Origin of the sequence: Zobellella iuensis (genome assembly GCF_016746085.1) — a bacterium.
Classification (GTDB): domain Bacteria; phylum Pseudomonadota; class Gammaproteobacteria; order Enterobacterales; family Aeromonadaceae; genus Oceanimonas; species Oceanimonas iuensis.
Window position 1 is genome coordinate 56,527 of the sequence record NZ_JAERTZ010000001.1, and the last position, 53,572, is coordinate 110,098.

Here is a 53,572-nt window from a genome sequence, read left to right on the forward strand (position 1 = left end):
TGGTGTCGGAAGCCAACGAGCATGCTGCCATGGCGCCGGTTCGCGCCGCGCTCAGACAAATTGTGATGATTTCTGTCCTGGTGCTGTTTGCTTCGTGCGCGATCATCTTGCTGGTTGTTCGTTCCATCACCAAATTCCTGGGCGGTGAACCGGATTATGCGGCACAAATGGTCAAAGCCGTGGCAAGCGGAGATTTGACCCATCAGATTAAGTTGGCGCCCGGAGACAACGGCAGCCTGTTGTTTGACATTGCACAGATGCGGCAGAACTTGCGCTCCATGCTGACCGAGGTGAACCGGTACGCGGAGCAAGTGGCGTCCTCATCGACCGAGTTGGCCCAGGTTAATGATGAAACCAGCCATGGCATCGAGCAGCAGCATCAGGAAATCAACAGCTCTGCCACGGCCATGAATGAGATGACCACGACCCTGGAAGAGGTGGCACGCAATACACAGGATGCCGCCGACGCGGCGAACACGGCCAATGATGCTGCGCTTCACGGTCGCGAGGTGGTGCAAGGCACCATTGCGGACTTGCGCACCTTGACCGAAAACGTGCAGCAGGCCGTTGCCATTATCCATTCACTGAAGGCGGACAGCGACAGCATTGGCAATATTTTGCTGGTTATCGAAAGCATCGCCGAACAAACCAATCTGCTGGCGCTGAATGCGGCCATCGAGGCTGCCAGAGCCGGTGAGTCGGGGCGGGGCTTTGCCGTTGTTGCCGATGAAGTGCGTAGTTTGGCCAGCCGCACCAAGGATTCCACTCTGGAAATTCAGGCCATGATTGAACGGTTGCAGCAAGGCGCCGATAAAGCGGTGCGGGCATCGGAACAAAGTGCCGACGCAACCAGAAATACATCAGGACAGGCACAGCAGGCCGGGAATGCGCTGGAACAGGTCAGCCAGGCCATTGCATTAATCAACCAGACAGCGCAGCACATCGCCAGTGCCACCGAGGAGCAAACGGCCGTTTCCCATGATATCAATAGGAATATCCATAAAATCAATGATATTTCTTACCAGACATCGGAAAACATGCAACGGTCGGTGCTTGCCAGTGAGCATCTGTCCAAAATGGCGGAAGCAATGCAGCGTATAGTCGGCCGTTTCAGTTTTTGATATGTCGAGGCGACAGGCGGACGTTGTGGTTGCGATCTGCCATTGTTGGTAGTTGCTTATCTTTAGCTATATTCTCCGCGGGAAATATCAGGCTGGCGGTCATCCGGGAGAGTAGCCGGCATTTCATGGAGGTTGTCCGTTGCCGTAGGATTTTCCTTACCTGGAAATAGGCCGTGCCTGATTGAGGGGGGGGCGGTTTTCGTAATAATGATCGTCGATTATGGGCGGAGGTGGATGCTTCCATTTTTTGCCAGCCCTTTTTAATGGCTGAAATATCCTCGATGGTTCGGGAGTTATCATTTTTTGGATATTCGTCCCCGTTTTTGCTGTTTTCGAGTGAAGTCGTAATTTTTTATAGAGATATCAATAATTGCTATAGGTAAACCCGATGGCCGAATTCCTGAAAACATTGTTTAACATCCGTAGCCTGCACACCGCTACCCGTGAACTGACCCTGGAGCAACTGGAAGAAGGGCTGGCCAGGCTGATGACGGTGGTAGAGGAACGGCGCGGGGCCGAGGCCTTGGCGCAGCTGGCCGCGGAAGAGCGCGAGCGCAAACTGAGAGCACTGCTCAGCCAACTGGAAGCCGACGGCATCGACGTCAGGGATATCGTCAAGGTCGCCGAACCCGGCAGGCAATCCGCCGGCGTGCGTGAAAAACGGCCCGCCAAGTACGAATACCGTGACGAAAACGGGGAATACAAAACCTGGACCGGACAGGGTCGGACGCCCAGCGTTATCCGAAGGGCCCTGGAGGGCGGGGAGAAGAGGATGGACGACTTCCTGATCGGGTAGCCTCTTGTAAACCGGAGTATTTCTTGCAATTTGGAAGCATATGCCAACCATTAAAAACCTGAGTATTACCCTGAAGCTCTGCATCGGTTTCGGGCTGCTGTTGTTCTTCGTCCTCTTGCTGTCTATGTTCGGGCTTTACGGGTTACATAATAACGATGTAACGCTGAAACGTATTGCCCAAATCGGCAATCTGTTCGACGAGATAGTGTTTACCCGTGAGGCCAATTACCAGTATGCGCTGGATGCTGACTCTCAGCGGGCGGAGGAGAGCAATCAGCGACATAAAAACTTCCAGGGTGCCGTCGAGCAGTTGCTTGTCGACGCCGACGCCGGTCTGTGGCCGTCTCAGGATATTGCCGCCCTGAAAGGCTTGAAAAATGACCTGGATCGTTATTTGAAGGTGAGGGCGGCCGCCCATACAAGAGCCGAGCTGCTCGCCGCCAATGCGTTGCTCTCGGCACTCCAGGACAAGAGCAACGAATTGTATTATGCCGAGGAAGAGCGAGCCGCCGAGCAGGCCAGCAAGGTGTTCTACCTGCTTATCGTCATTACCCTGGTGGCCTTGGTCATGGGGGGAATAGTGACTGTGGTCATCAGCCGGCAGATTGTCCTGCCCTTGAAACAGGCGGTTCACATGGCCCAGCGAATAGCCGATGGTGATTTGGTATTGGAACAACGAGGAGAGGAGCGCAGGGACGAACTGGGCGCATTACTCTCTTCCCTCGACACCATGAACGCCAGCCTGCGCAACGTGGTTGCTCAGATGGGGTCGGCGTCCCATGAACTCACTGCCTCCGCGTCCCAGTTAACCACCATTACCGACGTGACCCAGGGGCAAGTCAACGACCAGAAGAGTGAGACATATTTGATTGCCTCGGCGATGGGCGAGATTGCCGCTACGGTGCAGGACGTGGCCCGTAACGCCGAGGAGACCGCAACGGCCGCTAAAAACGCCGCCGGAGAGGTCGTCAATGCACAGGCGTTGTCACGGCGGGCCATCGCACAGATTGAATCGCTCTCCTCGGAGATTGCGAGTTCTGCGGATTTCATGGGGCGCCTGCAGCAAGAATGCGGGCGCATCGGCAGTATCCTTAACGTGATCAAGGAAGTCGCGGATCAGACCAACCTGTTGGCGCTTAATGCCGCTATCGAGGCCGCCCGGGCGGGGGACGCCGGCCGGGGATTTGCCGTGGTGGCGGATGAAGTCCGAAATTTGGCCCAGCGGACCCAGCGCTCGTCGAATGAAATAGAGCAGTTGATTGCGGGGCTTCAGGGCATTGCCGACGAAAGTACGGCGACCATGCAGGCAAGCGTAGAGCACACCCAGGCATCCGTGGCCGCGGTCCGCGAGACGGGCGCGGCGTTGGAAGTCATCACCCGGCAGGTATCCAATATCCAGCAGATGAGCGAGCTTATCGCGACCACCACCGAAGAGCAGGCCGCGGTCACCGCGGAGAGCAACGAACGGGTGTCGACGGTGCGGGCCTCGGCCGAGGTGTCTGCCGGCGCGAGTGCGGACATTGCGGTGGCGAGTGGCCAACTGGAGAACCTGAGCAAAGAGCTGAACAGCTTGGTGAGGTTTTTCAGCAACGTCTGAGGCGTCGTTGGGCCGGGTTTAATCACAGTGGAGCAGGGGATGTTGAAAAGCGCCAGGGTAATTTTTGTTGTTCAAATCTTCATGACGGTATCCCTTATCTTGGGGATATCCAGCTATGTCGACTATGCGTCGACCAAGGAACGGCTGAACGACGCCTTGTTGGCATCGATTGACAGTGCCAATGCCCGTATGAGCCAAAGCCTGCCTAAGGCCATATGGGACTTCGACCTGGAGGCGGCCAAACTGGCGATTGCCGCTGAGCTTAAATTGCCGGATATCCGAGCCATTAAAGTGACGGATGTGCAAGGCAGCCCTGTTTTATTTCTTTCTCTGCCCTCCGCCGGGAGCAGTGTTGTCGAAGAGGTTGCGTCCGGGTCTATTCCTGAATATGAGGCCTTGTTTCAATCGGAGCGGCCGCTGGTGTTTGAGGAATATAACAAGTTTAACGATGTCGGCTCGGTGGTGATCTATTACGATGAATCTCATATGGCGCTGTCTCTGACGGGAATGCTATGGCGTAGTGTTATCGAGCTTATCGTGCTGGATGCGTTGCTGATTTTCTTTCTGATCCTGGCGTTAACCAGGACGATATTGCAGCCTTTACATGGGCTTTCCGGATGGGTAAGCGACCTGGCCGGCGGCGAGGGAGACCTGTCCAAGGTAATACCTTCGCCCAGGTACCAGGAGTTTTCGGTCATTATACAAAGCATCAATCAGTTCACGGCCTCTCTGCGGACCATCGTGATGGATGTGACCAAGGCGTCGATGAGGCTGGAGGAGAGCGCCCAACAAAGCGGCAGCATGGCTAGGCAGAATGCCGAGCGCATTGAGCTACAAAAGAACTCGCTGTCTACCGTCGCCACGGTGGCGACACAGATGAGCCAGTCGGTCGCGACCGTCGCCGAATCGGCAAATGACGCGGCAGCGCAATCGCTGCTCGCCGCCCAAAGTGTGGAAACGGTCTTCAGTGCCATCGAGCACTCGGCGGCGGAAATTGTCAACATGCGGGCGGAAATGGAGAAAGTGAATGCACAAATGCATAAGTTGCTCGATGAAGGCAACAAGATCTCCACCGTCGTGAATGTTATCAACGATATCTCGGAACAGACCAACCTGTTGGCCCTGAATGCCGCGATAGAAGCCGCCAGGGCCGGGGAGCATGGCCGGGGTTTTTCCGTGGTGGCGGATGAAGTGAGAAGTTTGTCCCATAAAACCAGCCAATCCACGGAGGAGATCCAGAACAATATTCGCTCACTCGGTGCCGCCACCCGGAATGTCGAAGAAGAAATCCTGCGAATTGCGAAGCTGCTGGAGGCGACCGCCGGTCGGGTGTCCGAATCGCAAGTCAGCGTGGGACTTATCCAGCGGACCATCGATGATATGGCGGATAAAAGCGCTCAGATATCCCAGGCGACCGAAGAACAGCGGGAAGCGATACGGGAGGTGAGCCAAGCGATTGTGGAAGCGTCGGAAGCCAGTAATGAGTTGACAGGCAGTGCGCAAGCCAATGCGTCCACCACTCAGGAGGTGTTGCTGTTGAGTTCAAACATTAAAGGTCATATGAGTAAGTTCAAAATATAAATCACAGGAGAAAGGTATGAAAAGGACACTCATTGTTATGGCAGCCATGTGGATGGCGTCGGCCAACAGCCATGCCAATACGGTCACGGCCGCACAGGATCCATGGCCGCCATTTGTCACCGATGACCAGGCGATGCCGGGTGTGTCCGTGGAGATATTGGCCGCCGCCTTGAAAACCCAGGGCATGGAGGTCGACTTCAAAATTATGCCCTGGTCGAGAGCCTTGGAGGAAACCAGCAAAGGACGGCTGGATTTGTTGCCGGCAACCTGGTTTACCCAAGAGCGTACGGAATATCTGGTTTATAGTGAATCCTATCTGGAAAATGAACTCAGTTTTATCAAGAGGGCCGATGATGGTTTCGAGTTCACGGACATAAGCAGCCTGAATGGCAAATCGGTGGGCGTTGTGCGTGGTTATGGCTACGGTGACGAGTTTTTATCAGCCGCCAACTTCAACAAGCCTGAAGCGAATGACCTGGTGTCGAATCTTAAGAAACTTATGGCCCAGCGTATCGACCTGACGCTCGAGGATAAACTGGTGGCGCTGTCATCAATGAAAGAAGCCGGTCTGGAAAGCCAGGATTTTGCTTTCAGCTCGACCGCACTTTCAACGAATCCTCTTCATGTCACCTCGGGCAAGGCCAACCCCAATTCGACCCTTTATATCGAAGCCTATAACAGAGGTTTGGCGGAAATTAAGTCGAATGGGACATTCGATGCCATATTGGCCAAATATGGCATTAAGTAAGTTGCGCCTCATGTCGACCGGGCCGTTGTAGGGATTTCCTTAGGCCAGATTGGGCCGGCGCCCGATGGCGGCAGGAAGGGGTTTTTGCGAAAGTTGAGCATGGGTGTTTTTCCCGACTAGGGGGCTCCTGCATCGCGATGGAACGGCGGTTTCCCCCTTCCTGCTTCTACCGCGGGTGGCGGAGCTCCCGGCCGGCAACCACGGCGAGGTAAAGGAATGATGAGCAGAATCAAGGTCCTGATTGTGGATGACTCCGCCGCGGCGAGGTTAGCGCTTGCCGCCTTGTTGTCGGAGGATGGGGAGCTCGAGGTGGCCGGAACCGAGCCGACGCTTGCCCTCGCGAGCATGGCGCGGGAGTGGCCGGATGTGATCCTGCTGTACATGGCGGCACTTGGCATGGATGACATCGCTTTCCTGGAAGAGCTGATGGCGGTGCGCCCGACCCCCGTGCTCCTCTTCTCCCCGCACCTCGGCAAGGGCGCCGAAATGGTGCTCCAGGCGGTGTTCGCCGGCGCCGTCAGCGTGCTCTCCGGGCCCGACGAACGCTCCCTGCATGAGAAGGCCGGGAGACTGATCGATGGCATCAAGGCGGTGGCGCGGCCGAAGCGCCCCGTTGCTGAAACCGATCTGCACGTACAAGAAGATCCTGGGCGTGGGGAAAAATAACTGCTCTCGTTTTGCCGTCACGGTTTGGCTTGTACGCCATGGCGGAGCAGTGCCCATTCATCAACACGGAGGTTGGGGTACTCTCTGCCGTCCATCCGTAGCAGGGTGGCACTCGGGCTCGCCTTTATCAGAAGCAGGGCGCCCGGCAGGAGGAGCTCATGAGTGCCGGCGAACGAAAAACAGGGCAAGTCTGTATGCTTGCCTTGATGACGTGTTGCCGCAAACAGCATGTATCCATTGCCCTCGATGATTTCGGAAGCGGCTTTGCTTCACTGTTGCACTTGCGTGACTTCCCCTTCGACGAGTTGAAAATCGATTGCGGTTTCGCCCGCTGATCTCGGCCAGGACGCTGCAGGCTGGGAGAAGCGCCGGGAACATGAGAGAAAAATAAACAAAAGCCGGTATGGTCCAGGTGGTTGTAGGGATTTCCTTAGTCCAGATTGGGCCAATACCCTATAGCGGTGGAAAACGGTTTTTGCGACAGTAGACTGGCGGTTCCCCGGTGGTTGGTTGGCGCTGCACCGTAGCGAACCCGCTTCTCCGCAGGGTTTCGCAGGGTGGCTTCCGGGGAGTCCGCCACTCTCTCCTCTGAGGCTGTCTTGCACTCCTGGATAACTCGCCCCCCCTCGCTCAGTATGGCGCGAACGCTGGAATCAGGAGAGGACATCATGATGGACGATATTGAACGGCATGGGCTACCGGCATCCGCTTTCGGGGAGCAGTTACTCTCGGAAACGCTACTCTCCGAGGCGTTCGAACGGCTGCCCGACCCGCTCGGCCTGATCGAGGGTCCCTCGGTTCGGGAGATGCGGTTGATCGCCCTGAACGGCGCCGCCACCCGCATCGTGGGACTGACGCGGGAGCGTGCGCTCGGCCGTGGCCTGCAGCAACTGCTGCCGCCGTCCCGGCAAGACTGGTTTTTCGGCAGCCTGGCCCGTTGCCTGGCATCCGGCGAGGCGTGGAGCTACCGGACAACACTGGCGCTGCCGCAGGGACGGCGCTATTTGGAGGTTAGCCTGACACCGCTCGCCGCGTCGGCCGCCGGCCATCGGCGCGTGCTGTTGCACGGGCGCGACATTACCGATGTGCGCAGGTTGCAGGAGCAACTGGACAAGCATGAGCGGATATACCGGGCGGCGGTGGAGAGTTCGCATTACACCATTGCCCGCTACGACCGGCAGTGCCGGCGTGTTTTTGCCAATGCTGAATTCATTCGCTCAGCCGGGGTACCTTTGGCCGAGCTGTTGGACAAGACTCCGCTGGAGTATCCCGGCGGCCCGGCGATGGCGGCGTATCAGGGCGCGATACAGGCGGTGCTCGCCCAAGGGGGGCCGGACGAACACGAATTGCGCTGGCAGGACAGCAAGGGCTCGGAGCACTGTACCCTGATCAGGCTCACGCCCGAGTTCGATGAAGATGGCGAGGTGGTCAGCGTGCTCTCGGTGGGGCACGATATCACCGAGGCTGCCCGGTATCGGCACCATATCCATCGTCTGGCCTATTACGACACCCTCAGCGGATTGCCGAACCGGGAGCAGTTTTATACCCGGCTGCGGCAGATCCTCAGCCAGGCCGACACCCGCGAGGGCTGGGTCGGCCTGCTGCTGCTGGACCTCGATCGCTTCACGGTGATCAACGACAGCCTCGGCCATATCGCCGGCGACACCCTGTTGCAGGAGACGGCAGGCCGTTTGTCGGAATACCTTGGCGACCGCGGTTTCGTCGCCCGCATGGGCGGGGACGAATTTGCCATCCTGCTGCCGGATCTCGATGGCCGGGAGGTGCTGAACGGTTGGGCCCGTGCGGTGCTCGAGCTGTTCGACGAGCCCTATCAGTTGATGGGGCGCGAGTTGGTCGTGTCGGCCAGCATCGGCATCGCGCTCTATCCCGACGACAGCCTGTCGGCCGACGACCTGATCAAGTATGCCGATTCCGCTCTGCACCACGTCAAGGACAATGGCCGTAACGGCTACGGTTTCTACGAACGCGGGCTGACCACCGGCCTGACCGAACGGATGTCGCTCGAGGCGGAGCTGCGCAAGGTGGTGGAACGCGGGGAACTGGAGCTCTATTACCAGCCCAAGGTCGACCTGCTGTGCGCGCGGAGCGCCGGTTGCGAAGCACTGCTGCGCTGGCGCCACCCGTCGCTGGGCCTGCTGACGCCGGATCGCTTCATCCGCATCGCCGAGGAAACGGGCATTATCGTCGAGATCGGTGGCTGGGTGCTGCGTACCGCCTGCGAGGCCGCGGTGCGCTGGAACCGGGGCGGCTGGGCGGATTTCACCGTGGCCGTCAACCTGTCCGTGCGCCAGTTCCTGGGGCATGACCTAGCCGGGGAAATCCAGGCCATACTGGCCGAAACCGGCTGCCGGCCGGAGTGGCTCGAACTGGAGATCACCGAGAACCTGCTGCTGGAGGATCGCGACGAAACCCGCGCGACGCTCGGGCAGTTGCGCGACCTCGGCCTGAAGCTGGCCATCGACGATTTCGGCACCGGCTATTCGGCGCTCAACTACCTGGCGCGCTTTCCGATCGACATCCTCAAAATCGACCGTTCCTTCGTCCAGGGCATCGGCCGGGACGAGAGCAGCGAAAAGCTGGTTCGGGGGATCGTCAGCCTCGCCCGCAGCCTGCATATACTGCTGGTGGCCGAAGGGGTGGAGACTGCCGGGCAGGCGGCCTATCTGCAGCAGATAGGCTGTCACCTGGCCCAGGGCTATCTGTTCGCCAAGCCGCTGTCGGAGGAGCAACTGGTGTCCTGGTACAAACAATATAGGCAGCAACCGCTGCCGGGAACCTTGGTGGAGCCTTGATGCACGCGGAGCCTATCAGCGAACGGGAGTTTGCCCAGTTCAGACCCCTTGCGCCGGCAACAACCAGGAGACAAAACCCGATGTCGCGAAACAGGGTTCAGATTGTCGACGATTCCGCCGTGGTGCGGATGGTGCTGGCCGAGCGCCTGGAGCGGGATGCCGGCATTGAACTTGTGGGGAGCGCGGTGGAGCGGGCGGTCTCACTTGACGAGTTCCCGGGGGAAATCCTCGGTTTGTGCGGGATCCGGCAACGGGAGGAGAGAACTTGACCCCGGCCAGGCAAGGGAGAATGATCGGTCAGAGAAGCTGGCGGGAGTGTCTTGCCGCGTTACCTGCCGGGCGTCGGTCGCGCTGGTGTTCTCGCGTTGTGTCAGGGAGGGCGGGTCGAGCCGCCGCGGCGGGGAGGCTGTAGATGTATCAGGCGATATTCGCACAGTCACCGATGGGCATGGTGGTGTTTGGCAACGGATGCCGGGTGGGCGAGTGCAACGCTGCCTTCGCCGGGCTGCTGGGTTATGGCGCCGCCGAGCTGGCGGGGCGTGATATGACCGTGCTGCTGCACCCCGATGATAGGGCGAGCTTTGTCGATGAGTGCGCCAGGACCGGCGAGGATGGCGGTGTCATCAAGCGACTGCTGCGTTACCTGCACCGTGATGGCGAGGTGTTGTCGGTAACGGCGATCACCACCCCACTGCGCGACGGCCGTGGCCGGTTGCTCGGCTTCCTGTCGCAGATCCAGGACGGCTCGGCCCTGACGCTGGCCGATATCGCCCTCGACCATATCCAGGAAGCGGTGTACCTGATCGATGCCCGGGGGCGCATCCGGGATGTCAACGGTGCGGCCTGCCGGGTGCTGGGTTACGGCCGCGACGAACTGCTTGCCATGACGGTACCCGATATAGACCCCAACTGTTCGAAGCGGTGGCTGGAGGAGAACTGGCAGCGTCAGCAGGAGCCTGGGTATTCGATTGACACCATAAAAACTCTGCACCGTACCCGGGACGGGCGTTTGGTGCCGGTGGAGCTCAGCTGTGTGTTCCTGGAGCATGAGGGGGAGCGGTACAGCTTGGCGCTGGCGCGGGATATCACCGAACGCGCGTTGCTGGAGCAGGCCCAACTGGAGAGCGAACAGCGCTACCGCGATATATTCGACAATTCGCTGGATGCGCTCTTCCTGCTCGAGGTGACCGAAGACGGCCGTTTTCGCAACCTGGCGGTCAACCCCGCCTTCGAGCGGGCCGTGGGCATGTCGCGGGAGCAGTTGATCGGCAGGACCACCGATGAAACGGTACCGGCGGAGGCTGCGGCCAAGGCCAATGCCAAGTACCGGCGCTGCGTGGACGCCGGCGCCGTCGTCGACGAAGAGATCGAGCTCGAGCTGCCCGCCGGCCGGCGGTTTTTCCAGTACACGCTGATCCCGGTGCACGATGCTTACGGCCGGATCCACCGTATCGTCGGCATCATCCGCGACATCACCGAACGCAAGCGGGCGGAGCGGTTGTTGCTTGAGCGGGAGCAGGAGTTCCGTGCCCTGGTCGAGCATTCACCGGACGGGGTGGTGCGCTACGATCGTCGGGGGCGGAGGCTCTATGTGAATCCGGTTGTCGAGCGGCGGCTGGGGGTGCCGGCGGCAAGCCTTATCGGCAAGAGCCTGGCGGAGGCCGCGCCCGGGCACTTGGGTGACAGCTATCGGCGCCACCTGCAGCAGGTGCTGGATAGCGGCCTCGAGGCTCGGGCTCAGATACAGGGGGTGGCGGCGGATGGCCGGCTGAGGTTCTTCGATCTCAGCTTAGTGCCGGAATTCGATCCGGACGGAAAGCTCGCCTCTGTCCTCGCCGTGGGCCGCGACATCACGGCACTCAAGGAAGCCGAGAGCCAGTGGCGTACCCTGGTGGAGAACTCGCCCGATTTTATCGGGCGTTACGCCAACAGCGGCCGTATCCTCTATCTCAATCCTTCGCTGTGCCGTTGGCTGGGCGTCTCGCTGGAAGAGGTGGCGGGCAAAGCGTCGGCCGAGGTGCTGGCAAATGCGCCCATGTTCGACCGCTTCGCCGCCTGTATCCGGGAGACCGTCGCCAGCGGCCTGCCGTCCGAGCGGGAATTCCATTTCGAGTCACTCCGGCAATGGCACCTGATCCGTTTCGTTCCAGAATGTGACGACGAGGGACGTGTCATGAGCGTATTGGCGATCGGGCGGGATATCACCTGCCTGAAGGAGAGTGACCGGCAACTGCGCGAATCCCGCGCTCACCGTGAAGCGGAGCTGGAAGCCGAACGCAAACGCATCGCCAGGGAAGTCCATGACGAATTGGGGCAACTGCTGACCGCGCTGCGCCTGAACCTGAACCTGGCGTGCCGTCAGTTCGGAGGGGGCAGCCCCGAATTGCCCAGGCGCATCGGGGAGATGAAGGGCCTGGTCGACCGTACCATAAGTGCGGTGCGCTCCATCGCCACCGAGTTGCGGCCGGCGGCCCTCGACATGGGGATCTCCTCGGCGTTGGAGTGGCTGGCGGACGAGTTCAGCCGAAACACCGGCATCCGCTGCGGGCTGGCTGTCGACGACGGGATCGAGCTGGACGAGGAGCGTTCGATCGGGGTCTTCCGGGTGGCCCAGGAATCGCTGACCAATGTGGCGCGCCATGCCGGTGCCAAAGCGGTCGAGCTCAGCTTGCACCGGCTGGCGGACGCCTGCCGGCTGACCGTCAGGGATGACGGTGTCGGCTTCGATCCCGCCGGCAGGACGGGCTATGGGCTTATCGGCATGCGGGAACGCGCGCTGATGCTGGGGGGCGAACTGGTGGTCTCCAGCCTGCCCCGGCGGGGCACCCAGCTGCAACTGGAGATACCGCTGGTTCGCCGGCCGGAGAGAACGCCCTGATCCGGTTGCTGATAGCCGACGACCATACCCTGGTTCGGGAGAGCCTGAAACGACTGTTTTCCGGTACCCGGGATATCGTCGTGGCCGGCGAGGCGAGCAGCGGCGACCGGGTACTGGAACTGTTGCGCCCCGGCGGGTTCGATCTGTTGCTGCTCGATGTATCGATGCCGGGCCTGAGCGGCGAGGAACTGATGCGGCGGGTGCACCGCCGCCTGCCGGAGCTGCCGATCCTGGTGCTCAGTATGTACGACGAGCCTCGGGTGGTGCGGCGCAAGCTGAAGGCCGGGGCCGCCGGCTACCTGACGAAGGACAGCGAGCCGGAGGTGCTGCTGGCGGCGGTGCGTAAGGTGGCGGCCGGTGGACGCTTCATCGGCCAGGCGCTGGCTGAACGGATCGCCTTCGAGGCGCAGTCGGAGCTGGTGTCGTTGCTGTTCGAGCGGCTCAGCAGGCGTGAGCGGCAGGTGCTGCGGCTGCTGGTCGAGGGCCACAGTCTGCGCGATATCGCGGCCAGGCTGGTGATCAGCCACAAGACGGTCAGCAGTCACAAGGCCCGGCTGATGCAAAAGCTGGAGGTCGACAGCGACGCCGAATTGATCCGCCTCGCATTTCGGAACCGTATTTGAGGGCGGTTGGCCGGAGCACCTTGGCGACGGGAAGCGCCCTGAGGCATGATGGGAGCGACCCCGCATGCCCCGGGCGATGGAACGCCTTGGCGTCAGACTAAGTACCGATAACGAGAGCGAGAGAACCGGGATGATTCGATTGTTGATGGCGGAGGACCATACCCTGGTCCGGGAGGGACTGAAGCAGCTGTTTGCCGAGGCTGGCGGGTTGACGGTGGCCGGCGAGGCGACCGACGGCGGCCAGGTGCTGGAATTGTTGCGGCGCGGATGTTTCGATCTGCTGTTGCTGGATGTCTCCATGCCGGGCTTGAGCGGCGAGGAGCTGATCAATTGTATTCGCTCCCGGTATCCGTCGTTGCCGATACTGGTGCTCAGCATGCACAATGAACCGCAGATCGTCCGGCGTACCCTGCAGGCGGGCGCGTCCGGCTACCTCACCAAGGACTGCGATCCGGACACACTGCTGGTGGCAATCCACCGCCTGGCCGATGGGGGGCGTTTCATCGCTCCCGAACTGGCGGAGCATGTCGTCTTCGATATGAGCGCCGACCTGTCACCTATTCTCCATGAACGGCTTACCGACCGGGAGCAGCAAGTGCTGCAACTGTTGGTCAAGGGTCACAGCCTGAAGGATATCGCCTCCCGGCTGGTGATCAGCCACAAGACGGTCAGTACCCACAAGACTCGCCTGATGAAGAAAATGAATATGGCCAACAATGCCGAACTGATCCGTTATTGCGTGGCCGAAGGGCTGGTCGGATAACTCAGACCCGATTCCAAGATGTTTTTCTCCCACAAGGAGCTATGCGGCTCATGTAAGGAAAATCTCCTGCGGTATTGGGCATGGCATGCTGTCCCCGATTTCAGGTGGTCAGTCGGCGTAGGCAGTAGGCCTATTCCCGCTCGGCGCTGGCGGTGAGCAGGGCGGCCTTTTCCTCGGGGCTGATAAAGGCCATCTGCAGGGCGTTTTCCTGGCACTGGCGGGTCTGGGCGGCACTGAGGCCGGCGCGGGCCGCCGCGTCCGTGTATTCGTGGCGCAGCTCTATGCCTTCCACCGCCGGATCGTCGGTGTTGAGGCAGGCGAGCACGCCTTTTGCCAGGAAGCGGTGGATGGGATGGGCGGCGATATCCGCCACAGTGCTGGTCTGCAGGTTGGAGGTGAGGCAGGATTCGATGCCGATGCGGTGCTCGGCCAGGTAGTCGAGCAGGCGTTCGTCTTCCACCGCCTTGACGCCGTGGCCGATGCGCTCGGCGCCCAGGGTCTGGATGGCCTGCCAGATGCTGTCGCTGCCGGCCGCCTCGCCGGCGTGCACCGTGATGTGCAGACCGGCGTCCCTTACCCGTTTGAAGTGGTCGTTGAACAGCTCGCCGGGAAAGCCCAGCTCGTCACCGGCCAGGTCCATGGCCACCAGCTTGTCTCTGTGGGCCAGGCAGGCGGCCAGTTCCCGCTCGCAGGCGGCCTGGCCGAAGGTGCGGCTCATGATGCCGATCAGTTTCACCGGTATGCCGAAGTCGCGCCGGCCGGCGGCCACCCCGTCGATCACCGCTTCCACTACCCCCTGGGGATCCAGGTTATGGTTCATGGCCATGTAGCCGGGGCTGAAGCGCAGCTCGGCGTAGTCGATGCCGGCCAGTTGCAGATCTTCGACGTTCTCGTAGGCCACCCGGCGGCAGGCGTCGTAGCTGCCCAGCACCTTGACGCCCCAGTCCAGCTTGGCGAGGAAGGACACCAGATCCGGGGCGTTGTCCAGCACCTGCACATGGGGGCGCAGCCCTTCCAGGGTGGTGGCGGGCAGCACCATGCCGAAGGCCTGGCCCAGGTCCAGTATGGTGGCGGGCCGGATGTTGCCGTCCAGGTGGCGGTGCAGGTCGAGCAGGGGCAGGCTGGGATCTATCATGGCATCTTCCTTTTCTGGTCTGGGCCATCGCCGGGGCGGACACCGGCGATGGCCAAGGGATCGAGATAAATGCTAATCCTCTATCAGACTGTCGTCACCATGCAACTCTTTTAACTTTCGGGTCAAGGTATTGCGGCCCCAGCCCAGCAGCCGGGCCGCCTCCTGCTTGTGGCCCTGGGTGTGGGCGAGGGCGCAGTCGAGCAGGATGCGCTCGAACTCGGGCTGGGCGTCGGCCAGCAGGTCCTGCTTGCCCTTGGCCAGGGACTGCCGGGCCCAGTCCTGCAAGGCCTGGCGCCAGTCCTGGCTGCCGGCGTCCTTTTCTTTCTCCCGCTCCTTCTGCATCAGCTCCGGCGGCAGGTCGGCGATCAGCACCTCCTGGCCCGAGGCCATCACCGTCAGCCAGCGACACACGTTCTCCAGCTGGCGCACGTTGCCCGGCCAGGACAGGGACTGCAGGTAGACCTGGGTGTCCGGGTGCAGGCTCTTGGCTTCCACCGCCAGCTCCTTGGCGGCGCGCATCAAAAAATGGCGGGCCAGCTTGGGCACGTCCTCGCGGCGGTCTTTCAGCGCCGGCATATGGATGCGGATCACGTTGAGCCGGTGGAACAGGTCTTCGCGGAAGTCGCCGTCCTCCACCTTCTTCTCCAGATCCTGGTGGGTGGCGGCGATGATGCGCACGTCCACCTTGATCGGCTGGTGGCCGCCCACCCGGTAGAACTGGCCATCGGCCAGCACCCGCAGCAGCCGGGTCTGGATATCCAGCGGCATGTCGCCGATTTCGTCGAGGAAGAGGGTGCCGCCGTCGGCCTGCTCGAAGCGACCCTGGCGGATGCTGTTGGCGCCGGTAAAGGCCCCCTTCTCGTGGCCGAACAGTTCCGATTCGATCAGATCCTTGGGGATGGCGGCCATGTTCAGCGCGATAAAGGGATTCTGGGCCCGGGGGCTGTGCTTGTGCAGGGCGTGGGCCACCAGCTCCTTGCCGGTGCCGCTCTGGCCGTTGATCAGCACCGAGATGGAGGAGCGGGCCAGGCGGCCGATGGCGCGGAACACCTCCTGCATGGCCTGGGCTTCGCCGATGATCTCGGGGGTGTTGAGGCTGTCCGCGACCGGCGCCTTGCCCTTGCTCTTGCTCTCCTTGATATGGGCCATGGCCCGTTGCACCAGGGCCACGGCGTCGTCGATATCGAAGGGTTTGGGCAGGTACTCGAAGGCACCGTGCTGGTAGGCGCTGACCGCGCTGTCCAGGTCGGAGTGGGCGGTCATGATGATGATCGGCAGCTGCGGTGCCTGCTTGTGGATAGCGTTGAGCAGGGTCAAGCCGTCCATGCCGCCCATGCGGATATCGGACACCACCACGCTGGGCTTGCCCTGCGGCAGGGCGGCCAGCACGCTTTCACCGTCGGCAAAACTGTGGCAGCGGAAGCCCGCCTGGCCCAGTGCCCGCTCCAATACCCAGCGGATAGAGCTGTCGTCATCGACTATCCATACCAGTTCAGCCATACATGTCTCCTATCGTCGTAGCGGCAGATAGATAATAAATTCGGTACGTCCGGGGCGGCTCTGGCTTTCGATCCGCCCCTTGTGTTGGTGGATCAGATCCTGGGCGATGGACAAGCCCAGGCCGGTACCGCCTTCGCGGCCGGTGACCATGGGGTAAAACAGGGTATCGCGCAGCTGCTCGGGAATACCGGGGCCGTCGTCGATGATGCGGATTTCGGCCGCCAGCCGGTAGCGGCGTCCCTGCAGCATCACCTGGAAGGCGGTGCGGGTCCGGATCTGGATATGGCCCCTGTCGCCCAGGGCCTCGGCCGCGTTGCGCACTATATTGAGAAAGGCCTGCTGCAACTGCTCCGGATCCATCTCGAAGTCGGGGATGCTGGGGTCGTAGTCGCGGCTGAGTTTGATGTCCTGGGGGATTTCCATCGCCACCAGCTGGCGCACCTGCTCCAGCACCGAGTGCAGGTTGGTGACCTGGCGCAGGCCGGGCCGCTGCGGGCCCAGCAACCGGTCCACCAGGTTGCGCAGCCGATCCGCCTGGGCGATGATCAGCTGGGTGAATTCCTTGAGATCTTCCTGGGCCAGCTCCCGTTCCAGCAGCTGGGCGGCGCCGCGCAGGCCGCCGAGGGGGTTCTTGATCTCATGGGCCAGGCCGCGCACCAGCTCCCGGGCCGCCTGCTGCTGGGCCCGCTGTTGCAGCTCCTGGCTGATCTTCTTCTGCTGATCGATAAGGCGCAGCTCGATCAGCGCCATGGTCCTGCCTTCCAGGCTGAAGGGGGTGACACTGACATCGACCCAGCGCGGGGCGCCGTCGATCACCAGCTGTACTTCGCTGTCGGTAAAGCCCTGCTCGCTCTCGATGCAGCGCCTGATGCGGCGGGTGTCGAGGGAAATGTCCTCCACCACCTGATCGAGCTGTGCCTCCTGCAGCCGGCGCTTGCTCAGGGTGAGCAACTGTTCGGCGGCGGTGTTGGCGAAGTGCACCAGCAGGTTGCCATCCACTACCAGCACGGCGGTGAGCAGATTATCGATGATTGCTTTGGTGCTTATCTGAGATTCCAACACCCTGTTGCCCCCTTTTTGGCGTTTGCACCGATATGGTGCACTTATTCTAGCTCCGATCATCACGCATTGCCGCTTGGTGGTGCGTCCTGCCCGGCTTGCTCTGCTTCGGTGCGAGGCGGAACAAGGCTTGCCTTGTTAGACACTGCAAAAAGCTTGCCTACTTGGACAAATCGTCGGAATAGCCTTGAATAATATCATTAGCAAGAACATAATTAGCTTGCTAACTAAATGGGCGGGGGATTTATGAACACCTTGGGAATGGCGCTGGCCTGCCTGGTGCGGCAATGGCGCTGGGTGAACGACGAACGGCTGAAGCCGCTGGGGCTGACCCAGAGCCGCTGGATTACCCTGTCTCACCTCAAGCTGGAAGACGGAATACTGCAGCATCAGCTGGCGCGGCGGGTGGGGGTGGAGCACCCGTCCCTGGTGCGCACCCTGGACGGGCTGGAGCAACAGGGGCTGGTGGAGCGCCGGCCCTGCCCCGACGATCGGCGGGGCAAGCGGGTCTATCTCACCCCTGCGGCCGGGCCGGTGCTGGCACAGATGGACGAGGTGCTGGACGACAGCCGCCGCCAGGTGCTGGCCGGCCTCAGCGAGCAGGAAATCCGCGAGCTCAACCGGATGATTGAACATCTCAACCAGAATCTGCAAGGGATCGGCATGGACATATCCGCAGCAACGACGAGGTAAGCCAGTGACGCCGGAGCAAAGTTTCAGCCGTTGGGTCCGGGTGGCCCTGGGTATTTTCATCCTCGCTTTCGGCTACTTCGTGCTGGCCGACAACTACGCCCCCATGACGCCCCAGGCCCAGGTGCAGCGCTATGTGGTGCCGGTGGCGCCGCGGGTGGCGGGCCAGGTCAGCCGGGTATGGGTCGGGAGCAACCAGCCGGTGGCGGCCGGCGATCCGCTGTTCGAGCTGGACGACAGCGACTACCGGCTGGCGCTGGAACGGGCCGAGCTGGACCTGGGCCTGGCAGAAACCGGGCTGGAACGGCAGCAGGCCGCGGTGCGGGTGGCCGAGTCCCAGCTCGAGCAGCAACTGGGGCAGGCGCAAAACCTGGCGGCCCAGACCCACAGCGGCCTGCTGTCGGCCGAGGCCCGGCTGCAGGAGGCCCGGCAGGGGGAGCGGGCGGCCGAGGTCGGGCTGCGCCAGGCGGAAAACGCCCGGGCCCAGGCGCGGCTGGCGTTGTCCCGCACCCGGGTGAGGGCGGAAGTGGCGGGGCGCATCGGCAACCTGCAACTGAAGGAAGGCATCTATGCCCAGGCCGGCGGACCATTGTTGGCGCTGGTGTCGGAGCAGGCCTGGGTGACCGCGGATCTGCGCGAGAAGAGCCTGCGCCACGTGACCGCCGGCACCCCGGTGGGCATAGTGTTCGACGCCCTGCCGGGCGAGGTGTTCCGGGGCCATGTCGAGAGCATCGACAGCGGGGTACGGGAAGGCCAGCAGGCGGCCGATGGCCAACTGGCCCAGCCGGTGAACTCGGACCGCTGGGTACGGGATGCCCAGCGGTTGCGCATACAAATCGGCCTGGAGGAACCCCTGCCGGCCCTGGCCACCGGTGCCAAGGCCACGGTGCAGCTGTTCCCGACCGAAAACGGGCTGTTCCGCACCATGGCCCGGGTCCAGCTGTGGCTGGTGAGCCAGTTGCGCTATCTCTACTAGGAGGAGCGATGGAACTGAGCGGAGACAGGCTGCGCGGTTGCCTGCGCATCGCCTTCGGCAGCGCCGCCGGCATGCTGGTGGCCAAGATGATGGGCTGGAACTTCGGGGTGTTTTTTACCGTCTATCCCATGCTGCTGCTGGGCATGGTGCCGGTGCTGAACCGTTTCGTGGTGCTGCAGTTCGTCGGCTCGGCCCTGCTGAGCTCGCTGGAGATCATGCTGTTGCCGGGCCTGCTCGGGCACTGGCCGCCGGCCTATACGGTGGTGGTGTTCTGCCTCTTCCTGGGACGTTTCCTGCTGATGGCCAGGGGGCCGCTGATGTTGTTCGGGGCCTCGGGCTGCGTCAGCCTGAGCATCATGCTGCACTTCGCCAGCTACCGGCAGTTCGATCTGGCGGACATGGCGGCGAGCAACATAGTGGCCGCGCTGCTGTCGGTGGCGCTGGCCTATGTGGCCTACGGCCTGCTGCCCAACCGGGCGCCGCCCCAGCCCAGGGCGCTGCCCGCCAAGAGCGACAATATCATCCGCCACCAGGCGCTGCTGGGCGCCACTGTGGCGACCCTGAGCTTCGTGGTGTTCCAGAGCGTCGATCTGGTGGACTCCCTCTCGGCCCAGGTGGCGACGGTGCTGATCCTTTTTCCCATGAGCTTCGCCGGGGCGGTGCAGTCCGGCCGCCAGCGCTGTGTCGGCACCCTGCTCGGCTGCGCCCTGGGCATGCTGTTCCAGCTGCTGCTCTACGACCATTACCACAACCTGCTGCTGCTGGGGCTGGCATTCTGGATCTGCGCCATGCTGTTCGCCCGGCTGCATGTCCGGGAGCCGATGCCGGGCGTCGGCTTCGCCGGCCTCACCACCATCGGCATCCTGTTCGGCCAGTATGTGACCCCCGAGCACGATCTTATGTTCAGCGCCCTCTACCGCTTCACCTCCATGACGGTGGCCATATTGCTGACCCTGTGCTGCATCTATTTGGTGCACAAGCTGCTCAACCTGTTTCCCGCCACCCGGCACCAGGTTTTATAAGCCGGAAGTAAAAACAAAAAAGGCCCGGTTTCCCGGGCCTTTCACTTCTGGCTTTCAGCTTATCGCTTCAAGCTTACACGGAGTAGTACAGGTCGAACTCCAGCGGATGCACGGCCATGTTGATCACTTCGGTCTCTTTGCGCTTCAGCTTGATGTAGGCGTCGATGAACTCGTCGCTGAACACGCCACCACGGGTCAGGAACTCGCGATCCTTGTCCAGGCAGTCCAGGGCCTGATCCAGAGAGGTGGCCACGGTCGGGATCTCGGCGGCTTCTTCGGCCGGCAGATCGTACAGGTCCTTGTCCATGGCATCGCCCGGGTGGATCTTGTTCTGGATACCGTCCAGGCCGGCCATCAGCAGGGCGGCGAAGGCCAGGTAGGGGTTGGCGGCCGGATCCGGGAAACGGGTCTCGATACGGCGGGCCTTGGGCGAACCTACCAGCGGGATACGGATGGACGCGGAGCGGTTGCGGGCGGAGTAGGCCAGCATGACCGGGGCTTCGTAGCCGGGCACCAGACGCTTGTAGGAGTTGGTGGACGGGTTGGTGATGGCGTTCAGGGCACGGGCGTGCTTGATAACACCGCCGATGTAGAACAGGGCCAGTTCGGACAGGCCGCCGTACAGGTCGCCGGCGAACAGGTTTTCACCGTTCTTGGCCAGGGACTGGTGCACGTGCATACCGGAGCCGTTGTCGCCGACCAGGGGCTTGGGCATGAAGGTGGCGGTCTTGTTGAAGGCGTGGGCCACGTTGTGAACCACATACTTGTAGATCTGGATCTCGTCGGCCTTCAGGGTCAGGGTATTGTATTTACAGGCGATTTCGTTCTGACCGGCGGTGGCCACCTCGTGGTGGTGGGCTTCGACCACCAGGCCCATCTCTTCCATGATCAGACACATGGCGGAGCGGATGTCCTGGGAAGAGTCCACCGGGGCAACCGGGAAATAGCCGCCCTTCACGCCCGGACGGTGGGCCTTGTTGCCTTCCTCGTAGTCGCGGCCGGAGTTCCACTTGGCTTCTACGTCGTCGATCTTGAAGAAGCTGCCGGACATGTCGGTGTGGAAGCGGACGTCGTCGAACATGAAGAATTCGGGCTCGGGGCCGACCAGCACGGTGTCGGCGATGCCGGTGGACACCAGGTATTCCTCGGCGCGGCGGGCGATGGAGCGCGGGTCGCGGTCGTAGCCCTGCATGGTGGACGGCTCGAGCACGTCACAGCGGATGTTCAGGGTGGCGTCTTCGGTGAAGGGGTCCATCACGGCGGTGGAGGGATCCGGCATCAGCACCATGTCAGACTCGTTGATGGTCTTCCAGCCGCCGATGGAGGAGCCATCGAACATTTTGCCGTCTTCAAAGAAATCTTCGTTGATCTGGTTGACCGGGATACTGACGTGCTGCTCTTTACCCTTGGTATCGGTAAAACGCAGATCGATGAATTTGACATCGTGTTCCTTGATCATGGCCAGTACGTTTTCTGCTGACATGGATTTCGACCTCCAAAAATAATCATCCTAGGGTCTGATGAACAAATTCATCAGTTGCCAAAATACAAAGCTAAAACTGTGCCAAATTGCCAAACACTTGTCACAGTTATGTTTTATCCTGCTACGGCACCGCCAGATGGCACGATAGTGCACTGTATTGGTGCGTTGATGGATCTTTTTGGTGCGCGGTGCCGCTGGCACTTCCCATCATGGTGCATCGGCTGCTGCTTGGGAAGCCACTCAGCAGTAATTTTCAATTCTGCTAGGCAGATCCGGGGTGGCCGAGTAAAATGACCGACCATTTTTTACCCACCCCGGTATTTTTGAGGCAGGAATGTTAGAAAATTTACGTAATATCGCCATCATCGCGCACGTTGACCATGGCAAAACCACCCTGGTGGACAAACTGCTGCAGCAGTCCGGCACCCTGGAATCCCGTGGTGAAGCCGAAGAGCGGGTCATGGACTCCAACGATCTCGAGCGGGAGCGCGGCATTACCATTCTTGCCAAAAACACCGCCATTCGTTGGAACGACTACCGTATCAACATCGTCGATACCCCCGGACACGCCGACTTCGGTGGTGAGGTGGAGCGGGTGATGTCGATGGTGGACTCGGTACTGCTGCTGGTGGACGCCCAGGAAGGGCCCATGCCGCAGACCCGTTTCGTGACCCAGAAAGCCTTCGCCCAGGGGCTGAAGCCCATAGTGGTGATCAACAAGGTGGACAAGCCCGGCGCGCGTCCCGACTGGGTGATGGATCAGGTATTCGATCTGTTCGATAACCTGGGTGCCACCGACGATCAGCTCGACTTCCAGGTCGTTTATGCCTCCGGCCTGAACGGCTGGGCCTCCCTCGATGCCGATACCCCGGCCGAGGACATGACCGCCCTGTTCCAGACCGTCATCGATCAGGTGCCGGCTCCCGACGCGGATCTGGAAGGCCCGCTGCAGATGCAGATCTCCCAGCTCGACTATTCCTCCTACGTGGGCGTTATCGGCATCGGCCGGATCAAGCGCGGCAGCGTCAAGGTCAACCAGCAGGTCACAGTGGTGGGTGCCGATGGCAAGACCCGCAACGGCAAGATCGGCCAGGTGATGGGCTATCTGGGCCTGAAGCGTCACGAAGTCACCGAAGGCAATGCCGGCGACATCGTGGCCATTACCGGCCTGGGTGAACTGAAAATTTCCGATACCGTCTGCGCTGCGGGTGCCGTTGAAGCCCTGCCGCCGCTGTCGGTGGACGAGCCCACGGTGACCATGACCTTCCAGGTCAACACTTCGCCCTTCGCCGGCCTGGACGGCAAATACGTGACCTCCCGCAATATCATGGAGCGGCTGAAGCAGGAACTGGTGCACAACGTGGCGCTGCGGGTGGAAGAAACCGGTGATCCCGACAAGTTCCGCGTTTCCGGCCGGGGTGAACTGCACCTGGGTATCCTGATCGAAAACATGCGCCGGGAAGGTTTCGAGCTGGCGGTATCCCGCCCCGAGGTGATCCTGAAGGAAGAAGACGGCGTCAAGATGGAGCCCTTCGAAAACCTGACCGTGGACGTGGAAGAAGGCAGCCAGGGCTCGGTGATGGAGAAGCTGGGCGAGCGCAAGGCCGAGATGACCAACATGGTGCCGGACGGCAAGGGCCGGGTGCGCATCGACTTCGTGATCCCCAGCCGGGGCCTGATCGGCTTCCAGACCGAGTTCATGACCCTGACTTCCGGCTCCGGCCTGATGTACCACAGCTTCGATCATTACGGTCCGCACAAGGGCGGCAATATCGGCCAGCGTAACAACGGCGTGCTGATCTCCAATGGCAAGGGCAAGGCCCTGGCCTACGCCCTGTTCAACCTGCAGGACCGCGGCCGGCTGTTTATCGAGCACGCCACCGAGGTATACGAAGGCATGGTGATCGGTATTCACAACCGTTCCAACGATCTGACCGTGAACTGCCTCAAGGGCAAGCAGCTGACCAACATCCGTGCCGCCGGTACCGATGAGGCGCTGACCCTGGTGCCGCCGATCAAGATGACCCTGGAGCAGGCGCTCGAGTTCATCGATGACGACGAACTGGTCGAGGTGACCCCGAACCACATCCGTATCCGTAAGCGTTTGCTGACGGAAAACGAGCGCAAGCGCGCCGGTCGGGCATAAGTCTTACCCTGTCGACAAGGGCGCCGCGGCGCCCTTTTTTGTCCCTGCCGCCGGCCGACGCATATCCGGCTGGCACTGCCCCCGCCTGATTTGCCACAATACCCCTTTGTTTGCAGCGAAACAGGATCACCCATGAGCAATGTTGTCGCACAGATCGGCCATCGTCTTCGTTTTATCCGGGATCACGGCTTCGCCTTCGGCCGCTTCGTGCTGAAACGGGCCCAACAGGACCGGCTGACGGTGACCGCCGGTTACCTGGCCTATATCACCCTGCTGTCACTGGTGCCCATGATCGCCGTGGTGTTCGCCATGATGTCGGCCTTTCCCATGTTTGCCGAACTGCAGGACCGCATCCAGAACTTCGTGTTCGCCAACTTCGTGCCCGCCGCCGGCGACGTGGTGCAGCAGCATATCCAGGGCTTCGTCGACAACGCCTCGCGCATGACGGCGGTGGGGGTGACGGCGCTGGCGGTCACCGCCATGCTGTTGATCTCCGCCATCGATCAGAACTTCAACCATATCTGGCGGGTCACCCAGAAACGGCGCTGGTCGGTGGCTTTTTCCACCTACTGGATGATACTGACCCTGGGCCCCATCCTGGCCGGCGCCAGCCTGGCGGTGAGTTCCTACGTCACCTCGATGCGCTTCTTCCAGGGCGACGACTTCCTCGGCCTGGGCGCCCTGTTGCTGAGCTCACTGCCGTTTTTCCTCTCCGGCCTGATGTTTGTGGTGTTCTACATGGTGGTGCCCAATCTCCGGGTACGCTTCAGCCACGCCATCTGCGGCGCCCTGGTGGCGGCGACCCTGTTCGAGCTGGCCAAACGCGGCTTCGCCTTCTACATCACCCAGTTTCCGTCTTACGAAGCTATCTACGGCGCCCTGGCCACCATCCCCATCCTGTTCGTCTGGATCTACCTGAGCTGGCTGATTGTGTTGCTGGGCGCCGAACTGACCGCCAGCCTCGGTGACTACGAGCACAGCCAGGGGCTAAGCTTTAAGGCAGACGACAGCAACCCGGCAGAGGATGAGTGCTGATGCGAACCCTGTACCCGACCATTGCCGCCAACCGGCAGCAGTGGCTGCAAGTATCCGAGCGACACCGGATTTATGTGGAAGAAAGCGGTAATCCCCTGGGCATCCCGGTGCTGCTGGTGCACGGCGGCCCCGGCGCCGGTACCAGCCCGGAGCACCGGCGTTTCTTCGATCCCGAGCGCTACCGCATCATACTGTTCGACCAGCGCGGGGCCGGGCAATCAGAGCCCCATGCGGAGCTGGCCGACAACCATACCCAGGCCCTGATCGCCGATATGGAGCAGATCCGTGAACATCTGGATGTGGAGTCCTGGCTGCTGTTCGGCGGCTCCTGGGGCTCGACCCTGGCGTTGTGCTACGCCATCGCCCATCCCGACCGGGTACGGGGGCTGGTGCTGCGCGGCCTCTTCCTGGGGCGGGAGCAGGATCTGCACTGGCTGTATCAGCCCGAGGGCGGCGCCGCCCAGTTGTTTCCCGATTATTACCGGGAGTTCCTGGCGCCGCTGGACGGTGACAGCCGTCACCTGTTGAGTCGTTACTACCAGTTGCTGACCAGCCATAACGAACTGGCCCGGCTCCATGCCGCCCGGGCCTGGGCGGTGTGGGAGGGGCGTATCGCCACCTTGCTGCCGAGAGTGGACGCGGAGGCCTATTACGGCGAGGCGCACAGTGCCCTGGCCTTGGCGCGCATCGAATGTCACTATTTTATCAATGATTGTTTTATGGATGAAAATCACATCATTCGCGGGCTGGATACGCTCCGCCACCTGCCGGCGATACTGGTGCACGGCCGTTACGACGCCATTTGCAAGCCGGCCGCCGCCGCCTGCCTGAGCGAGCATTGGCCCGAATTAGTGCTGCAAATTGTACCCGGGGCCGGACATTCTGCCTTCGAACCGGGTATCATAGACGCCCTGGTGAAAGCCACCGATCATATGGCGAAGGAGTTGATACAGGCATGATAGCCCTGATCCAGAGAGTCAGTTCGGCCGCGGTGACCGTGGCCGGCGAGCGGGTGGGCGCCATCGGACCCGGCCTGCTGGTGTTGCTGGGCGTCGAGCGGGACGACGACAGGGCCAAGGCCGACAAGCTGCTGAACAAGGTATTGAGCTACCGGGTGTTCGGCGACGAACAGGGCAGGATGAACCTCAACCTGCGCCAGGCCGGGGGCAGCCTGCTGGTGGTGTCCCAGTTCACCCTGGCGGCAGACACCAACAGCGGCCTGCGGCCCGGCTTTTCCCGGGGCGCGGCCCCGGCCGATGCCGAACGTTGGTACGACTACTTCGTGATGGCGGCGCGGGATCAGGGCGTGATCACCGAGTCGGGCCGCTTCGCCGCCGACATGCAGGTGAGCCTGACCAACGATGGCCCCGTCACCTTCTGGCTGCAGGTCTGAGCCGCCAAATTGCACTCTGCCGCGGCAAGCGGCAAGATATCCATAGATAACCATAACAGGAGCAGACCATGTATCGTGTGGTCACCCCGCAAACGGAAGCGGAACTTGAAGCCTATTACCTGCTGCGCTGGCAGCTGCTGCGCAAGCCCTGGCAGCAGCCCAGGGGCTCGGAGCGGGACGAGTTCGACGAGTACGCCCACCACCGCATGATGGTGGACAAGGACGGCAAGCTGGCGGCCGTGGGCCGCCTCTATGTGAGCGGCGACGAAGCCCAGATCCGCTTTATGGCGGTGATCCCCGAATGTCGGGACAAGGGCCTGGGCACCCGTATGGTGCAGGCCCTGGAGCAGGTGGCCCGGCAGGAAGGGGTGCGCCGGCTGGTGATGAACGCCCGGGAAGAAGCGGTGGCCTTCTACGGCCGTTGCGGCTTTACCGTGGTGGGCGAGGGCCCCATCAGCTTCGGCAAGATACCGCACCGGCAGATGATCAAGGCGCTGACGCCCATCCACCAGATCCGCCACTGTCCCGAGCTGTGCGACGAGCTGCAGCGCCAGTGGCACAGGCGCATTCCCATCAGCGAGAAGATGGGCGTCAAGATCACCCAGTACACCGGCACCAAGTTCAAGACCAAGGCCAACCTGACCGCCAACCTCAACCTGCATGAGTCCATGTTCGCCGGCAGTATCTACAGCCAGTGCGTGCTTACCGGCTGGGGGTTGATTTGGCTGCAGATGCAGGAATACGGCGTGAGCGGCGACATCGTCCAGGGCAGCGGCGAGATCAAGTACCTGACCCCGGTGTGGGACGAGCCCACCGCCGAAGTGCAGGGCCGGCTGCGCGAGCAGCTGCTGCCGCTGAAGAACGGTGAGCGGGTACGGGTGGAGCTGAACGTGACCCTGTACAGCGGCGACGCCAAGGCCGCCACCTTCAGCGGCCGTTATGTGATATTGCCGCACTAAAGCTGAAAGCTAGAAGCTTCCGGCTTCCGGCTTCCGGCTTACGGCTCCTTCGGCAGGTTGCGTACCGCTTCGATCAGCCGGCCGGGCAGGCCGGCGGCGGGGTAGGGAACGGGCCCCCGGTACCATGGGGGGCAAGGGGTGTCGAGGGCCGGCTGGTGCAGCCGGAGTTTGGGCGCCCGCCAGCTGTCTTCCAGGCGGATGGCCAGCTCCCGGCAGCCCTGATCGTTGATGGCTCCCAGCTCCAGATCCCAGCCGCCCGCCAGATCCAGGCTGCCCCGCAGGGCCAGCAGGTGGCGCACGCTCTGCACGGCGCTGCCGTCCAGTTGCCATTGGCCCTGAGCGACGGGTCCCTTCAGCTCGGTTTTGTAGATAAAGGCGTCCGAGCTTTCCAGATCGAGGGCGGCCAGCAAGGGGTCGACCTGCCTGGGCCGGCTGTAATCCTCACCCAGCCGGGCCTTTAGCCAGTTATCCAGCCCCAGCCGTTCGATAAAGACATCGCTTCCTTCGAGTGCCAGGTTACCTTCCCAGCTTGGCGGCCGCTTTGGCTCGCCGGCCAGGGTGGCGCTCATCGACAGGGTGCCGGAAAAACTGCGCTCGGCCCTGAGCCAGCTGCTGAGCCGGCGCAGGGCAAGGTGTTCGGCCTCAAGCTGCAGCCGGCCCCGGTGCGGGGGATAGAGTCCCAGGTTGCCGCTGAGCCTGACGCTGCCCTCGAGAAATTCGCCACTCAGTTCATCCAGCAGCAGCCGGGTATCGTCCAGCCGGGCACTGAAACTGCTCCGGCGGCTGATCAGGCTGTCGTAGGCCAGTTCGTTCCAGCCGCCTTCCAGGCGGGCCTGATCGCTGAGCGGGCGCCACTGTTCGGTCGACCAGGCCAGATCGGTGATAAACAACTGGCCGCCGTGCAGTGACAAGGGAAGCTCAGGGTCGGCCGACAGCAGTTCGGCCTGGTTGAGGTTGAGCTTGTGAATCCGTATATCGGGCACCGGCCAGTGCAGGTCGGGCAGCCATTCCAGCTTGCTGCCCAGCAGCTGCAGGTTGTCGATATCCAGCCGGCCCTGCTGCGGAAACCAGCCCAGCTCGGCTTCCAGGCTGCCCTGGTAGGCCTTGCCCCGCAGGCTGAGGCCCAGTCGCTCCCGGTTGCTCAGCAGCTGGCCCTGATGGGCATCGAGCCGCAACCAGTCCAGCACCGCCTCGTCGGCCTGCCAGTCGCCCCGGGCCTCGGGCAGGGCGCCGGGCTGCCACTCGAGGTAGCGGAGGCTGCCGTCGATGCCGTTGGCGGTGAGCCAGGGGCTGGTGATGCTCAGATCCTGGAGGCTGGCGCGGTTGAGCAGCAGGGTCCAGCCCTCGGGCAGCTCCGGTGCCTGGCTGAACTGCAGCTTGTTGTGGCTGAAGCGGGGCTCGTTCAGGGTCAGTTCCCGGCTGGCCGGATCCAGGCTGAGGCTGGCCTCGAACAGGCCGTCGAACAGCCGGCTGCGCAAGGTGTCGAGCTGCAGCTGGCGGCGATGGACGCGGCCTTCCAGGTTGATGCGCGACATTTCCAGCCAGGGGTGGGACAGTTGGCGCACCTGGCCGCTCAGGGTCATGTCCGACCACCAGCGCCAGTCCCCGTTGCGCCTGGGCTGCCAGCCGTTCAGCTTGAGGTTGGCGCCCTGGGCCTCCCAGCCGTCCCAGGCCAGGGTCAGGTTCTTGGTGTTGAGCTCGTCGACGGTGATATTGGCCAGGTTGTCCGGCAGGGCCGCCAGCTCGGTGGCCCGGTCGAGCCGGATCTGGCCGTCGATCACGTCGAGCACGGCGATGCGGGTGTGGCCCGCCAGGGGCGACAGCCGTGCCAGTTCCAGATAGAGCTGCCTGGCCTGGAACCAGTCGCCCAGGCGCACGTCTTCCGCCAGCAGCTTGTAGGGATGCAGGGGATTGAATTCCAGCCGGCCAATGGCGATATCCAGCTCGGTGTGTTCGTTAAGCCAGCCCAGCACCGGTTTTTTCAGCTGGTTGGCATCGAAGAAACTGAGCAGCAGCCAGCCGGCGGCTCCCAGCAGCAACAGGGCGAGCAACAGCTTCCTGGCCAGCTTTCTCATGGAACATTCCTTAAAAATCCGGAACTTGTATCATACATAGCTTGAGCCTGGGCGGAAATATCCCGGTTCACACCTTGCCGTAATGATCACGCAGCCCGAGCCAGCGACGGATCAGCGGATCCACCAGCCCGGGGTGGCGGTCGGCCAGGTAACGGGCCAGCCGTTGCACCTCGGGCAACAGCGCCTGGTCCCGCACCAGATCGGCAATTTTGAGGTCGGCCAGGCCGGTCTGGCGGGTGCCGAGCAGCTCGCCCGGGCCGCGGATCTCCAGGTCCTTCTGGGCGATGACGAAGCCGTCGTTGGTGTCGCGCAGCACCCCCAGCCGCTGGCCGGCGGTCTTCGACAGGGGGGCGTGGTAGAGCAGCACGCAGTGGGAGGCGGTGGCGCCCCTGCCCACCCGGCCGCGCAGCTGGTGCAACTGGGCCAGGCCCAGGCGCTCGGGGTTTTCGATGATCATCAGCGAGGCGTTGGGCACGTCCACCCCCACTTCGATGACGGTGGTGGCCACCAGCAGGTCGAGGCGGCCGTCCTTGAAGTCGGCCATCACCGCCTGTTTCTCCGCCGGCTTCATGCGGCCGTGCACCAGCCCGACCTTCAGCTCCGGCAACTGGGCGGAAAGGGTGGCGGCGGTGTCTTCCGCCGCCTGGCATTCCAGCACTTCCGATTCTTCGATCAGGGTACAGACCCAGTAGGCCTGGCGGCCCTGCTCCCGGCACAGCTGCCGCACCCGGGCTACCACTTCGTCGCGGCGGCCGTCGGGAATGGCCACCGTGGTGACCGGGGTGCGCCCCGGCGGCAGTTCGTCGATGACGGAGGTATCCAGATCCGCGTAGGCGGTCATCGCCAGGGTGCGGGGGATGGGGGTGGCGGTCATGATCAGCTGGTGCGGGTAATAGTCGCCCTGGCTGCCCTTCTCGCGCAGGGCCAGGCGCTGGTGCACCCCGAAGCGATGCTGCTCGTCGATGATCACCAGTTCCAGGGCGTTGAACTGCACCTGCTCCTGGAACAGGGCGTGGGTGCCCACCACCATGGCCAGCTCGCCGTTGGCGAGCCGTTCCAGTTGCTCGGCCCGGGCCTTGCCCTTGACCTTGCCCGCCAGCCAGCCCACCTGGATGCCGAGGGGAGAAAGCCAGGCGGCGAAGTTGTTGGCGTGCTGCTCGGCCAGCAGTTCGGTGGGCGCCATCAGCGCCACTTGGCCCTGGTTGCCGATCACCTGCAGCGCCGCCAGGGCGGCCACCAGGGTCTTGCCCGAACCCACATCGCCCTGCACCAGCCGCATCATGGGCACGGTTTTCTGCAGGTCGGCGCCGATCTCCGCCACCACCCGGCGCTGGGCACCGGTGGGGGAAAAGGGCAACTGGCCGAGGAAGCGGTCGAGCAGCGTTTGTGGGCAGGGCAGCGGCCGGGCGCGGTGGGCCTGGCTCTGCTCCCGCACCTTGAGCACCGACAGGTTGTGGGCCAGCAGCTCTTCCATCACCAGCCGGCGCTGGGCCGGGTGCTGGCCCTGCTCCAGCTGCAGCAGGGCGACGTCGGGCGGCGGCCGGTGCAGCAGGCGCACCGCCTGGTTCAGGCCGAGCTGGTGGTCGTAGAGGCCCTCGGGCAGCAGTTCCCGCAGCGGTTGCTGTTCGAGCAGGGCCAGGGCCTGCTCGCTGAGCTGGCGCAGGGTCAGCTGGCGCAGCCCTTCGGTGGTGCCGTACACCGGGGTCAGGCTGGTTTCGGTTTCTACCGGCTGCTCGCCCTGCAGCAGGCTGTATTCCGGGTGGATGATCTCCAGGCCATGGTGGCCGGGGCGGATCTCGCCGAATACCCGCAGCCGGGTGCCGGCGGCGAGGCTGTTTTTCTGGGCGGCGGCGAAGTTGAAGAAACGCAGGGTCAGGGTGCCGCTGGGGTCGCGCAGCCGGCAGATCAGCATGCGCTTGCGGCCGTAGCTGATGTGGTTGTCGACTATCTCGCCCAGCACCGAGACGTGCATGCCCGGCCGGAGTTCGGCGATGGGCAGGACACGGGTGCGATCCTCGTAGCGCAGGGGCAGGTGGAACAGCAGGTCCTGCACCGTCTCCAGGCCCAGGCGGTGCAGCTTCTCCAGCATCTTGTCGCCCACTCCCTTGAGCAGGCTGAGGGACATGTGGTCCAGATTCATGGCGGCCCCGTACTGTAAATATTTACAGAGGATAGCAACAAGAGCCGGAAGCTGGAAGCGTGAAGCCGGAAGATGAACGGGGCCGGCTTCCAGCTTCCGGCGTCAGAGCAGCCGCTTCAGCAGCACATTGGCGTGGGTGCGGGCCACCCGTTTCAGCAGCTTCTGTACCGGCGCCGGGTAGTCATCCAGCTCCTCGATCTCGGAGAAGTGTTCCAGTCGCCGGCAGTGTTCCAGGATATTGGCCTGTTCCGCCTCGAAGCGGGCCTGCAGCAACCGCTCCGGATCCTGCAACAGCAGGCCGTTTTCCAGATCCAGGCCCCAGGCGCGGGGGTTGAGGTTGTTGCCGGTGATCATGGCCAGATCGTCGTCCACGAACAGCCCCTTGAGATGGTAGGAGTTGCGCTCGTGGCGCCAGAGCATGATGTTGAGCCGGCCCTGGTAGATGAAGGTCTGGTTGGCGCGGGCGAAGCGGCGCAGGTTGGTTTCGTACAGGTAGGGCAGGCCGCCTATGGTACGGAAGGGCTCTTCCGGCGGAATATAGAAGTCGTTGGCGGTCTTGTCGCCGATCACCAGAGTCACCTCCACCCCTTTTTTCAGCAAGGCCCGGATATCCCTGGCCAGGGGTTTGGGCAGGTTGAAGTAGGGGGTGCAGATAAAGAGCTTCTCCCGGGTGCCGCGCAGCAGGTGGCGGATGGCGCGGTTGAGCCGGTTGCCGAACTTGCCCAGGCCCGCCAGCGGGGTGACGGCCACCTGGCCGGATCGGCGGGTGACGTCGTCGAACTCGTAGCGGGCCCGGCGCACCTGCTGCTTGAAGTGGCGAATGGCATGGCGCAGCTGGCGGGCGCGGGGGATCTCGGGCTGGCTCAGCAGCGGTACCGCCGGGTTGTTGCCGAACAGCCGGTCGACATAGTCAACCATGCAGTCCGCCAGCCTGGCGTCGGTGATCTGGTGATAGCGGTCGAAGCGGTACCTGTCCTGCTGGTGCAGGTAGATGTCGTTGAGGCTGGCGCCGGAATAGAGCACTGTGTCATCGAAAATAAAGCCCTTCAGGTGCAGCACCCCCAGCAGCTCCCGGCCCTTGACCGGCACCCCGTAGACGGGAATGGCATGCTCGTGGCGGGCGGCGAATTCCTGGTACATGCAGTGATTGCCGCCCTGGCCCCGGTGGCCGATAAGGCCGCGCTGGGCGCGGTGGAAGTCGACGAACAGGCGGATATCCAGGGCCGGCCTGGCCTGCTTGGCCTGGTAGAGGGCGCCGAGGATTTCCCGGCCGGCCTCGTCGTCCTGCAGGTAGAGGGCCACCAGGTAAATACGGGTGTGGGCGGCGGCGATCAGCTCCAGCAGCCGTTGCCTGAACGCCCGGGCGGAATACAACACTTCGACCCGGTCGGCGTCCACTGCCAGGGTAGGCAGGTGCTCCAGCAATGTTCGGTAGTAATTGGCGAGTGGCATAGATAAACCCGGTTAATAAGGCTGCCGCTTAAGACCATACTCAAACGACAAAATTCGGGCCAGTGTACCGAATTTTGGGGAAAGGCGGCAAATTACCGGCGCTAGAAGCTAGAAGCTAGAAGCTTCCGGCTTCCGGCGCAATGCCCTTACAGCGGCCGGGTGGCCTGCTCCAGCCAGGCCAGGTCGTTCCCGGCGAGCAGCGGGCCGACCTTCTCCCGCACCTGGGCGTGGTAGTGGTTCAGCCATTGCACATGCTTGGGCTCGAACCAGGCCGGGTCGACCAGCCGGCGGTCGAAGGGCACCCAGGTGAGGTTTTCGAACTCGAACACCGGGATGTCGCCGTCGGTGTCGGCGGGCTGCACCACTTCCAGGTTTTCGCAGCGGATGCCGAAGGCGTCTTCCCGGTAGTAGCCGGGCTCGTTGGAAAGGATCATGCCGGTGGTGAGGGGCACCATGCTGCCCTTGGGCGAAATGCGTTGCGGACCCTCGTGCACGCTGAGGAAGTGGCCCACGCCGTGGCCGGTGCCGTGGTCGAAGTTGTAGCCCTGCTGCCACAGGGGCAGGCGCGCCAGGGCGTCCAGCTGCAGGCCGCCGGTGCCGGCGGGGAAACGGGCGCAGGCCAGGTCGATATGGCCGCGCAGCACCAGGGTGAACAGTTTGCGCATCTCGGCGCCGGGCTCGCCCACCGCCACGGTACGGGTGATGTCGGTGGTGCCGTCCAGGTACTGGCCGCCCGAGTCCACCAGGTAGATGGCATCCTGCCCCAGTTGGCGCGGGGTGCCGTTGCTGTGCCGGTAGTGGCACATGGCGGCGTTGGGCCCCAGGGCCGAGATGGTGCTGAAGCTCGGCTCCACGAACTCGGGCAGCTCGGCGCGGAAGGCTTCCAGCCGGTCGGCCAGGGTGCCTTCATCTTCCAATTCCGGATGGGGCTCGGCCAGCCGGCGGTCCAGCCAGGCCAGGAAGCGGCACACCGCCACCGCATCGCGCAGGTGGGCGGCCCGGCTGCCGTGCACTTCCACCGGGTTCTTGCAGGCCTTGGGCAGCATGCAGGGATCCTCGGCCGGCACCAGCTCGGCGCCGGCCCGCTCCAGCACCAGGGCGCTCCAGGCGTTGGCGGTGGCCGGATCGAGCTGGACCCGGGCGCCGTTGGCGCCGAGGGTGGCCAGGGCCTGCTCCAGCTCGGCCATGGGGGCGAGGGTGACGTCCTTGCCGCAGTGTCCGGCCAGATCCAGCTCGTCGAACTTGGCGGGGTCGGCGAACAGCTGCACGGCACCGTTCTGGTGCAGCAGGGCGAAGCTCAGCACCGCCGGCAGGCAGGGGATGTCGCGGCCGCGGATGTTCAGCAGCCAGTTGATGGGCTCGGCCTGGGTCAGCAACTGGGCATCCACCCCCTTGGCCTTGAGGGTTTCGGCGATGCGGTGGCGTTTGGCCTCGCTGTGCTGGCCGCTGTACTCCTGGTCGAGCAGCAGGGCGGGCCGGCGTTCCGGCGCCGGCCTGTCGTGCCAGTGCCGGTCGATGGGGTTCTGGGCCAGCGGCACCAGGGCGATGCCTTGTTCCGCCAGCCGGGCTTCGGCCGCCTGGTGCCAGCCCCGGCTGTGCAGTTTGGGATCGAAGCCGACCCGGCTGCCCGCATTCAGCTGTTCCGCTATCCAGTCGAGGAAGGGCTCGTTGACCAGATGACGGAACTCGAACAGGGCCGGGTCGCACTGGTGGCGCACCTGCACCGTATAACGGCCGTCCACGAAGATGGCCGCCTTGTCGGCCAGCACCACGGCGGCGCCGGCGGAGCCGTTGAAGCCGCTGATCCAGTCCAGCCGCTCGGCATGGGGCGGTATGTACTCGCCCAGATGCTCGTCGTCGTGGGGCACGATAAAGGCGTCCAGGCCCTGTTGCTTCAGGCTGTCCCGGACGGCGGCAAGGCGAGTGGCATAAGTCATGGCGATTCCTTAACGCGAAGTGAATAGTTGCTTGATGGACTGGCCCGCCGGCACCCGAGGGTGCCGGCGCCGAGCGCGTCGGCCACCGACCGGGCCGGGGTTTTGCAGGGAGTCCGGTTCATCCGAAATCGTACAGGGTTTGCTGTCCGTTCACTCTACTTCGCCCGGGATGGCTTGGCAAACCGGGGCCCGAGCCTGAGCTGCTGGATCAGCAGGGCCGCCACTATCATCACCAGCCCCACCACGGTGGCGGGGTAGATGGCCTCGCCCACCAGGAAGCGCAGCAGCAGCAGGGAGGCGAAGGGCGAAATAAAGATAAGGTTGGAGATGCGGGCGGTGTTTTCCGCGTGCTTCATGGCCAGCAGCCACATCACAAAGGCGAAGCCCATCTCGAACAGGCCCACGTAGACGGCGCCCACCCAGCCCTGCCAGGCGCTGAGGGCAAAGTCCGACCACAGGGCGGTGGCCAGCACCACAAAGGGTAGCGCCAGCAGGAAGCTCAGGGTCAGCGCCACCAGGGGATCGCCCTGGTTACGGGTGTTGAGTATCCAGTAGCCGGCCCAGATCACCGTGGACACCAGCGCCAGCGCCACCCCCAGGGGATCCTCGAAGTTCAGACCGAGCAGGTCGCCCCGGGTGGCGATGACCATGGCACCCAGGTAGCCGAGCACGATGGCCACCCAGTCCTGGCCGCGGATCTTCTGGCCGAGGAAGGGCACCGCCAGCAGGGTGAGGGTGATGGCCCAGGTGTAGTTGAGGGTCTGCGCCTGCTGGGCCGGCAGCCGGTCGTAGGCCTGGAACAGGATCAGATAATAGAGTGCCGGGTTGAGCAGCCCCAGCAGCAGGTAGTAGCCGGGCCGGTCGCGCAGGTAGCGGCCCAGATGGATAAGCTTGCCCTGCACCGCCAGCAGGCCGAGCAGCAGCAGCAGCGAGGTGGCGGTGGCCACCAGCAGCAGCTGGGCCGGGGAGAAGTAGCCGAGCGAGAGCTTGAAGGCAGTGGCCACGGTGGACCAGCAGGCCACGGCCCCCAGCCCGAACAGGTAGGCTTTTTTCTGATCTTTCATCTTGTTGGCGGGCCCGCGGGAGACTCAAGCCCCCAGTGTAGGCAATTAATGCCGGCAGGAGAAGAGGCGGTGATTTCAGTCCTGGTCGGGATTTTTGGCCATGTCCTCGAAGGGGCGGCGTTTTTCCCGCTCCAGCACCAGCTCCTCCAGGGTGTTTATCCGCTCGCGCAACTGCCGGTTGTCCGCCTCCAGCGCCCGCAGCCGCTCTTCCAGCTCGCCCTGGGCCCGGCCCTGGTTGAGCAGCAGCGAGGTGACCAGCAGCCCCGCTCCCAATACCAGTATCCATAGCAGCATGGTGCTTCCCCCTCGTCCGAAAACGTCAGCTTACTATGTTAGGCGAGCCTGGAAAAACGAAAGGACCGCGCCGGGCGGTCCTCGGGAGGGCCATCAGGATCTCATAAAGGCCAGTATCCATCTCGCCAGCAGCAGGTCGTCCACTTCGGCGCCGAGCGAGGCCAGGGCTTCCCGGTAGCGGTGGGGCGGAAAGCGCTCCTGCCGGGTGGCCATCAGATCGGCGGAGTAGGGCCGGCTGAACTCCGGGTGGCCCTGGATGCCGAGGAAGTGGTCCCGGTACTGCACCATGTAGAAGGGGCAGAAGGGGCTGCCGGCCAGCACCTCGGCGTCGGCCGGCAGCCGGCTCACCTGATCCTGGTGGCTCACCACCAGGTCCAGGGCGCGGGAAGGCGGCGTCATCCAGGGTTGGGTTTTATCCACCTGGTTGAACGACACGCCGATGCCCCAGCCCTTGTCCGACTGCACCACTTCCCCGCCCAGGGCCTTGGCCATCAGCTGGTGGCCAAAGCAGATGCCCACCAGCTTGCGTTGCTCCCGGTACAGCAGGGCGACGAAGTCCGCCAGCCGGTTGACCCAGTCGTGGCCATCGTTGACCCCGTGACGGCTGCCGGTGGTGATGTAGGCGTCGCAGGCCGCGGGGTGTTCCGGCAACTGCTGATCCAGGACGCGGTACACCACGAACTCCAGGTCGTTATCCACCGCCAGCAGCAGCCGGCGGATCATCTCGGGGTAGTTGCCGTGCCGGGGCTGCAGTTGCTCCAGCACATCGTCGCACTGCAATATTCCTATTTTCATCGGGCCTCCTCAGCCGGCGCCGGTAATGGCCTGCCGGCAGATCCGGGTGTATTGCTCGGCGCTGAAGGCGATGGGGTTGCTGCCGGCGGAGGGGTCCTCGGCCGCCATGGCGCCGATGCGTTCCGCCTGGTCCGGCGCAATGCCGATCTCGCCCAGGGTGGAGGGAATGCCGAGCTCGGCGCGCAGGGTCAGCACCCAGTCCATAAAGCCGTCGAAGCCGGCCTGTTCCAGCCCCAGGTAGCGATTCAGCCGCTCGATCACCGGGGTGATCGCCTCCCGGTTGGCCGCGAGCACATAGGGCATCAAAATGGCGTTGAGCAGGCCGTGGTGGGCGTCGTACAGGGCGCCGATGGGGTGGGCCAGGGCGTGCATGGCCCCCAGGCCGCGCTGGAAGGCGGTGGCGCCCATGCTGGAGGCCACCAGCATCTGGCAGCGGGCCTCCAGATCCGAGCCGTCCCGCACCGCCCGCGGCAGGTACTGGTGGATCAGGCGGATGCCCTCCATGGCGATGCCTTCCGCCATGGGGTGGTAACCCGGGGCGCACAGGGCTTCCAGGTTGTGGGACAGGGCGTCCATGCCGGTGGTGGCGGTCACCTTGCCCGGCAGGCCGACGGTCAGCTCGGGATCCAGGATCACCAGGGCCGGCAGCATGGCGGGGTGGAAGATGATGCGCTTGATGTGGTTGGCCTGATCGGTGATCACCGCGGCGCGGCCCACTTCCGAGCCGGTGCCCGCGGTGGTGGGCACCGCCACCACCGGCGCCATGGCGTCCACCTTTACCCGGGTCCAGTTGTCACCCACATCCTCGAAATCCCACAGCGGCCTGTCCTGGCCCGCCATCAGGGCGATGGCCTTGCCCGCGTCCAGCGCCGAGCCGCCGCCCAGGGCGACCACGCCGTCGTGCCCGCCGGCCTGGAAGGCGGCCACCCCGGCGGCGACGTTCTCCCCGTTCGGGTTGCCCTTGATGGCGGAAAACACCGCCATCTCCAGCCCCTGCTCCCGGCAGGCGGCGAGGATGGCGGGCATCATGGGCAGGGCGGCCAGCCCCGGATCCGTCACCAGCAGCGGCGCCTTCATGCCGAGCCGGCGGCAGCCCTCGGCCAGCTCCCTGATGCGGCCCATGCCCACCCGGATCTGGGTGGGGTAATTCCAGTTGGCGACATAATGGTTCATGGCGGCTCCTCAGTGCGGCAATTTGATATGGAATGACTTGGGCCGGGTCAGGCTCTCGTAACCCAGCCGGGACAGGGTGCAGCCCCGTCCGGATTGCTTGACCCCGGTCCAGGCCAGGCCCGGGTCCAGGTAGTCGCAGCGGTTGATGAAGAAGGTGCCGGTGTGCAACTGCTCGCCCAGCGCAATGCCGGTGGCGACATCCCGGGTGAAGATGGCGGCGGTCAGGCCGAAGTCGCTGTCGTTCATCAGGGCGACGGCCTCTTCGTCGGACTCGACCTTCTGGATGCCGACCACGGGCCCGAAGGATTCCTCCGTCATCACCCGCATCCGGTGGTTCACCCCGGTGAGCACCTGGGGCGCCAGGTAGGGGGTGCCCGGACGGTCGAGGGGAAAGTCCGCCGGGTCGATATGGGCGGTGGCCCCCTGCGCCACCGCCTCGGCGATCTGGCCGCGCACGAAGTCGGCGGCGCCGGCGCGCACCAGGGGGCCCAGGGTGGTGGCCGGATCGTCGGGCCGGCCCAGCCGGTATTCCCTGACCAGGGCCGCCGCCTGCGCCACGAAGGCGTCGTACAGGCTCGCATGCACATAGATGCGCTCTATGCCGCAGCAGGACTGGCCCGAGTTGAAGAAGGCGCCGTCGATGGCGGTGGCCACCGCCTGGGCCAGGTCGGCGTCGGCCCGGACATAGGCCGGATCCTTGCCGCCCAGCTCCAGCCCGACGCCGATAAAGCGCCCGGCCGCCGCCCGCTCGACCGCGGCGCCGCCGGCCACCGAGCCGGTAAAGGCCACGTGGTCCACCTCCGGCGCCCGGATCAGGGCGTTGGTGTCGGTGTGGGACAGGTGCAGGTACTGGAACACGCCCCTGGGCAGGCCGGCTTGCTCGAAGGCCCGGGCCAGGCGCTCGGCGCACAGGGGGGTCTGGGCCGAGTGCTTGAGCAGCACGGCGTTGCCCGCCATGAGCGCCGGCATCACCGCGTTGATGGCGGTAAGGTAGGGGTAGTTCCAGGGCGCGATCACCAGCACCAGGCCCAGGGGGTCGCGCTGGATATAGCGCTCGAACCCCGGTTTTTCCGGCAGCCGCACCGGCGCCAGCGCCTCGTCGGCGATGTCTATCATGTAGCGGGCCCGTTCGGCCAGGCCGTCGACCTCGCCGCCGGCGTAGCGGATGGGGCGGCCCATCATCCAGCAGATTTCCTCGGCGATGGCCGCTTTCTCGGCCACCAGGGCGTCCACGGCCCGGCGGCACAGGGCCGCCCGTTCGGCCAGGGGCAGCCGGCGCCAGTGCGCCTGGGCCGCCTTGGCCAGGCGCAGGGCCTCGGCGATGTCATTCGGCCCGGCGAAGGGGCGTTCCACGTAGACGCTGCCGTCCACGGGGGAGAGGGTCAGTACCTTGTCATTCATAGGGGCTCCCGTCGGCTCAGATGATTTCGAAATAGCGATCCAGTTCCCAGTCGGTGATGTGCTTGCGGAATTCCCGCTCTTCCCATTCCCGGGTGGCGGCGAAATGTTCCACGAAGGCATCGCCGAACAGCTCCCGGGCGGCTTCCGAGCGCTTCAGCCGCTGGGCCGCTTCCCACAGGGTGCGCGGCAGCTGGAGCGACTCCGGCTGCTGCTCGGCGTAGGCGTTGCCCTGGATGGGCGCGCCGGGCTCCAGCCGGTGCCGGATGCCGTACAGGCCCGCGGCCAGGGCGGCGGCCAGGGCCAGGTAGGGGTTGGCGTCGGCCGAGCCCAGGCGGTATTCCACCCGCTGGCTCTTGGGACCGCCGGGGATCACCCGCAGCGCCGTGGTGCGGTTTTCCACCCCCCAGGTGGCCTCTGTCGGAGCCCAGAAGCCGGGGATCATTCGGCTGTAGCTGTTGACGGTGGGCGCTATCATGGCCAGTAATTCCGGCATCAGCTGTTGCTGGCCGGCGATAAAGTGGCGCTGCAGCCGGCTCATGTTGTGGGGCTGCTCCGGATCGTGGAAGACGTTGGCGCCCTGGCGGTCGTACAGCGACATGTGGATATGGCCGCTCTGGCCCGGGTAGTCGTTCGACCACTTGGCCATAAAGGTGGCCATCAGCTTGTTGCGCTGGGCCAGCACCTTGATAAAGGTCTTGAACAGGGCGCCCTTGTCGGCGGCCTGCTCGGCGCCGTCGACGGCGATGGCCGCCTCCAGCACCCCGGGGCCGGTTTCGGTATGCAGCCCCTCGATGGGAAAGTCCATCCGCTCGCCCAGGTCGATGATCTGGTGGTAGAGATCGGCGTGCACCGAGTTGCGCAGCACCGAGTAGCCGAACCAGTCCGGGGTGAGGGGCTCCAGGTTGCGAAAGCCTTTCTGGCGCACCGACTCCGGGGTCTCCTTGAACATGAAGAACTCGTATTCCAGCGCCGCCCTGGCGCTGAACCCCATCTCATCGGCCAGGGCCAGCACCCGGCGCAGGGTGCCGCGCGGGCAGATGGCTTCGGCATCGCCGGCGAATTCGCACAAGAACAGCAGCATGTTGTCTTCCAGCGGCAGTTCCCGGCAGCTGTGGGGCAGGATGCGCACCTGGGCGTCCGGGTAGCCGTTGTGCCAGCCGGTGTAGCTGACGTTGTCGTACAGCTGATCCTTGGAGTCCCAGCCCAGCACCACGCTGCAGAAGGCGAAGCCCCCTGCCAGCGCCGAGAAGAACTTCTCCTTGCTCATGTACTTGCCGAGCAGTACGCCGTCCTGGTCGAAAATCCCCACCTTGACATGGCTGAGGCCGCGCTCTTCGACTATCCGGCGGGCCTGCTCGGCGGTGGTTACCTGTCTTGGGTCTAGCATGGTGTCTTACCTCGGTTCCTTGTCGGTCGGGGCGCCAAACTCACTCTGGCGCCGTCCGGACCCGCGCCGGGCGGGCCCGCCTGGGTTATTGCAATTCGGCCTCGGCCCGGGCGATGGCGGCGAACTCTTCTTCCGGCGCCTGGGCCACCAGCCGCTTGCGGCTGAAGAAAAAGAAGTAGCCGATCATCAAGATATAGAAGAGGGCCGACCACAGCGCCGCCTCCACGCTCACCACGAAGGTGGAGGCGAAGGCGACGACGGCCAGCACCAGGGCGATGCCGGTGGTGACGATGCCCCCGGGGGTGCGGTAGGGACGGGCCAGCTCGGGTTCGCGCAGGCGCAGCACTATGTGGGACAGCATCATCATGGCGTAGGACAGGGTGGCGCCGAACACCGCCATGGTGATCATCAGGTCGCCCTCGCCGCTCAGGGACAGGATGAAGCCGAGGATGCCGGGCACGATCAGCGCCAGGGCCGGCACCTTGCGCTTGCCGGTCAGCGACAGGCCGCGGGGCAGGTAGCCGGCCCGGGACAGGGCGAACACCTGGCGGGAATAGGCGTAGATGATGGAGAAAAAGCTGGCGATGAGTCCGGCCAGGCCGACCAGGTTGACGAAGGAAGCCAGGCGGGAATCGCCGCCGTAAACGGCCTGCAGGGCGCCGACCAGGGGCGCGCCGTGATCCTGCATCGCATCGGCACCGGCGGCGCCCGGCGCCAGGAACAGCACGCAGCCGCCGAACACCAGCAGTATCAGCATGGCGGTGATGATGCCCCGCGGCATGTCCCGGGCCGGATCGCCGGCCTCTTCCGCCGCCAGCGGCACCCCTTCCACCGCCAGGAACAGCCACATGGCGAAGGGCAGGGCGGCCCAGATGCCCATGTAACCCTGGGGCAGGAAGCTCGAGGCACCCAGGGCGTCCGGGTTGGCGGCGATGGTGAACAGGTTGTCCCACTGGAAGTGGGGGATCAGCCCGAGGATGAACACCAGTATGGCCACCGCCGCCAGGGCGGTGATGCCGAGCATGATCTTCAGGGCCTCGCCGGCGCCCCACAGGTGGATGCCGACAAACAACAGGTAGAAAAAGGCGTAGACCAGGGGGCCGTCCCAGCCGAACAGCTCGTGCACGTAGCCGCCGATGAAGATGGCGATGGCCGCCGGCGCTATGGCGTATTCGAGCAGTATGGCGGTGCCGGTGAGGTAACCGCCCCAGGGGCCGAAGGCCCGGCGGGCGAAGCTGTAGCCGCCGCCGGCGGTGGGCAGGGAGGACGACAGCTCGGCCAGCCCCAGTACCATGCAGCTGTACATGATGGCCATCAGCAGGGTGGCCAGCAGCATGCCGCCGAAGCCGCCCTGGCCCAGGCCGAAGTTCCAGCCGGCGAAGTCGCCGGAAATCACGTAGGAGACCCCCAGCCCGGCCAGCAGGATCCAGCCGGCGGCGCCTTTCTTCAACTGGCGCTTTTCCAGGTAGTCCCGGGAGACCGAATCGTAGGAGACCGTTTTGGTGCGTTCAAACTCAGACATAACTCACCCTCATCCGTTGTGGTGTGTTCGTTGGGTCGAAGACAGGCAGACATCGAACCTACAACCTGCTGCATTCCTTGCGTGTCTTTCGCGTCGGGAGCCAGTCTAAAACGAGGTGAGAAAGTTTCTCAACAAGCATCACTCATGGTTGTCGATACACTATAAGTTTTACAAATAGTGTTTATTATTCAATGCGATAGATCGCATATTTCGACATTGTCACCCAGCCAGGGCAGGTGCCCGGCCATGGCCGGCATAAATTCCTGCAGCAAAATCTGGCGGATATCGGAGGCGATGACCCGGGGCAGCTCGTGCAGCTCGTCCCGACGGGTGACCAGGGTGAGGTTGCGGTAGAAATGGCCGCCGGGGATGGGCACGCAGCGCACCTGGGGCAGCCAGATCCCGCTCTGGAACAGGCACAGGGGGGTGGTGATGGTCCAGCCCAGGCCGGCGGCCACCATCGACAGCACCGCGTAGCTGTTGTCCATCACCAGCCGGTGCGGCGGTTCGACCCGGCGGTAGCGCAGGTGGCGTTCGATGCGCTGGCCGATCAGGGAATGGGCGGGGTAGCGGACGAAGTCCAGCTGTTTGAGCAGGGTGCCCAACTGCCGGCTGTCGCCGCCGAACGCCTTGGGCAGCACCAGCACGAAGGGCTCGCGCAGTATGCGGTAGCGGCTCAGCTCGGGGTAATCCATCAGGGCGTCGTCGGAGATGATGATGTCCACATGGCGGGACAGCAGCGCCTCGCCGTGCATATGGGACAGGCCCGTGGTCATGGACCACTGCTCGGTGTGGCGCTTGACCGCATCGGCCAGGGGCTTGCCCACGGCGGTGGCCAGGGAGTCGACCAGGGCGATGCGCACATGGCGCAGCTTGTCGAAGCGGCCCTTCTGCATGGCCTTGCTGGTGGCCTTGGCTTCCTGCAGCAACTGGCTGGCGCGATCGTAGAAGAAGCGGCCGGCCCGGGTGATCTCCAGTGGCCTGACCGAGCGGTCCAGCAGGCGGGTATTGAGATTTTTTTCCAGGTTGGACAGGTTCTGGGAGATGGAGGACTGGGTCATGCCGAGCCGTTCGGCGGCGGCGGTCATATTGCCGCTGTCCACTATGTGTACGAACACTTCCAGCGCCCGCAGATCGAAACCGAAAGAGTGATGCATGGCCTTCCATCGCCGTTCCCAACAGGGCTTCACTGTAGCCGCTGGCCCGGCCCGGGTCGATAAAAAACCAAAAAGGGCTGCACCAGGCAGCCCTTTTGTCATATGCACTTACCCGGCTCAGTGGTTGCCCAGCGCCTTGGGTGCCAGTTCTTCGTCGAACACCGGCAGCGGCTTGTGGCGGGAGGCCAGGAAGGTGTAGATCACCGGCAGCACGAACAGGGTGAACAGGGTGCCGATGCTCAGGCCGGAGACGATGACGATGCCCATGCCGAAGCGGGAATAGGCGCCGGCACCCACCGCGAACAGCAGCGGTATCAGGCCCGCCACCATGGCGGCGGTGGTCATCAGGATGGCGCGCAGGCGGATACGGGCGGCGATGCGGATCGCCTCCGCCCGGTCCCGGCCCCGGTGCAGCTGCTCTTCCTTGGCCACCTCGCACATCAGTATGCCGTGCTTGGTGATGATGCCCACCAGGGTGATCAGGCCCACCTGGGTATAGATGTTCATGGTGGCCAGGCCCCAGGCCAGGGCGATCAGGGCACCGGAAATGGCCAGAGGCACCGACACCATGATCACCAAGGGGTCGCGCACGCTCTCGAACTGGGAGGCCAGCACCAGGAAGATGATGAACAGCGCCAGCAGGAAGGTCATGTACAGGGCGCTGCCCTCGGTCACGAACTGGCGGGCGGCGCCCAGGTAGTCGTGGTTGTAGCCGGTGGGCAGCTGGGCGGTGACCTCCTGTTCCAGGAAGTTGATGGCATCGCCCATGGAGACCCCCGGCGTCAGCACGGCGCCGATGGTGGCCGAGTTCAGCTGGTTGTAGTGGGGCAGCGAACGGGGCTGGGCCTCCATGGTGATGGACAGCAGGTTGGCCAGGGGCACCATGTCGCCGTTGTGGGCGCGCACATAGTAGTCCTTGATGGAGTCCGGGTTCAGCCGGTGCTCGCGGGTCACCTGGGGGATCACCTCGTAGCTGCGGCCGTCCAGATCCACCCGGTTGACGTAGGCGTCGCTCATCATGGTGGACAGGGTGACGGCGATGTCCTGCATGGTCACCCCGTAGGCGCCGGCCTTGTCCCGGTTCACTTCTATCTTCATGGTGCCGGAATCGAACGCCAGATCCAGTTCGCTGTAGATGAACAGCGGGCTCTGGCTTACCTTCTGCAGCACGTCCGCCGCCACTTCGTACAGGCTCTCGAAGTTGTTGGGGGTGGTCAGCACATACTGCACCGGCAGGCCGCTTCCGGCGCCGGGCAGTTCGGGGAATTCGAAGGCGCTGATGGCCACCGCCGGGATCTCCTGCAGCGGCGGGGTCAGGCGCTCGATCACCGATTTCTGGGAATCACGCTGGCTCCAGGGCTTGAGCACCGCCACCGCCAGGCCCTGGTTGGCATTGGGCACGCCGGAGATGGTGAGCGAGGTGCTCATGGCGTCGTCCTGGTTCAGCACTTCCACCGCCTTGCGCATGTTGTTCTCGATATAGTCGAGGTTGGCGGTGTTGGGCGCCTTGGCCATCATCAGGAAGGCGCCGCGGTCTTCGTTGGGCGCCAGTTCGCTGGGGATAAAGCTGAACAGCACCGGCAGCGAGCCGAACACCAGCACCGCGAAGGCGATCACCACCGGGCGTTTGCCCATCACCGCGTCCAGCATGGCCGAATAGCGCTCGGTCAGTTTCTCCAGGGTGTTCTCTACCCCGCGTTCGAAGCGGTTGGGGTTGAGGTGGGGCTTGAGCAGCCTGGAGCACATCATGGGCGACAAGGTCAGCGCCACTATGCCGGAGATGAACACCGCACCGGCCAGGGTCAGGGCGAATTCCTTGAACAAGGATCCGGTGATGCCGCTCATCAGGGCGATGGGGGCGTATACCGCCGCCAGGGTGATGGTCATGGTGATCACCGGCAGGGCGATTTCCCGGGTGCCGAGAATAGCGGCCCGGTAGGGGTCTTCTCCGGCCTTGATATGGCGGTCGACGTTTTCCACCACCACGATGGCATCGTCCACCACCAGGCCGATGGCCAGCACCATGGCCAGCAGCGTCATCAGGTTGATGCTGAAGCCGAACAGGCTCATCAGTATGGCCACGCCCACCAGCGACAGGGGGATGGTGATGATGGGGATCAGCACCGCCCTGAGCGAGCCCAGGAACAGGGTGATCACCACCACCACGATCAGCGAGGCCTCGAGGATGGTCTTGACCACCTCGAAGATGGACTCGTTGATGGCGTCGGTGGCGTCGTACAGCAGCTTCATCTTGATGGTGTCGGGCATGTTGCGCTCGAGTTCCGGCAGCATCTCGCGCACGTTGGCGGCCACCTCCAGCGGGTTGGCGGAGGGGGTGGGATCCACCCCGATGATCACCGCCGACTCGCCGTCGGCCAGGGCGCGCACCACGTCGCGGCTCTTCTCCAGGGACACCTGGGCCAGGTCGCGCAGCCGCACCACGGCGTCGTCCCGGGTGGCGATGATCAGGGATTCCAGCGCTTCCGGACTGTCCACCTGGGAGTTGATGTCGCTGTTGTAGAGCATGAAATAGCCGGTGGACTGGCCGGCGGCGGCCTGGTAGTTGTTGGCCTGCAGCACCGACAGGATCTCGGTGGCGGTGAGCTGGTAGGCGGCCATGCGCAGCGGGTCCAGCCAGATGCGCAGGGCGAATTTGGAGCCGCCGAACAGGTTGAGCTTGGCTACCCCGTCCACCGAGTAGAACTGGGGCCGGACCACCCGCTCCAGGTAGTCGTTGATCTCGGAGGAGTTGAGCCGCTCACTGCTGAAGGAGATGTACATGATGGAGGTGGAGGCCCCCGTGGTCATCTCCAGGCTGGGGTCTTCCGACTCCCGCGGCAGCTGCGAACGCACCGAGTTGACCCGGGCGAGAATGTCCGACAGGGCTGCGTTGGGATCCGTGTTCAGCTTCATCTGCACCGTGATCTGCGAGCTGCCCATGTTGCTGGTGGAGCTCATGAAATCGATGTTGTCGGCCTGGGCGATGGCCTGCTCCAGGGGCTGGGTGATAAAGCCCTGCACCAGATCGGCGCTGGCGCCGTAATAGCCGGTGGACACCGTGATGACGGTATTGGTCATCTCCGGGTATTCCCGCACCTGCATTTTCTGCAGGGCCTGCAGCCCCAGCAGCACGATCAGCAGGCTGATCGACACGGCCAGCACCGGCCGCCGGATAAAAATATCGGTAAAGCGCATGGGATTCTCCGCTTACAGCATGGGGATGGACGCGGGGGTATCCAGCGCTTCGCTGTCTACCGGCCGAACCCGGCTGCCGTTGGACAGCCTGACCTGGCCCGACGTCACCACCTGCTCGCCGGCACTGAGGCCGCTGGTCACCCGGGCGAACTCGGCCTCCCGCTCGGCCACTTCCACCACCCGTTGCCGGGCCACCAGTACGCTGTCGCCGTCGTCGGCCTGCTGTTGTTCCACCACGTAGACGGTCTGGCCGTAGAGGGTGAAATTGATGGCATGCTGGGGCACGAGGATCTGGTCGTGCAGCGAAGGCAGCCGGACGTCCAGCTTGGCGAACATGCCGGAGCGCAGCTTGCCGTCCTGGTTGGGGATGCTGGCCTGCACCTGCACCACCCCGGACTCCAGGTTGACCACCGGCTCTATGGCGGTGATCTCACCCTCGAAGGGGGTGTCCGGGTAGGCGTCCACGAAGATGTTCAGGGCCTGGCCCACTGCGATATCGGCGAGCCGGGTCTGGGGAATGGTGAAACGGATACGGAACTGGCTGATGTCCTCCAGCCGGGCGATGTCGGCGCCGGCGTTCAGGTACTGGCCGAGGAAGGCGTTACGGATGCCCATAAAGCCGTTGAAGGGGGCGCGAATGGTGCGCCGCTCTATGGTGGCCTGGAGCGAGTCGATCTGCCCCTGCAACTCGCGGTAACTGGCTTCCGCTTCATCCAGTTGGCCCTTGGACACCGAGCCCCGGCCATAAAGCTGGCGCATCCGCTCCAGGTTGGCCTGCACCGAGGGCAAGCGGCCCTGGGCGCTGCGCAGGTTGGCTTTTTCCACGTCCGCGTCCAGCTCCATCAGGATGTCGCCGGTGTTGACCTGCTGGCCCGACTCGAAATGGATGGCGCGGACGATGCCGGCGGACTCGTTGCTGAGGTTGATGCCCTGGATAGGCTCGATAAAGCCGATGGCGGCGATGCTGGGGGTCCAGTCCCGGGGCTGAACCTCGGTCAGGGTGACCGGGAAACTGGGGATCGGCATATTGGCGAAGTACTGCGCCATCATTTTTTGTTTAAAGAGATTGAAGCCAATTACACTGCCGAATATGAGGATCACTAACAGCAGCATGGACAGGGTCCATTTTTTCATCTGGTTACTCCCGCAACTTATTTTATTTTAACGTTTTAGAATGGCGTTCCAGCTGGCATCGATCAGCTGTTCATACAGGTCTTCACTGAGTTCGATGCAGCCTTTGGTATGCTTTTGGGATAACAGCATCAGGTTTTCCAGTGCCAAAAAGCCCAGCAGCTCGGTGGGAATATCCCGGAAGAGCCCCGCCTCGCGGCCCCGTTCGAAAAACTCGAAAATGGGCTGGAAGTAGCGCTCGTCCATCCGCTTGTCCTCCTCCTTGTCAAACAGGGGAGAGGCTTCGTACTGCACCCGGTACAGCAGGCAGTCCGGGTTGTCCAGCAGGTAGCGGATGCAGTTCAGCCACAAGAGGCGGAACTGCTGGTAACAGGGGTTGCCGAGATCGACTTCTTTCATCAGGGCCACCGAGACGTCCTGCATACGCTCTTCATGCAGGCAGCGCAGCAGGGCCTCCTTGTCGGCGAAGTAGCGATAGATGGTGCCGGTGGCCACCTCGGCGTGCTTGGCCACCAGGTGCATCGACATGCCCTGAAAGCCGTAGTGGGCGATCAGGGTTTCTGCCGCGTTCAGAATGCGCTCGCGTTTATCCGACATGCTATTACCAGTATCAAAGTACTCATGAATGAACGTTCATTCATTTTGAGGGGATTTTAGGTCTTTCCTCCGGTAAGTCAATCGTTCCGGTGATGCTCTCTGGCAAGTTTAGCCAAAAAAAGCAGCACTCTGCTGACAAAAGCGGCAGGCGGTATTTTATTATAAAAAAGTGCTGGACAAGGTCGGGGGCTGACCTTAGTATTCGCAGCGTCCAAATATAGAGCGCCCGTAGCTCAGCTGGATAGAGCGCTGCCCTCCGGAGGCAGAGGTCACAGGTTCGAATCCTGTCGGGCGCGCCATCTGGTAATGGACAAAATGTGGTGACCGTAGCTCAGTTGGTAGAGTCCCGGATTGTGATTCCGGTTGTCGCGGGTTCGAGCCCCGTCGGTCACCCCAGTTTCAGGCCAAGGCCTGGAAGCAGTAAACAATGCGAGGGTGGCGGAATTGGTAGACGCGCTAGCTTCAGGTGTTAGTGTCCTATGGACGTGGGGGTTCAAGTCCCCCCCTTCGCACCACTGCTTCATAACAAACAAAACGGCGTTTAGCGCAGCTTGGTAGCGCATCTCCGGGTGTTGGGAGTAGGCGGACCAGAGGGTCGCGGCCCGACAGAAAAATTAAAGAGTTTATCGGCGTTTAGCGCAGCTTGGTAGCGCATCTGGTTTGGGACCAGAGGGTCGCAGGTTCGAATCCTGCAACGCCGACCATCATTGAATCCGACGCTTACGTCGGATTTTTTGTTTCTGGCCCTCCAATAAAAAACAAGGCCGCAACCGACAGTGTCGGTTGCGGCCTTTGTCATTTTTGGGTGACCTTGACCGGGATCAGGCTCGGAGTGCGTGCATACGCCGTTAGAAACGGTCGACGCCGTTGCAGGGTCAGGCGGGTCGGATCCTGGTAGGACTGCAGTTGGGCAGCCTGGACTGTGCCTACCGCAAACAGGGAAACCAGGCCGCCTTGCTCTGTGCAATCCGGTGGCCTCGCGTGCGGGTAAGGGATCTTCGCTGCGACAGCCGCAGGTCGGAATCGGGGTGGCGTCGCCGGGTGCAGTTCTTTACAATGACCGGGCCGCATAGCCGGTACACTTTTTATTAACTTATTCTCAGGGCGGGGTGGAAGTCCCCACCGGCGGTATGTTGTGCAGCTTTTGGCTGTTTCAGCGAGCCCGCGAGCGCCCGGCCCATGGCCGGGGTCAGCAGATCTGGTGAGACGCCAGAGCCGACGGTGATAGTCCGGATGGAAGAGGATAAGGAGCTGGCCGCCGCCGCCTTCGGGTCGCGGTATTGCGCTTTTGCATCGCCAGCGCCTGCCAGGCTTTCCCGCAAGGGAGGGCCGCTGTTCCCTATGCCCTGATTCTGGTAGCAACAGGAGCTATTACCATGAATCAGTCTGTTCAGAATACTTCCTTACTGGCCGCATTCGGCAATCCCATCGAGCGCGTCGAGCGTGCCCTGCTCGCCCTTCAGCAGGGTCAGGGAGTGCTGGTGGTGGACGACGAGGATCGGGAAAACGAAGGCGACCTGATTTACGCCGCCGACAGCCTGACTCCCACCCAGATGGCGCTGATGATCCGCGAGTGCAGCGGTATCGTCTGCCTCTGCGTCACCGACGAGCTGGCCCGCCGGCTGGAGCTGCCGCCCATGGTGAGCGACAACTCCAGCAAGAACCAGACCGCCTTTACCGTCAGCATCGAAGCGAAGGAAGGGGTGACCACGGGGGTGTCGGCCGGCGACCGGGTGACCACGGTCAAGGCCGCCATCGCCGACGGCGCCCGGGCCGCCGATCTGGCCCGCCCCGGCCATGTGTTTCCGCTGCGGGCCCAGCCCGGCGGGGTGCTGAGCCGTCGCGGCCACACCGAGGGTACCGTGGATCTGATGCAACTGGCGGGGCTGCGCCCGGCGGGGGTGCTGTGCGAGCTGACCAATGAAGACGGCACCATGGCCCGGTTGCCGGAGATCGTCGCCTTCGGCAAACGGCATGCCATGCCGGTGCTGACCATCGAGGATATAGTGCAGTACCGCCACGCCTTGCTGGCCAAGGCCGGCTGAACGACAGGGCCGGCAAATCGCCGGCCCTTTTTTCATCCCCCGTTTCGGCGGCGTTACTCGAGCCGGAACTCGTCCGCGTCCATCCAGGCCGGGAAGCGCTCCCGGTAGTCCCGCAACTCGGCCAGGCTGAGACCGGCCTGCAGCACGGCGGCCTGGTGATCGCCGGCCTTGTCCAGCACCTCGCCCTGGGGGGAGAGGATCAGGCTGTTGCCGCTGTAGCTCAGGCCGTTGGGATCCTGGCCCACCCGGTTGCAGCCGGCCACGTAGGCCTGGTTTTCGATGGCGCGGGCGGTGAGCAGGGCGGTCCAGTGATAGGCCCGGGGTGCCGGCCAGTTGGCCACATAGAGCGCCAGATCGTAGTCGTTGCGGTTGCGCGACCACACCGGAAAGCGCAGGTCGTAGCAGATCTGCGGCAATATGCGGAACCCCTTCCACTCCACTATTTCTCTGCTGTTGCCCGGCCGGTAGAACCGGTGTTCGCCGGCCATGCGGAACAGGTGGCGCTTGTCGTAGCGGTGCACCCGGCGGCGGGGATCCACCAGCAGAAAGCGGTTGACCGCCCCCTGTTCGGTGGCGAGCGCCAGGCTGCCGCCGATCATGGCCTGCAGCCGCTGGGCATGGTCGTGCAGCCAGTCGATGACCTCTTCTTCCGGCAGGGCATGGCGGGCGGCGTCCATGGCGAAGCCGGTGGTGAACATTTCCGGCAGGACGATCAGGTCCTGGCCGTGCAACCCGGCCAGCAGGCCGTCGAAATGGGCCAGGTTGGCCGGGCCGTCGTGCCAGTGCAGGGGCTGCTGCAGCAGGCTGAGGTTCAGAGTCGGCATAGGCGGGCTCCCGCTTCGTCCAGGGTATCGTCTTGCTTAGCAAAGCATAGCCGAACCAGCTTGTGGGGGAAGGGAGAGGCACAGAACACCGACAACGGGATGGCGGCCACCCCGGCATGCTCGGTCAGCCAGTGGGCAAAGGCCAGGTCGTCCAGCTCGCTGATGGCACCGTAGTCCACCAGCAGGAAGTAGGTGCCGAGGCTCGGCAATACCTTGAAGCGGCTGCCCGCCAGCGCCCGGGCGAAGCGGTCCCGCTTGGCCCGGTAGAAGTCCGGCAACTGCCGCCAGTGCTCGGGATGGGCCTCGAGCATGTCCGCCAGGGCCAGTTGGGCCGGGGTATTGACCGAAAAGGTGAGGTACTGGTGCACCTTGCGCAGCTCCTCGGTCAGGGCGGGCGGCGCTATGGCGTAGCCGACCTTCCAGCCGGTCATGTGGTAGGTCTTGCCGAAGGAGGAGACGGCGATGGCCCGCTCCCGCAGGTTGGCATGGTGCAGCACGCTGCTGTGGCCGGCCGGGGTAAAGCAGATATGTTCGTAGACCTCATCGCTCAGCACGAAGATGTTGTGATCGGCAATGGCCTGCCACAGCTGGTTGAAGTCGTCCGCCTGCCAGACGGTGGCGGTGGGGTTGTGTGGGGTATTGACGATCACCAGCCGGGTGCGCGGGCTAAGGCTCGCCCGGAACTGCTCCCAGTCCGGCCTGAACTCGGGCGGGCTAAGCGGCAGCCGTACCAGGCGGCCACCGGCCAGGGTCACCGCCGGGGCGTAGCTGTCGTAGCTGGGATCGAAGCACACCACCTCGTCGCCGAGGCGCACCAGGGCGGTGATGGCGGCGTAGAGCGCCTCGGTGGCGCCGGCGGTGATGGTGATCTCCCGCTCCGCATGGGGTTCCAGGCCGTGCTGCAGCCGGGTCTTGGCGGCGATGGCCCGGCGCAGGGCCGGGGTGCCGGCCATGGGAGCGTACTGGTTGGCGCCGCTCGCCACATGGTGGGCCAGCCGCTCCTTCAGGTAGGCCGGGCCGTCGAAGTCGGGAAAGCCCTGGGACAGGTTGATGGCGCCGTGCTCGGTGGCCAGGGCACTCATCCGGGTGAAAATGGTGGTGCCCAGCTCGGGCAGTTTGCTGTCCAGGTTCATGCGGTACTCCTCGTCGGCTGATTGCCGGCAATATAGCAGAGTGGCTGTGTTTGACAATATGGCCGTGTAGACGGCCATTGTGCGAGCGGCGCAACGTGGTGGGATCATGCCGCCAATATCCGCGATGAAGCGCGACTTGGCGGCTGATTAACAATACAATAACCGCCAGGTCTCTGACTCTCGCGGGTTTCCCATGGCAGATGAAATAAAGAGTAAAAAACCGAAAACCACCAGGCAGAGCAGTGCCACCCAGGTACAGTCCCTGTCCCGTGCCCTGCTGTTGCTGGAACGGCTGGCCGCCTCCGATATGGGCATGTCGCTGACCGAGGTGGCCGGCAGCCTGGGGCTGGCCCCCTCCACCGCCCATCGCCTGCTCAACAGCCTGCGCAGCCACGATTTTGTGGACGTGGACGAAGCCCAGGGGTTGTGGAGCATCGGGGTTCATGCGTTTTCCATCGGCAATGCCTACCTCAAGAAGCGCGACTTTATCGCCCAGGCCCGGCCCTTTATGAAGCAGCTGGTGGCGGAAACCGGCGAAACCTCCAACCTGGCCATTCTGGAGAAAAGCAGCGTGGTCTTTGTGGGCCAGGTGGAGTCGCCCCAGACCATGCGCATGGTGGTGTCCCTGGGCAGCCGTTCGCCGCTGCATGCTTCCGGGGTGGGCAAGGCGCTGCTGTCGGCCATGCCGCGCAAGGACGCCCTGGAAATCATCCGCAAGACCGGCATGGCTTCCTTCACCGATCACACCATCACCACCCCCAGCCAGTTCGAGCAGGAGCTGAACAAGATAGGCCAGCAGGGCTATTCGCTGGACGACGAGGAGCAGTTCGAGGGCCTGCGCTGCATCGCCGCCAATATCTACAACGAATACGGCGAGGCGGTGGCCGCCATCTCCATCTCCGGCCCGGCGGTGCGGGTCAAATGGGAACGCATCCCCATGCTCAGCGCCCTGGTGATGGACGCGGCCAAGGAAGTGACCAAAGCCATCGGTGGCCGGGCGCCCGAGAGCAGCTGGAAGCTGGCAGCGGGAAGCCGGAAGTTGTAGGAGCTATCCCAATCGAGCGCGGAGCGCCGACCAGGCGGCGTTCGAATAAATTCGACCCTTATATATTGAAGAGAGATGAACTATGGGTGGCGCGCCGGGGTCACCGGGTCTACCGTAGATACTCTGTTTAAAATCAAGATTTCATGTGCTCTTCACTGAACAGCAAAGCGGAATCGAACGCCGTTTCAGTCTGCATGCAGGCCCATAGTCCGGTGAGGTAT

The 53,572-nt window shown here is 63.5% G+C and carries 43 protein-coding genes, 4 tRNA genes and 1 riboswitch (1 of these 48 cut by a window edge); of the genes, 26 read left to right on the forward strand and 21 right to left on the reverse strand.

The window, feature by feature from the left end:
* The 12 genes from JKV55_RS00285 to JKV55_RS00340 all read left to right on the forward strand — a co-directional run.
* On the forward strand, positions 1–1,121 hold the 3' portion of the coding sequence (locus JKV55_RS00285; RefSeq protein ID WP_202081701.1) for a methyl-accepting chemotaxis protein. It extends 811 nt beyond the left edge of the window; the window shows 1,121 of its 1,932 coding nt (coding positions 812–1,932); its start codon lies off the left edge, out of view; it ends in the stop codon at positions 1,119–1,121.
* Positions 1,122–1,509: 388 nt separating this feature from the next.
* Positions 1,510–1,917: an H-NS family histone-like protein gene (locus tag JKV55_RS00290; protein WP_202081703.1), complete on the forward strand. Its 408-nt coding sequence runs from the start codon at positions 1,510–1,512 to the stop codon at positions 1,915–1,917.
* A gap of 40 nt (positions 1,918–1,957) precedes the next feature.
* A complete protein-coding gene (locus JKV55_RS00295; protein WP_202081705.1) occupies positions 1,958–3,514 on the forward strand; it encodes a methyl-accepting chemotaxis protein in 1,557 nt (518 codons plus the stop codon).
* A 39-nt stretch (positions 3,515–3,553) separates the two neighbouring features.
* A complete protein-coding gene (locus tag JKV55_RS00300; protein ID WP_202081707.1) occupies positions 3,554–5,095 on the forward strand; it encodes a methyl-accepting chemotaxis protein in 1,542 nt (513 codons plus the stop codon).
* 16 nt (positions 5,096–5,111) lie between these two features.
* Positions 5,112–5,843, forward strand: coding sequence for a transporter substrate-binding domain-containing protein (locus tag JKV55_RS00305; protein ID WP_202081709.1), 732 nt, complete (start codon positions 5,112–5,114; stop codon positions 5,841–5,843).
* Between the two features lie 216 nt (positions 5,844–6,059).
* Positions 6,060–6,509, forward strand: a complete 450-nt coding sequence (locus JKV55_RS00310; RefSeq protein ID WP_202081711.1) for a response regulator — start codon at positions 6,060–6,062, stop codon at positions 6,507–6,509.
* 158 nt (positions 6,510–6,667) lie between these two features.
* Complete coding sequence (locus JKV55_RS00315; protein WP_202081713.1) at positions 6,668–6,844, forward strand: EAL domain-containing protein; 177 nt, start codon at positions 6,668–6,670, stop codon at positions 6,842–6,844.
* Between the two features lie 333 nt (positions 6,845–7,177).
* Positions 7,178–9,322, forward strand: a complete 2,145-nt coding sequence (locus JKV55_RS00320; protein WP_202081716.1) for a putative bifunctional diguanylate cyclase/phosphodiesterase — start codon at positions 7,178–7,180, stop codon at positions 9,320–9,322.
* A gap of 80 nt (positions 9,323–9,402) precedes the next feature.
* Positions 9,403–9,591 (forward strand): response regulator, encoded by a 189-nt coding sequence (locus JKV55_RS00325; protein WP_202081718.1) that lies wholly within the window; start codon positions 9,403–9,405, stop codon positions 9,589–9,591.
* Positions 9,592–9,734: 143 nt separating this feature from the next.
* Positions 9,735–12,200, forward strand: a complete 2,466-nt coding sequence (locus JKV55_RS00330) for a PAS domain-containing sensor histidine kinase (protein WP_202081719.1) — start codon at positions 9,735–9,737, stop codon at positions 12,198–12,200.
* Between the two features lie 5 nt (positions 12,201–12,205).
* The gene (locus JKV55_RS00335; protein ID WP_202081721.1) at positions 12,206–12,823 is read left to right on the forward strand and encodes a response regulator; all 618 of its coding nucleotides are present in this window, start codon (positions 12,206–12,208) and stop codon (positions 12,821–12,823) included.
* Between the two features lie 130 nt (positions 12,824–12,953).
* A complete protein-coding gene (locus JKV55_RS00340) occupies positions 12,954–13,586 on the forward strand; it encodes a response regulator (protein ID WP_202081723.1) in 633 nt (210 codons plus the stop codon).
* 130 nt (positions 13,587–13,716) lie between these two features.
* Here JKV55_RS00340 and add read toward each other — a convergent pair whose 3' ends face one another.
* From add to glnL, 3 genes are all read right to left on the reverse strand, one after another.
* The gene (add, locus tag JKV55_RS00345) at positions 13,717–14,721 is read right to left on the reverse strand and encodes an adenosine deaminase (protein ID WP_202081725.1); all 1,005 of its coding nucleotides are present in this window, start codon (positions 14,719–14,721) and stop codon (positions 13,717–13,719) included.
* Positions 14,722–14,793: 72 nt separating this feature from the next.
* Positions 14,794–16,221, reverse strand: coding sequence for a nitrogen regulation protein NR(I) (glnG, locus tag JKV55_RS00350; RefSeq protein WP_202081727.1), 1,428 nt, complete (start codon positions 16,219–16,221; stop codon positions 14,794–14,796).
* A gap of 9 nt (positions 16,222–16,230) precedes the next feature.
* The gene (gene glnL, locus JKV55_RS00355; RefSeq protein ID WP_237332579.1) at positions 16,231–17,280 is read right to left on the reverse strand and encodes a nitrogen regulation protein NR(II); all 1,050 of its coding nucleotides are present in this window, start codon (positions 17,278–17,280) and stop codon (positions 16,231–16,233) included.
* 246 nt (positions 17,281–17,526) lie between these two features.
* On the opposite strand from glnL, the gene slyA reads away from it, so the two are divergent.
* The 3 genes from slyA to JKV55_RS00370 are packed head-to-tail and all read left to right on the forward strand — an operon-like array spanning position 17,527 to position 19,968.
* Positions 17,527–17,973 (forward strand): transcriptional regulator SlyA, encoded by a 447-nt coding sequence (gene slyA / locus JKV55_RS00360; RefSeq protein ID WP_202081730.1) that lies wholly within the window; start codon positions 17,527–17,529, stop codon positions 17,971–17,973.
* A 4-nt stretch (positions 17,974–17,977) separates the two neighbouring features.
* A complete protein-coding gene (locus JKV55_RS00365; RefSeq protein WP_202081732.1) occupies positions 17,978–18,946 on the forward strand; it encodes an HlyD family secretion protein in 969 nt (322 codons plus the stop codon).
* A gap of 8 nt (positions 18,947–18,954) precedes the next feature.
* Positions 18,955–19,968 carry a DUF2955 domain-containing protein gene (locus JKV55_RS00370; protein WP_202081734.1) on the forward strand — a complete coding sequence of 338 codons (1,014 nt, stop codon included), beginning with the start codon at positions 18,955–18,957 and terminating at the stop codon, positions 19,966–19,968.
* A gap of 73 nt (positions 19,969–20,041) precedes the next feature.
* Here JKV55_RS00370 and glnA read toward each other — a convergent pair whose 3' ends face one another.
* Positions 20,042–21,451, reverse strand: coding sequence for a glutamate--ammonia ligase (gene glnA, locus JKV55_RS00375; RefSeq protein ID WP_202081736.1), 1,410 nt, complete (start codon positions 21,449–21,451; stop codon positions 20,042–20,044).
* Positions 21,452–21,785: 334 nt separating this feature from the next.
* Between glnA and typA the strand changes: the two genes are divergently transcribed.
* From typA to JKV55_RS00400, 5 genes are all read left to right on the forward strand, one after another.
* Positions 21,786–23,597, forward strand: coding sequence for a translational GTPase TypA (gene typA, locus JKV55_RS00380; RefSeq protein WP_202081738.1), 1,812 nt, complete (start codon positions 21,786–21,788; stop codon positions 23,595–23,597).
* Between the two features lie 132 nt (positions 23,598–23,729).
* Entirely contained in the window at positions 23,730–24,632 is a 903-nt protein-coding gene (locus JKV55_RS00385) for a virulence factor BrkB family protein (RefSeq protein ID WP_202081741.1), read from the forward strand.
* Positions 24,632–25,591, forward strand: a complete 960-nt coding sequence (pip, locus tag JKV55_RS00390) for a prolyl aminopeptidase (RefSeq protein ID WP_202081743.1) — start codon at positions 24,632–24,634, stop codon at positions 25,589–25,591. Before JKV55_RS00385 ends, pip begins: the two co-directional genes overlap by 1 nt.
* Complete coding sequence (gene dtd / locus JKV55_RS00395) at positions 25,588–26,025, forward strand: D-aminoacyl-tRNA deacylase (RefSeq protein ID WP_202081745.1); 438 nt, start codon at positions 25,588–25,590, stop codon at positions 26,023–26,025. The genes pip and dtd overlap by 4 nt, the downstream gene beginning before the upstream one ends.
* A 68-nt stretch (positions 26,026–26,093) precedes the next feature.
* Positions 26,094–26,984, forward strand: coding sequence for a bifunctional GNAT family N-acetyltransferase/hotdog fold thioesterase (locus tag JKV55_RS00400; protein ID WP_202081747.1), 891 nt, complete (start codon positions 26,094–26,096; stop codon positions 26,982–26,984).
* 38 nt (positions 26,985–27,022) lie between these two features.
* Here the strand turns inward: JKV55_RS00400 and JKV55_RS00405 are convergent, their stop codons facing one another.
* The 15 genes from JKV55_RS00405 to JKV55_RS00475 form a co-directional block, all read right to left on the reverse strand.
* Positions 27,023–29,059 carry an AsmA family protein gene (locus JKV55_RS00405; RefSeq protein ID WP_202081749.1) on the reverse strand — a complete coding sequence of 679 codons (2,037 nt, stop codon included), beginning with the start codon at positions 29,057–29,059 and terminating at the stop codon, positions 27,023–27,025.
* A 67-nt stretch (positions 29,060–29,126) separates the two neighbouring features.
* Complete coding sequence (recG, locus tag JKV55_RS00410; RefSeq protein ID WP_202081751.1) at positions 29,127–31,199, reverse strand: ATP-dependent DNA helicase RecG; 2,073 nt, start codon at positions 31,197–31,199, stop codon at positions 29,127–29,129.
* A gap of 102 nt (positions 31,200–31,301) precedes the next feature.
* On the reverse strand, positions 31,302–32,651 hold the full coding sequence (gene pssA, locus JKV55_RS00415) for a CDP-diacylglycerol--serine O-phosphatidyltransferase (protein ID WP_202081753.1): 1,350 nt from the start codon (positions 32,649–32,651) through the stop codon (positions 31,302–31,304).
* A 146-nt stretch (positions 32,652–32,797) separates the two neighbouring features.
* Positions 32,798–34,588, reverse strand: a complete 1,791-nt coding sequence (locus JKV55_RS00420) for an aminopeptidase P family protein (RefSeq protein ID WP_202081755.1) — start codon at positions 34,586–34,588, stop codon at positions 32,798–32,800.
* A 155-nt stretch (positions 34,589–34,743) separates the two neighbouring features.
* A complete protein-coding gene (locus tag JKV55_RS00425; RefSeq protein WP_202081758.1) occupies positions 34,744–35,652 on the reverse strand; it encodes a DMT family transporter in 909 nt (302 codons plus the stop codon).
* A 75-nt stretch (positions 35,653–35,727) separates the two neighbouring features.
* Positions 35,728–35,946, reverse strand: a complete 219-nt coding sequence (locus JKV55_RS00430; protein ID WP_202081760.1) for a hypothetical protein — start codon at positions 35,944–35,946, stop codon at positions 35,728–35,730.
* Between the two features lie 93 nt (positions 35,947–36,039).
* Positions 36,040–36,741 carry a glutamine amidotransferase-related protein gene (locus JKV55_RS00435; RefSeq protein ID WP_202081762.1) on the reverse strand — a complete coding sequence of 234 codons (702 nt, stop codon included), beginning with the start codon at positions 36,739–36,741 and terminating at the stop codon, positions 36,040–36,042.
* Positions 36,742–36,750: 9 nt separating this feature from the next.
* On the reverse strand, positions 36,751–37,914 hold the full coding sequence (locus JKV55_RS00440) for an iron-containing alcohol dehydrogenase (protein ID WP_202081764.1): 1,164 nt from the start codon (positions 37,912–37,914) through the stop codon (positions 36,751–36,753).
* 9 nt (positions 37,915–37,923) lie between these two features.
* Positions 37,924–39,315 (reverse strand): aldehyde dehydrogenase family protein, encoded by a 1,392-nt coding sequence (locus JKV55_RS00445; RefSeq protein ID WP_202081766.1) that lies wholly within the window; start codon positions 39,313–39,315, stop codon positions 37,924–37,926.
* A 16-nt stretch (positions 39,316–39,331) separates the two neighbouring features.
* Entirely contained in the window at positions 39,332–40,702 is a 1,371-nt protein-coding gene (locus tag JKV55_RS00450; RefSeq protein ID WP_202081768.1) for a glutamine synthetase family protein, read from the reverse strand.
* Between the two features lie 85 nt (positions 40,703–40,787).
* A complete protein-coding gene (gene eat, locus JKV55_RS00455; RefSeq protein ID WP_202081769.1) occupies positions 40,788–42,224 on the reverse strand; it encodes an ethanolamine permease in 1,437 nt (478 codons plus the stop codon).
* 188 nt (positions 42,225–42,412) lie between these two features.
* Positions 42,413–43,381, reverse strand: coding sequence for a LysR family transcriptional regulator (locus JKV55_RS00460; protein ID WP_202081771.1), 969 nt, complete (start codon positions 43,379–43,381; stop codon positions 42,413–42,415).
* Between the two features lie 117 nt (positions 43,382–43,498).
* A complete protein-coding gene (locus JKV55_RS00465) occupies positions 43,499–46,576 on the reverse strand; it encodes a multidrug efflux RND transporter permease subunit (RefSeq protein WP_202081772.1) in 3,078 nt (1,025 codons plus the stop codon).
* 12 nt (positions 46,577–46,588) lie between these two features.
* Positions 46,589–47,710 (reverse strand): efflux RND transporter periplasmic adaptor subunit, encoded by a 1,122-nt coding sequence (locus tag JKV55_RS00470; RefSeq protein WP_202081774.1) that lies wholly within the window; start codon positions 47,708–47,710, stop codon positions 46,589–46,591.
* Between the two features lie 27 nt (positions 47,711–47,737).
* Positions 47,738–48,304 carry a TetR/AcrR family transcriptional regulator gene (locus JKV55_RS00475; protein ID WP_202081776.1) on the reverse strand — a complete coding sequence of 189 codons (567 nt, stop codon included), beginning with the start codon at positions 48,302–48,304 and terminating at the stop codon, positions 47,738–47,740.
* A 222-nt stretch (positions 48,305–48,526) separates the two neighbouring features.
* Between JKV55_RS00475 and JKV55_RS00480 the strand changes: the two genes are divergently transcribed.
* The 5 genes from JKV55_RS00480 to ribB all read left to right on the forward strand — a co-directional run bounded on the left by JKV55_RS00480 (position 48,527) and on the right by ribB (position 50,349).
* Positions 48,527–48,603: transfer RNA gene (locus tag JKV55_RS00480), tRNA-Arg, on the forward strand.
* A 21-nt stretch (positions 48,604–48,624) separates the two neighbouring features.
* Positions 48,625–48,700 (forward strand) — tRNA-His (locus JKV55_RS00485).
* Between the two features lie 33 nt (positions 48,701–48,733).
* Positions 48,734–48,819, forward strand: a tRNA-Leu gene (locus JKV55_RS00490).
* Positions 48,820–48,931: 112 nt separating this feature from the next.
* Positions 48,932–49,008 (forward strand) — tRNA-Pro (locus tag JKV55_RS00495).
* 387 nt (positions 49,009–49,395) lie between these two features.
* Positions 49,396–49,553, forward strand: a riboswitch (FMN riboswitch).
* Between the two features lie 127 nt (positions 49,554–49,680).
* Positions 49,681–50,349, forward strand: coding sequence for a 3,4-dihydroxy-2-butanone-4-phosphate synthase (ribB, locus tag JKV55_RS00500; protein ID WP_202081778.1), 669 nt, complete (start codon positions 49,681–49,683; stop codon positions 50,347–50,349).
* 53 nt (positions 50,350–50,402) lie between these two features.
* Here the strand turns inward: ribB and JKV55_RS00505 are convergent, their stop codons facing one another.
* On the reverse strand, positions 50,403–51,173 hold the full coding sequence (locus tag JKV55_RS00505; protein ID WP_202081780.1) for an amidohydrolase: 771 nt from the start codon (positions 51,171–51,173) through the stop codon (positions 50,403–50,405).
* Positions 51,161–52,306, reverse strand: a complete 1,146-nt coding sequence (locus JKV55_RS00510) for a pyridoxal phosphate-dependent aminotransferase (RefSeq protein WP_202081782.1) — start codon at positions 52,304–52,306, stop codon at positions 51,161–51,163. The genes JKV55_RS00505 and JKV55_RS00510 overlap by 13 nt, the downstream gene beginning before the upstream one ends.
* Before the next feature lie 193 nt (positions 52,307–52,499).
* Here JKV55_RS00510 and JKV55_RS00515 point away from each other — a divergent pair, with 193 nt between their 5' ends.
* Positions 52,500–53,351, forward strand: coding sequence for an IclR family transcriptional regulator (locus JKV55_RS00515; protein WP_202081784.1), 852 nt, complete (start codon positions 52,500–52,502; stop codon positions 53,349–53,351).
* The last annotated feature ends 221 nt before the right edge of the window (positions 53,352–53,572 follow it).

Coding starts and splice junctions, on each gene's coding strand:
- JKV55_RS00435 (WP_202081762.1), bottom strand. CDS start 36,741: ATGAAAATAGGAATATTGCAGTGCGACGATGTGCTGGAGCAACTGCAG.
- JKV55_RS00510 (WP_202081782.1), bottom strand. CDS start 52,306: ATGAACCTGGACAGCAAACTGCCCGAGCTGGGCACCACCATTTTCACC.
- JKV55_RS00475 (WP_202081776.1), bottom strand. CDS start 48,304: ATGTCGGATAAACGCGAGCGCATTCTGAACGCGGCAGAAACCCTGATC.
- JKV55_RS00305 (WP_202081709.1), top strand. CDS start 5,112: ATGAAAAGGACACTCATTGTTATGGCAGCCATGTGGATGGCGTCGGCC.
- JKV55_RS00430 (WP_202081760.1), bottom strand. CDS start 35,946: ATGCTGCTATGGATACTGGTATTGGGAGCGGGGCTGCTGGTCACCTCG.
- JKV55_RS00440 (WP_202081764.1), bottom strand. CDS start 37,914: ATGAACCATTATGTCGCCAACTGGAATTACCCCACCCAGATCCGGGTG.
- JKV55_RS00300 (WP_202081707.1), top strand. CDS start 3,554: ATGTTGAAAAGCGCCAGGGTAATTTTTGTTGTTCAAATCTTCATGACG.
- JKV55_RS00405 (WP_202081749.1), bottom strand. CDS start 29,059: ATGAGAAAGCTGGCCAGGAAGCTGTTGCTCGCCCTGTTGCTGCTGGGA.
- add (WP_202081725.1), bottom strand. CDS start 14,721: ATGATAGATCCCAGCCTGCCCCTGCTCGACCTGCACCGCCACCTGGAC.
- glnA (WP_202081736.1), bottom strand. CDS start 21,451: ATGTCAGCAGAAAACGTACTGGCCATGATCAAGGAACACGATGTCAAA.
- eat (WP_202081769.1), bottom strand. CDS start 42,224: ATGTCTGAGTTTGAACGCACCAAAACGGTCTCCTACGATTCGGTCTCC.
- JKV55_RS00295 (WP_202081705.1), top strand. CDS start 1,958: ATGCCAACCATTAAAAACCTGAGTATTACCCTGAAGCTCTGCATCGGT.
- ribB (WP_202081778.1), top strand. CDS start 49,681: ATGAATCAGTCTGTTCAGAATACTTCCTTACTGGCCGCATTCGGCAAT.
- JKV55_RS00330 (WP_202081719.1), top strand. CDS start 9,735: ATGTATCAGGCGATATTCGCACAGTCACCGATGGGCATGGTGGTGTTT.
- JKV55_RS00445 (WP_202081766.1), bottom strand. CDS start 39,315: ATGAATGACAAGGTACTGACCCTCTCCCCCGTGGACGGCAGCGTCTAC.
- typA (WP_202081738.1), top strand. CDS start 21,786: ATGTTAGAAAATTTACGTAATATCGCCATCATCGCGCACGTTGACCAT.
- slyA (WP_202081730.1), top strand. CDS start 17,527: ATGAACACCTTGGGAATGGCGCTGGCCTGCCTGGTGCGGCAATGGCGC.
- JKV55_RS00340 (WP_202081723.1), top strand. CDS start 12,954: ATGATTCGATTGTTGATGGCGGAGGACCATACCCTGGTCCGGGAGGGA.
- JKV55_RS00505 (WP_202081780.1), bottom strand. CDS start 51,173: ATGCCGACTCTGAACCTCAGCCTGCTGCAGCAGCCCCTGCACTGGCAC.
- JKV55_RS00470 (WP_202081774.1), bottom strand. CDS start 47,710: ATGAAAAAATGGACCCTGTCCATGCTGCTGTTAGTGATCCTCATATTC.
- JKV55_RS00315 (WP_202081713.1), top strand. CDS start 6,668: ATGAGTGCCGGCGAACGAAAAACAGGGCAAGTCTGTATGCTTGCCTTG.
- dtd (WP_202081745.1), top strand. CDS start 25,588: ATGATAGCCCTGATCCAGAGAGTCAGTTCGGCCGCGGTGACCGTGGCC.
- JKV55_RS00320 (WP_202081716.1), top strand. CDS start 7,178: ATGATGGACGATATTGAACGGCATGGGCTACCGGCATCCGCTTTCGGG.
- recG (WP_202081751.1), bottom strand. CDS start 31,199: ATGAATCTGGACCACATGTCCCTCAGCCTGCTCAAGGGAGTGGGCGAC.
- JKV55_RS00400 (WP_202081747.1), top strand. CDS start 26,094: ATGTATCGTGTGGTCACCCCGCAAACGGAAGCGGAACTTGAAGCCTAT.
- JKV55_RS00325 (WP_202081718.1), top strand. CDS start 9,403: ATGTCGCGAAACAGGGTTCAGATTGTCGACGATTCCGCCGTGGTGCGG.
- JKV55_RS00290 (WP_202081703.1), top strand. CDS start 1,510: ATGGCCGAATTCCTGAAAACATTGTTTAACATCCGTAGCCTGCACACC.
- JKV55_RS00460 (WP_202081771.1), bottom strand. CDS start 43,381: ATGCATCACTCTTTCGGTTTCGATCTGCGGGCGCTGGAAGTGTTCGTA.
- JKV55_RS00385 (WP_202081741.1), top strand. CDS start 23,730: ATGAGCAATGTTGTCGCACAGATCGGCCATCGTCTTCGTTTTATCCGG.
- pip (WP_202081743.1), top strand. CDS start 24,632: ATGCGAACCCTGTACCCGACCATTGCCGCCAACCGGCAGCAGTGGCTG.
- JKV55_RS00515 (WP_202081784.1), top strand. CDS start 52,500: ATGGCAGATGAAATAAAGAGTAAAAAACCGAAAACCACCAGGCAGAGC.
- JKV55_RS00420 (WP_202081755.1), bottom strand. CDS start 34,588: ATGACTTATGCCACTCGCCTTGCCGCCGTCCGGGACAGCCTGAAGCAA.
- JKV55_RS00465 (WP_202081772.1), bottom strand. CDS start 46,576: ATGCGCTTTACCGATATTTTTATCCGGCGGCCGGTGCTGGCCGTGTCG.
- JKV55_RS00425 (WP_202081758.1), bottom strand. CDS start 35,652: ATGAAAGATCAGAAAAAAGCCTACCTGTTCGGGCTGGGGGCCGTGGCC.
- JKV55_RS00450 (WP_202081768.1), bottom strand. CDS start 40,702: ATGCTAGACCCAAGACAGGTAACCACCGCCGAGCAGGCCCGCCGGATA.
- JKV55_RS00310 (WP_202081711.1), top strand. CDS start 6,060: ATGATGAGCAGAATCAAGGTCCTGATTGTGGATGACTCCGCCGCGGCG.
- pssA (WP_202081753.1), bottom strand. CDS start 32,651: ATGCCACTCGCCAATTACTACCGAACATTGCTGGAGCACCTGCCTACC.
- glnG (WP_202081727.1), bottom strand. CDS start 16,221: ATGGCTGAACTGGTATGGATAGTCGATGACGACAGCTCTATCCGCTGG.
- JKV55_RS00370 (WP_202081734.1), top strand. CDS start 18,955: ATGGAACTGAGCGGAGACAGGCTGCGCGGTTGCCTGCGCATCGCCTTC.